Genomic DNA, 57,671 nt, shown 5'->3' on the forward strand with positions numbered 1-57,671 from the left:
CAGCCCGGCCGCCTGGGTGTACGTCTCGGTGCCGGCGATCGGGTCGGTGGCGAAGTAGTGATAGGTCTCCACGCGGCTGTAGTTGCCGGTGCCGGTGAAGTCGTACGACACCCGGGCCTGGACCCCGGCGCCGACCGCGGTCCCCGCGTCGACGTGCAGCGCGAACTGCGTCGACCCGCTGTGCGAGCCACGAAGCCCGCAGATGCGGTGGGTGACCTGGTTGTTCGGGGTGCCGTCCCAGTTGCCGTTGGCGGCCGGCAGCGTGACCGTGGTGGCCCCGCCGCCCGCGCTGGTCGACAGCGCTCCGGCGGAGCGTACGAACAGCTTGTTGGAGCCGACCGGTGGCGGCGTGGTCGGTGGCGGCGTGGTCGGTGGCGGCGTCGTCGGCGGGGGAGTGGTCGGCGGGTTGGTCGGGTTGACGCCGCCGCCCGCGTTACCGCCGCTCCAGGTGAACGCCCCGGTGGTCGCGGTCTTGCCGGCGGCGACGGTGAGGGTGCGGCCGTCGGAGAAGGTGACCGTGATCGGGTTGCGGGTGATGTTCGACGCCACGTAGGTGCGGGCACCGTTCTTGTTGAACACCGCGTAGAGCGGGTGGTTGGCGGTGACCGTGGTGTCGACGTTGCCGAGCGCGGCGAGGTTGCGGATCCAGTGGAACGTGTGGGCCCGGCTCTCGCCCTCCTCGACCGGATAGTTCGGGTTTGCCCGGAAGCTGGACAGGGCGGCGTCGCCGTTGCCGAGGGCGCGGAACGACCACAGGATGTCCTGCCAGACGGTCGGCTGGCCGCCGTTGTTGCGTACCAGCTCGTCCCAGTTGGTGCCGATGTAGGCCGGGCGGTAGCCCATGTAGAGCGAGCCGCCGGTGATCGGCAGCATGTTGATGCCCTGGATCATCTCCGGCTCGGCGCTGAACCAGGTGGCGTACGCGCCGCCGTCGCCCCACACCATGCCGACCGTGGAGTGACCGAACGCGGCCGGGAAGTTCTGGTTGGCCGAGTCGAACCAGTACTCCTGGATCGCCTGCGCCTGCGTGGTGTAGATGTGCAGGCCGGCGTCGCGGATGGTGTTGTTGCCGGTGGCGATACCCCACTGGATGAGGGCGTTGGCGAAGTTCATGCCCTCCGACGACGACTCCTGGTTGTTGCCGGCGAAGAACGCCCCGTGGCCGGAGGCCCAGTCGTGGCCGGCGTAGATGTCGAAGTCGCGCAGGAACGGGAACATCGAATCGTTGCGGTCGGGGTTGTTGGCGTCGCGGATCAGCAGGTTGACCATGCCACCGTACTGGCTCTGGCTGGCCCAGTTCGGGTCGAACTTGGCCAGGGTCGCCGCGGCGGCGATGTAGTAGCCGTAGTGGAAGTGGTGGTCGTTGAGTTCGGTGTCCGAGCCGTACGAGCCGGGGAAGCCGACCAGCGTGCCCCACGCCTGGTTGTAGGCGAAGAGCCGCTGCGTCTTGCCGGTGGAGGCGGTGAACCAGTCGTTGAGCCGGGCCCGGATCGCCGACAGCAGGTGGTCGCGCTGGGCGGTCCGGCCGAGCTGGTCGGCGATCTCGACGCCGCGGGCGGCGCGGCCGAGGGCCTTGCCGGTCCAGTAGGTGTCGTTGCCGAAGCCGGCGAACGGGTCGCCGGACGCGAGCTGGTCGAGATAGCCGCCGAGGGTGGCCAGGTCGGCGCCGCTGCTGGTGGCGACGGCGGGCAGCTCCGGCAGCACGCCGTGGTACTTGATCGCGGTGGTGAACGACGACGCGCCGACCATGTTGCGCATCGGGCCGCGCGGCGAGACGTACGTCTGGGCGATCGTCGAGCCACCCGACAGGTTCTTCCACTGGTGCGGGTACAGCGAGATCACCGTGCCGCCGCCGGAGCCCTCCCGGGCGGTGGTGGTGAACGTGTACGTCGCGTTCACGGTGCTGGTCGCCTGGTTGAAGTTCCACGCGACGCGGGTGCCGGTGACGTGCCGGTGCGCGTACGTCGCGTACGTGTTGGCGAGGTTCGTGCGGTCGGTCGCCGACGTCGACGGGGTGGTCGGCAGCAGCGCGACCGAGAAGTAGCCGCGACCGGCGAGGTTGGACCGGATCGTGGTGCCACTGACCGTCCAGGTCGAACCGGTCGGGCCGTACGCGACGTAGTCGTGGCCGCGCATCGAGAAGCCGACCCGGTTGCCGCTGTTGGACCAGACGGTGGGGGTGCCGGGGAAGCTGAGCTGCGCGTCGCCGCCGGTGACCTGGGCGTAGACGAACGGCAGGCCGTGACCGATGGTCGCCTTGAGCGTGCGGGCACCGTCCGACCAGTACGGCGTGACGGTCCAGTCGGTCCAGCCGTCGACCTTGGTGTCGGGGGAGTTCAGGCCGGCGACGCCGAGGGTGAACTCGCGGGTGTACGGGTAGTGGTACTCGCCGACACCGGTCGCGCTGCCGGAGATCGCCGCCTCGGTGGTGTAGGAGACGCCGAGCCCGCCGGATTCCGGCTGGAACGACATCGGGTGGGCGTGCAGCGGCCCGGAGTGCTGGCAGCTACCGATCTGCTGCTTGAACAGCAGCGACGACCACCAGTCGTTGGTCGGTACGGCACCGGCGGGAGCGTTGCCGGTGACGTACTGCCGCGGGTTGTTGGAGATGTTGCCGCAGGCGACCGGGGCGGGAGCACCGGCCGGGCGGCTGGTGGCGTAGCTGCCGGCGCCGATCGTGGCGGCGTCGGCGCTGCGCAGCATGGTGAACGACAGGCCGGTGGCGGCCAGCGTGACGGTGAGGGCGGCGGCGATGCCGCGCCATCGGGCGGCGGGACGGCCGGCCCGGGCACGCACGCCGCGGCGGTGGCCGCCGCCGGGCGTGTCGTGACGGACGGTCGGGCTCATGGTGCCTCCGGAGGTGGGACGCAACGGGGATCGAATTTCGAACGCATTAACTGACCGTTGCATGGAGGTGACCAGAGGGCAGGGTCGTCTGTCAATGTCCGAGGGTCATGTTTAACGGATTTCTAAGCCGGACTTGGGGCTCGGTTGACAGCATCGGCCGGAGCGGATATAACTCTGCTCAGAGAGCGCTCTCACAAACCTCCGAGCGCTGCTGACCAGAGGACTCCGGGTGGTCGACGGGGTTCATGAAGGTTTGTGTAAGAGCGCTCTCTGCAACGGTGGTCGTACGTCGCGTCACGCCCTGGAAAGGAAAGCCGGCGGCCCGGGTCGAGCTTTGTCCGGGGGGATCGTTAATTGTTAACGCATCGCCATTGCCTGCGAACTGAAAAGCCGCCGGTCAGGCCGGCGGGCCGAACGCCGTCGCGACGCGTACGGCGACGTCGCGGACCCCGGTGAACCGTCGGGCCTGCGCCATCCGGCCCATCAGCCGGGCGGTCCGGGCCAGCCGCTGTGTCGGCCGGCGCCGCTCCCGGTCGTACGCCGCCAGGGCGGCCCGCACGTCGTCGGTCCCGGCCAGCCGGTCGGCGATCGTCACCCCGTCGATGAGCGCCTCGCAGGCCCCGCGCCCGAGGTCCGGGGTCATCGCATGGGCCGCGTCGCCGATCAGCGCCACCGTGCCGTCGACGTACGTCCGCAGTGGACGGTCGAGGTCGTAGAGGTCGTGGCGGAGCATCTCGTCCGGCGAGACGGTGTCGAGGACCCGCCGTACCCCCTCGTGCCACCCGGCGAACGTGGTCCGCAGTGCCGCCAGATCCCCCTCCGGAAAGCGGGTGCCCTCCGGGGTGAGCAGCGTCGCGTACCAGTTGGTCCGGCCGTCCTCGCGCGGCGTGGTGCCGAACCGCCGGCCCGGCCCCCACGTCTCGGTCAGCGCCTCGACCGTCCCGTCGACCGTGCCGCGCCAGGCGGTCGCGCCCACGTAGCGCGGGCGGCTCGCCGGCCCGAACAGCGTGGTACGCGTCTGGCTGAAGATGCCGTCGGCGACCACGACCACGTCGTGGGTGGCGCGCAGCGTCGCCAGGTCCCGTCGCCCGTTCCCGTTCGTCACCGCGGTGCCGAGTTCGACGATTCCGGCCGGCAGCGCGTCGGTGAGCAGGCCGACCAGGGCCGGGCGGGAGATCAGGTGGACGGTGTCGCCACTGCGCCGGACCATGGCGGCCGTGTCGATGTGGCCTATCGTGCTGCCGTCCGGCCGCCGCAGCGACCCGCCGCGCTGTGGGGCGCCGATCTCGCGTACCCGGGACCCGAGCCCCAGGGCGTCCAGCGCACGCAGGGCCTGCGGCCACATGCCGAGCGCGGTGCCGGCCGGGTCCCGGTGCGGCGAGCGCTCGAAGACCCGTACGGCCCACCCGGCGCGGTGCAGCCGGATCGCCGTGGCGAGGCCGCCGATGCCGCCGCCGATGATCGCTGCCGACCGTGTCGTGCCATCCCGCTCGCTCATGTCGCCACCGTACTACGGATGTAGTTGCTGGTACTACGGGTGTAGTTGTTAGGGTGAGCACATGCCGAGCAGGCAGGACCAACTACTGGATGCCGCGATCGAGGTGCTGGGCACCGGCGGCCCACGCAACCTCACCCACCGGGCCGTCGATTCCCGGGCCGGACTCCCCGCCGGCTCCGCCTCCAACCACTTCCGCACCCGCGAGGCGCTGCTCTCCGGCATCGTCACCCGGCTGGTCGAACTCGACCGCGTCGACTGGCAGGGGCTCGCCGCCACGGTCCGCCCACGCGACGCCGACGAGTTGGCCGGCGCCCTGGCCGACTTCGTCCGGTACGCCACCGGGCCCGGCCGGCACCGCACCCTCGCCCGCTACGCGCTCGGCCTCGAGGCCGCCGTACGCCCGGCGCTCCAGGCCGAACTGCGGCGCGGCCAGGAGGTGATCGTCGGATGGGGCGTGGTGTGGCTGCGCGACCTCGGCTCGACCGACCCGGCGCGGGACACCCGACTGGTCATGGACCACCTGGACGGCACCATGCTGCACCAACTGTCGATGCCGGTCGCCGGCTTCGACCCCCGCCCCGGCATCCGGGCCGTGCTCGCCGGCGTACTCGGTCGTTGACGACGATGGCCGGGCGCCGGGTCCGGCGCTGACGACGATGGCCGGGCGCCCCTCGGGCGGCCCGGCCATCGGTCGCTTCGGCTAGTACACCGACAGGTGTACGTGGTTGGTGTGGTCGCTGGACGGGTCGCCGCCGCCCCGGTACGCCTTCCAGCCGCTGCCGGGCAGCCAGATCTGCTTGAACCAGATCACGTAGAGCACGCCGAGCCGGCTGGCGTTGTTGACGTAGTACGCGGCCAGGTTGTTGCCGTATGTGCGGTCGCCGCCGGTCGCCACGCCCCCGAACCCGCCCTTCTGGGCGGCGAAGTCGCAGGCCCGGCCCTTCGGGTGTTCACCGGAGCCACCGCTGCGGTAGCAGGAGACGTACCGGGTGAAGCCGGCCGCCTTGGCCTGGTTGAGCGCGTGCAGCGTGCGCGGGGTGATGCAGCCCGAGGTGGTCGGGTCGTTGATCGTGCACCCCTCGCTGGGCCACGAGCCGTTGGCGTTGCGCGGTGCCGGCTTCGCCGACGCGGACCCGGAACCCGACCCGGAGCCCGAGCCCTGCACCCCGGAGCTGGACTGGCCGCTGCCGGCCTCGGCCAGCGCCCGTTCGGCCTGCTTCTTGCGCTGCTCCATGGTGGCGAGCTGCTTCTTCTGCTCGCGGATCTCGTTGTCGACCGCGGCCCGGGCGCGGGTCTGGAGCTCCTGCGTCTCCTGGAGCAGCCGCAGCTGCCGGTCCTCGCTGGCGGCGAGGTTGCCCAGCGCCGTGGTCCGGTCCAGGAAGCCCTCCGGTGAGCTGGTGTTGAGCAGGGCGGCGATCGGCCCGATCCGGCCGGTGCGGTAGGCCCGCGAGGCCAGCTCGCCGACCGCCTGGCTGCGTACGGTCAGCTCCTCGCCGATGGTCTTCAGCCGGGCGTCGAGTTCCTTCTGGCGCTTGGTGGAGTTGTCGAGCGCCGCCTTGGCGTCGACGTATCCCTTGGTGGCGGCGTCGAGCTGGTCGCGCAGCTTCTTGGTGCCGCCCTCGTCGATGTCGCCCGGCGCGAGTGCCTGCCGGGCCGGGACGCTGCCGACCGGCGCGGCGGTCGCCGGTGCCGCGCCGAACGCGACGGCGACGGCCAGCAGCGCGGCCAGGAGTCCTTTTTCTCTCAACCTCACGAACAGTCCTTCCGTCAGCCGCCGACCGGGTTAGCTGACGGGTTCGGGACGGAAGATCCCTACCGCTGTCGCGGATGCACCCCGAGTAACGATGGTTCCCCGGCTCGCCAAGGCGATTAGGCGACGGCCGCCGCAGGCACCGAGGGGCGCCGCCCGGCGGAGGCCGCGGCCGAGCCTACCGGTAGCCGTCCGGCGGGCGGGGGACAGCAAGTGCGGTGATCCACTGATATTTCAGGACAAAGCTGGCCGACAGTATCGGGCAGGTCACGAAACTTAAGTCGCAGCTAAGGTCACCAGTGCGCCGGGCCGCAATCGCCCTTCGACGCAGCGGGTTCGACCTGCAACGTGGCGTGTTCGATGTGGAAGTCGTCGTGCAACGCCTCCCGCGCGGCGGCCAGCACCGTGCCGACCTCGGCGGCCGGGTCGACCGTCAGGTGCGCCGAGGCGACATCCATGCCCGAGGTCAGTGTCCACACGTGCAGGTCGTGCACGTCCGACACCCCTGGTACGGCCGCCAGCCGGGCCTGCACCGCCGGCACGTCGAGGTGCTCCGGGGCGGCCTGGACCAGGATCCGTACCGCCGCCCGGGCCAGCTTCCAGGTGCGCGGCAGGATGAACAGGCCCACCGCGACCGCCACCACCGGGTCGACCCAGTACCAGTCGGTCAGCGTGATCAGCCCGGCGGCCACGATGACCCCGACCGAGCCGAACAGGTCGCCGAGCACCTCCAGGTAGGCCCCGCGCACGTTGATGCTCTCCTGCGCGCCGGCGCGCAGGAGCATGAACGCGACGATGTTGGCGATCAGGCCGAGTACGGCGACCAGCATCATCGGCCCGGCCAGCACGTGCGGGGGATCGTCGAACCGGCGTACCGCCTCGATCAGCACGTAGATCGCGACCCCGAAGAGCAGCACGGCGTTGGCCAGCGCGGCGAGCACCTCGAGCCGGTAGAGGCCGAAGGTCCGCTGCGGGTCGCCGGCTGCCCGGCGGGCCGCCGTGATCGCGGCGAGGGCCATCCCGATCCCGAGTACGTCGGTGAACATGTGCCCGGCGTCGGAGAGCAGCGCCAGCGAGCCCGTGATCAGGGCGGCGACCGCCTCGACCACCATGAAGACGGCGATCAGGAAGAAGGCGGCCCACAGCCGTCCCCGGTGCTTCTCGCCGGCCCGCTTCGCCTGCGCGCCGTGGTCGTGCCCGTGTCCCACGCGCTCCGCCCTCCGTCCGGTGGCCACCCCGGCGGCGGCCTGATCCAATGTATGTTCACATCGCTATGTATGCAAACATTGCACTGGTAACCACTTCCGGTAACCGTCACGGTCGGCGAAGGGTTTACTGTTCGCTATACTCCGTTCGTCGGGGAAGCCGAGTGGGAGATATACGTCGTCGACGAGGTGCGGGATTGGATCGATGGTCTGGACCAGGCGACATACAACCGGGTTGTGCAGGCGCTCGACCTGCTCGCGGAGGTCGGTCCTGGCCTTGGGCGGCCGCTGGTTGACACCATTCGCGGATCGCGGCTTGCCCAATTGAAGGAGTTGCGGCCGGGGACCGTGCGTATTCTGTTCGCTTTCGACCCCTGGCGCACAAGTATTCTCCTGGTCGCCGGTGACAAGGCGGGGCAGTGGAACGCCTGGTACCGCGAAGCCATCCCGTTGGCTGAACACCGGTACGAGATCTATCTCAAGGAACGAGCCGGCACGGATGGAGAACGCCATGACTGACTACACCCGGTGGAAGGACGTCCGCGCTGAGTATGTCGCCCGTGCCGGGGGCGAGGAAGCCGTGGCGGCTGGCAAGAAGGAGTTGCTCAACGAGGTGCTGGGCTACCGTCTTGCCGAGATCCGCCGGGCCCGGGGGCTGACCCAGCAGGAGGTCGCCGACCGGATGGGGGTCACCAAGGGCCGCGTCTCCCAGATCGAGCAGGGAAAGATCTCTGGCCAGGACGTACTCGTCCGGTTTGCCGCCGCGCTCGGTGGGCGTCTGCACCAGGCGATCTACTTCGAGGACGGGGACATCTCCGCCATCGCCTGAACCCTGGCCCGTTGCACCCCTTCAGCCGTGGTCGGCCATCGCGGTGACGATCGGGGCGCGGGCCGCCCGCCGGGCCGGGAGTAGCGCCGCCAGCACCCCCGCACCGGCCGCCAACGCCACGAACAGCCCGAGCTGACCCACCGGCACGACCGGCAGGCCGTGGCCGTACGCGCTGATCAGTCCGGTCGCCGCCGCCCAGCCGACGGAAACCCCGAGCAGCACCCCGGCCAGCGCCCCGACCGCGGCGACCAGTGCCGCCTCGGTCAGCAGGACCGCCCGTAGCTGCCGGCGGGACATGCCCAGCGCCCGCATCGTCGCCGACTCGCGGGCCCGTTCGAACACCGACAGCGACAGCGTGTTGCCGATGCCGAACAGGGCGATCAGCACCGACATGCCGAGCAGGGCGGCGAAGATCCCCAGCAGTTCGTCGAGGGACGCGGTCAGCCGGTCGGTCTGGTCGGCCTGGCTGCTCACCTGCACCACCGGGTGGTCGCGCAGCACCGCGTCGATCGCCTGCCGCCCGACCGCCGTCGTGACCCCGGGAGCCAGGTCGACCAGCAGTTCGTCGGGCTGGCTGGGGCCGTACACGGAATCGAACTGCTCGGCCGCGACGAGCGCGGCGCCCTCGGTCGGCGCGTCGTCGTAGACCGCGACCACGGTGAGCGTGCCGAGGGTGCCGAGCGGCACCGGGTCGCCGACGGCGAGTGCCCGCGCGTCGGCGAGCCGGCGGCTGACCGCGACGGTGCCCGGCCGCAGGCCGGCGATGTCGCCGTCGACGACCTCCGGCACGATCGGGCCGCGGAGTTGCTCCGCCGGTACGCTCCACACCCGCAGCCGGTCGTCGAGAAGTTCGTGCCGCAGGCGTACCTCGGCGACGGTCGCGAACTCGGGCCGGGCGGCGAGGACACCGGCGAGTTCCGGCGGCAGCGGTCCGCGCCGGGCGTCGGGTGCCCCGTCGACCCGGGCGTTGCGGAGCACGAACTCGACCGGGAAGTTCTCCTCCAGTTCCCGGCCGGTCTGCTCGCGGGCGGTGGCGAGCAACACGCTGAACATCGACATCAGCGCGACGCCGATCATCAGCGCCATCGTGGTCGCCGCGGCCCGGCGCGGGTTGCGCCGGGCGCCGGCCACGGCCAGCCCCGGTACCGAACCGAAGATCCGGGCCGGTAGCCAGCCGACCGCCCGGACCGCGGCCGGCACCAGCAGGGGGGCGGCGACCACGGTGCCGAGGAAGACCAGCATCCCGCCGCCGAGCACCAGCGGCAGGCCGGCGAACGCCATCGTCAGGCCGGCCGCCCCGGCCAGCAGACCGGTGCCGGCCAGCGCCGCCGCGACCACGACCCGCACCGTACGGCCCCGGCCGGCCGGCTTCTCGGCGAGCGTGCTGTCGCGCAGCGCCGTCAGCGGGCTGACCCGGCCGGCGCCGAGGGCGGGTACGAGCGCGGACGCCACCGCCACGAACGTGCCGAAGCCCAGTGCCACCGCGACCGTCGGCCAGCGCACCACCGGGGCGTGCAGCGGGATGTCGGTGGCGACGAGTTCCCGGCCCCAGATCAGGCCGTACCCGACGAGCAGGCTCGCGACCAGCCCGCCGACCGACGCCACCACCCCGAGCAGCAGCGCCTCCAGCAGCACCGAGCCGGCCACCTGCCGGCGGGTCGCGCCGACGCAGCGCAGCAGGGCGAGTTCGCGGGTGCGCTGGGCGGCCAGGATCGCGAACGTGTTGTAGATGACGAAACCGGACACGGTCAGCGACACCAGGCCGAAGCCGATCAGCACCGCGAGGAAGCCGTCGACGTACTTGGCGGCGTCGCGGGCCAGCCGGTCCCGCAACCGGTCGCCGGTGATCACGTCGTAGTTGGGGTCGACGGCGGCGGCGATCCGGTCGCGCAGCACCGCCGGGTCGGTGCCGGGCCGCGCGGTCACCACCACCTGCGAATACCGCTGCGTCGTGGTGAGCCCGGTCAGGTCGGCGGTGGTCAGGGCCAGCACCGACGAGCCGCCGTAGAGCCGGTTCACGCCGAGGTCGAGGGCGCCGACCACGGTCAGCGGGTGCGGTTCCCCTGCCCGGTCGACGACAGTGATCACGTCGCCGACGGCGTACCGGGCTCGGTCGAGGGTGCCCTGCTCGACCGCGACCTCGCCGGCCGCCGCCGGCAGCCGGCCGGCGGTCACGTCGTACGGGGCGAGCGCGTCGACGGTCGGCAACGACAGGGCGTAGCCGATGTGCGAGCTGTTCATCAGCAGCCGGCCGTCCCGGTCGAGCATGCCGAGCCAGGCGGTGGTGCGGCCGTCGACGGCGGCGACCCCCTCGACCGCCCGGACCCGATCCACCGTGCCGGTCTCGATCATCTCGGTGGGGCGCGGCTCGACGACGACGTCGACGTTGCGGGCCGACCGGGCCAGGTCGTCGTAGAAGGCGGCGCGGGCCGTGTCGCCGTAGACGAGGGTGCCGGCGAGGAAGCTGACCCCGACGACCACGGCAGCGGCGGTCAGGAGCAGCCGTACGGCGTGTGCCCGCAGGCCGGCCAGCGCCAGCCGCAGCAGCGGCCGGTTCAACGGGAGGTGGCGGGTGGGAGGGCGCTCTGCACGCGGTCAGTCTCCCGCCGGCGCCGGGCGCGCGACCATCCACCCTCCTGTCAAGATCCGGACAGCCGGCCGGCGGGCCGGCGCGCCGCTCTGCCGCGCCGCAAGATCCGCGTGATCAGGGGCCGTGGCAGGCGGCGCGCCGACGACACGCGCGACTTACTCCCTGATCACGCAGATCTTGGTTAGGCGTTGGGTGGCTCGGGACAGAGCTACGTAGAGGGTTCGCGCGCCGGCTTCGGCTGCGATCTCGTCGGGGGCCAGCAGGAGTACGCCGTCGTACTCCATGCCCTTGGACTGGAGGCTGGTCACGACCTGGAGGCGGGGGGTGGTGGTCAGCAGCTCCGCCAGCCAGGTCGCCACCTGGGGGTGGCGGGCGGCCGGGGTGATCACGCCCACGGTGCCCTCGACCTCGGCCAGCAGCCGGGTCGTGGCGTCGTGGACGGCCGTCCGCAGTTCGGCGTCCGGCACGGTCAGGGTGACCGGGGGTACGCCGGTCGAGCGGACCGCCTTCGGCAGCGGCAGGTCCGGCAGCACCGCGCGGATCACGGCGGCGGCCTCGGCGAAGATCTCCGCCGGGTTGCGGTAGTTCGTGGACAGCGTGAACTCGTGCCGCCGACGGCTGCCGAGCGCCCGGTCGCGGGCCCGGGCCAGTTCGGCCGGGTCGCCGGTCCACGCGGTCTGCGCCGGGTCGCCGACGACCGTCCACGACGCCAGCCGGCCGCGCCGGCCGAGCATCCGCCACTGCATCGGCGACACGTCCTGTGCCTCGTCGACGACCAGGTGGGCGTAGTCGCGGTAGTCGTCGGGGCGTTCGACCGCCGCCGCGCGGGCGGCCCGCTGCCGGTCGGCGTACGTCGTCACCTCGCGCACGCCGTCGCGTACGTGGTACGGGTCCTGCCCGCGGCGCTTCGGCTTCGGCGGCCGGCCCATCAACTCGTCCAGTTCGTCGAGCAGCGCCACGTCGGCGATGGTCGGCCCGTCGGTGGCCAGCGTCCGGTAGGAGTCGGCGAGCAGCCGGATCTCGGCGTTGGACAGGATGCCGGTCGCGTACCTGCGCAGCCGGGCCGGGTCGGCGAACCAGGCCAGCACGTGCCGGGGCAGCAGCCGGGGCCACCAGGCGCGCAGGAACGAGCGGAACTCCTCCCGTTCGGCGAGGTCGTCCTCGAACTCGATCCGGGTGATCAGCTTTCCGGCGCGGGCCTGCGGCCACAGCGCGTCGAAGAGGCCGTCGATGCCGGCCCGGCGCACCTCGTTGCGGCGGGCGCCACGGGGCAGGGCCCGGTCCCAGATCCGGTCGAGCCGGGCGGCGTCGAGGTGCAGCAGTTCGCCCCGGTAGAGCAGCCGCAGTTCGGTCGGGCGGTCGGGTACGCCGTCGCGGACCGCGCGTTCGAGCACCCGCCGCATCCGCAGCGAGCCCTTGACGGCGGCGACCGGCGTCGGGTCGGCCCGGGTGGCCGTCACGCCGACCACCAGCGAGCCGAGGGAGCGCAGCGTGGCCGCGTCCTCGCCGAGCGACGGCAGCACCGAGCCGATGTAGTCGACGAAGACCGCCGACGGGCCGACGACCAGGATGCCGCCGCCGGCGTACCGGCCGCGATCGGAGTAGAGCAGGTAGGCGGCCCGGTGCAGGGCGACCGCGGTCTTGCCGGTGCCCGGCCCGCCGGAGACGACGGTGACCCCGGAGCCGGGGGAACGGATCGCCTCGTCCTGCTCGCGCTGGATGGTGGCGACGATGTCGCGCATGCCGGTGCCCTTGGCCCGGGCCAGCGTCGCCAGCAGCGCCCCGTCGCCGACGACCCGCATGTCCGGCGGGGCGGCCTGCGGGTCGAGCAGGTCGTCCTCGACCCCGGTGACCCGCTCGCCGCTGGACTGGATCATGCGCCGCCGCACCACGCCGCGGGGGTCGGCGGCGGTCGCCTGGTAGAACGCCGCCGCCGCCGGCGCCCGCCAGTCGATCAGCAGCGGCTCGCCGTTCTCGCCCCGGATGCCGAGCCGGCCGACGTGCAGCACGGTGCCGGCCCGCAGGTCGAGCCGGCCGAAGACCAGGCCCTCGTGTTCGGCGTCGAGCACGTGCCGGCGCCGGGCGGCGTGGAAGACCATCGCGTCGCGCTCGACGAGGGCGCCGAAGTTGCCCACCCCGGCCAGCCGGTAGCCCTCCTTCTCGGCCCGTGCGGCCGAGGCCCGCAACTGGGTCAGCCGCGCGTAGACGCGGTCGACGTGCCGCTGCTCGGTGGCGATCTCCTGCTGGACGGTGCTGACGTCGGTCAACGTATGGGCTCCCGGGCGACGGTCGGTGGCGGCCCGACCAGGGTACGGGGCAGCGACCCGGCTTGCGGCATCCCCGTACCCCACCACCCAATTCAGCCGATCTTGCACTTATCGCCCGACAAAACCGCGCAAAAAGGGGGAGACAAGCGCAAGATCGCGGAGAGTGTCGCGGCGGATCAGCCGGTGAGGGCGAGGTGGGGCTCCAGGGCGCGGGCGGTCACCGCGCGCAGGGCGGTGTTGACCTCGTCGGGACGCTCCAGCATCAGCATGTGGCCGGCGCCGGGGCAGACCGTCAGTTCGGTGGTCGGCAGCGCGTCGGCGATCGACTCGGCACACGCCGGCGGGGTGAGCCGGTCGCGGTCCCCGACCAGGGCCGCCGCCGGCACGTCGCCGAGCGCGGCGAGGGTGTCCAGCCGGTGCTGGGCGCCGATCGAGGGGCGCAGCCCGCCGATGGCGCACATCCGGGCCCGGGACACCGCGGAACCCGCGAGCCGTACGTCGTCGGAGGCGCACTCGGTGCCGAATAGCAGCCAGCGCAGCGACGGGCGCAGAACCCGCATCAGCAGCGACGGCGGCCGGCACGAGCCGCACCGGGCGAGCACCCCGGCGCCGGCCGTCTCGGCGATCCGGACCAGGCGGGCGAGTGGCGCCGGTAGCCCGTACTCGGTATGGGTGTGTCCCTCGGCGGTGGTGGAGACGAAGAGCAGCCCGGCGACCCGGTCGGCGAACGCCCCGGGGTGCCGGTGGGCGTACTCCATGATCGTCATTCCGCCCATCGAGTGGCCGGCGAGCACCACCGGTCCGCTCGGCACGGCCTGTTCCAGCACCCGCGCCAGGTCGTCGCCGAGTTGCGCCAGGGTGGCCGACGGCAGGGGAGCCGAGCCGGAGCGTCCGTGCCCGCGCGCGTCGTACGTCACCACCCGGATCCGGTCCCCGTACGCCTCGTGCAGCGCGACCCGCTGCCGGCGCCAGATGCGTCCGTCGAGGGTCCAGCCGTGCAGCAGTACGACCGTCAGCGGGGCGTCCGGCGGCCCGGTCGACTCGACATGGGCGGGTACGCCGGCGGAGAACTCGGCCGGAACGACGGTGACCACCGGTTCGGTGACCGGACTGGGCATGGGGGGACACCTCCCCGTTCGATCGACGGCCACCCCTTACCAGTGGGTAACCATGGTGCCCGGGACGGGGATGACTTGTCGTTGTTTCGGGATCTTCGTCACTTTCGCTGGGCTCCCCGCCGGGGTCCCTGATGCTTACCCGGCATCCCAATTGGTGAACCGTTCCGGTGACAATGGTCGCAATCCGGTTCCCGACCGGCCGGTAGCGAATCAAGCTGACTGGGTGTCGTCGCCCATGAGCACCGAGAACGCTCCCGCCCCACGCCGCACCGCCGGGCCGATGGAGGCGCTGAGCGACCTGCTGGCCGGAAACCGGCGCTTCGTCGGTGGCCGGCCCCGCCACGGCCACCACGTGTCGGCCGCCGCCGCGGCCGCGTCCGGTGAGCAACAGCCGTCCGCCGTCGTCATCGGCTGCATCGACTCGCGGGTGCCGTTGGAGGCGATCTTCGACCAGACCTTCGGCTCGATCTGCGTGGTGCGGTCCGGGGCGCACGTGCTCGACCTCGCCGTACGCGGCTCGGTCGAGTTCGCGCTCGGCCAGCTCCGGGTGCCGCTGGTCGTCGTACTCGGGCACCAGCGCTGCGGCGCCGTCGGGCTGACCATCGAGGCGTTGCGGGCCGGGCAGCGGCCGGACGGCGCGCTGGCCTACCTGTTCGACGAGATCGCCCCGGCCGTCCTCGAGGTCGGGCTGGACGCCGAGGACCTGCAGACCAAGGCCGTACGCCGGCACGTCGAGCGCACCGTCGAGCGGCTGGGCACGTTCGCCGTGCCGGGGCAGGTCGACGTCGTCGGCGCCGTCTACGACCTGAACAGCGGCAAGGTCGCGCTGCTCGACTGACCGCCGGTGGAAACGGAAGCGCCCCGCCGTCGGCGGGGCGCTTCGGTGTCTTTCGAGCGGAGGACTCAGCCCTCGAAGACGCCGGCGTCGACCAGGCGCTTCTCGGTGGCGTCCCAGCCGTCGCCCGGGTGCGACGCGGCGAGGGAGTTGATCTCGGCCCGGATCTTGGCGGCGTGGCCCGCGCCGGCGAGCACCCGGATCTCCTCGACGAACGCCTCGGAGTCGGTGCGCAGGTGGGCGGTCTTGCCGTTGGTCAGGTTACGCACGTAGGCGAACTTGCCGCCGTTGAGCGGGATCAGGTACTTGAACTCGCCCAGCACGCTCAGGGCGCCACCCTGGCCGGCCTGGCCGGCGCGGACGGATGCGCGGGCGGTCTTCGAGGTGTTGCTCGCCACGGAGGTACTCCTTGCACGACATGCACGACATGGGAAAGGCACACCACTCTACCGCATCCGCCAACCGTCCCTCAGGCGCCGATCGGGACCGGCCGACCTGCCGTCCGGCCCGTCCCCGGCGTCCGGTTAGCTATTTGGAGGGCCAGTTCGCCGATTCCCTGGCGCACCATCCGTCACACCAGTCATCATGTGTGCAGCACCGACTGGTGATCGAGGTCGTAGGGGAAGACGCACCTCGCTCTCCGGGAGGTCACCGTGCCAACGCGTGGCGTCGTATACGTCCACTCGACCCCCCTCGCCGTGTGCCCACACGTCGAGTGGGCGATCGCGCGCGTCCTCACCGCGCCGGTCAACCTGCACTGGACGACCCAACCGGTCGATCCCTCCGCCAGACGGGCGGAGTGCAGTTGGACCGGACGGCCGGGGACGGGCGCAGAGTTGGCTGCTGCCCTCCGGCAGTGGCCGATGATCCGCTTCGAGATCACCGAGGAACCGAGCGCCGGGGTCGACGGCGAACGGTTCATGTACGTACCGGGCCGGGGACTCTTCCGCGCCGCCATGGGCGCCGCGGGAGACACCCAGCTCGGCGAAGACCGGCTCCGGGCGATCATGGCGGCCGCCCGGGCGCCGGAAGCACTGGCGCACGCCTTGGAGAAGGCGCTCGGCACACACTGGGACGCCGAACTGGAGCCCTACCGCTACGCGGGGGACGGGGCTCCGGTGACGCTGCTCACCCGGGTCGGCTGACCGCTTCCTCCCTGTCATGACCGCGCCGGCCGGTTCGGCCGCCCGGGACGTCCCGTCCCGGCGGTCGGCCGGCCGGTCCTGCGACATGCGCCGATTTGCCGGGCCGGGGCGGCGGCTGGTGGGATGGCGGCGTGTCGAATCCCCGGTGGCGGACCGCCGTCGCGCTCACCGTCCTGACCGCGCTGACCCTCGCCGGCTGTGGCGCCGACCCCGGCCCGCCCGCCGAACCGGAGCGGTCACCCACCAGCACCCCCGCCCCGGCGGCGACCCCGTCACCGGACGACCCCGCCGCGCTGGCGGCCGCCGCCGTGGTCGCCACCCTGGGTGACGAGGACCTCGCCGGCCAGGTCCTGATGCCCTACGCGTACGGCAACTCGGCGACGAAGGTGACGGCCGGCTCGGCCGCCGGCAACCAGAAGCTGGCCGGCGTCGACACCCCGGCGCAGATGGTCGAGAAATACCGTCTCGGCGGGCTGATCCTGGTCGGCTTCTCCGCCGACGACCCCACCGGCGGCAACCAGCCCACCACCAATGTCGAGAACCCGAAGCAGGTCCACGACCTGACCGCCGGGCTGCAGAAGGCGGCGGCCGGGCTGCCCGCCGGCAAGGCACCGGCCGGCGGACCCGCCGCACCGCTGCTGATCGGCACCGACCAGGAGTACGGCGCCGTCACCCGGATCCGGACCGGGGTCACCCAACTGCCGACCGCGATGGCGTTCGGCGCGGCCGGCGACGCGGGCCTGACCGAGTCCGCCTGGCACGTCGCCGGCGCCGAACTGGCCGCCCTCGGCGTCAACGTCGACTTCGCGCCGGTCGCCGACGTACTCGGCGCCTCGGACAGCGTGGTCATCGGCTCGCGGTCGTACGGCTCCGACCCGAAGGCCGCGGCGGTCCAGGTCGGCGGCGCGGTCCGCGGGCTGCAGCGCGCGGGCGTCGCGGCGACCCTCAAGCACTTTCCCGGGCACGGCCACACCGCCGCCGACTCGCACACCGACCTGCCGGCGCTGAACCAGGACCGGGCCGCGCTCGACGCCGACGACCTGCCGCCGTTCAGGGCCGGGATCGACGCCGGCGCCTGGCTGGTGATGTCCGGCCACCTCGACGTGCGGTCGATCGACCCCGGCACCGCGGCCACCTTCTCCCGCAAGGTGCTGACCGACCTGCTCCGCGGCGAACTCGGGTTCACCGGAGTGGTCGTCACCGACGGCATGAACATGGCGCCGGCCCAGCAGTGGCCGGCCGGCGAGGCCGCCGTCCGGGCGATCAACGCCGGCAACGACCTGCTGCTGATGCCGCCGGACGTGGCGGCCGCCCACGCCGGGCTGCTCGCCGCCCTGCGTGACGGCTCGCTGCCCCGGGAGCGGCTGGTCGAGGCGGCCACCCGGGTGCTCACCCTGAAGTTCCGCCTCGCCGGGCAGGCCCGGCCCGAGATGTCGACCGTCGGCAGCACCGCGCACGCCGAGGCGGTCGGCAAGCTCAGCGCCGCCGCGATCACCCAACTGCGCGGCGCCTGCGCGACCCCGCCCGTACGCGGGCCGATCACCGTGTCGTCGTCGGGCGGCCGGGACGGCACCCGCGCCGCGCTCACCGAGGCGCTGCGGGCCAACGGCGTCAAGGTCGTCGACAGCGGAGGCACCGTCGTGCACCTCGTCGGGTACGGCGACGGGGCCGGCGACCTGCGGGCCGATGCCGACGTCACGGTCGGCATGGACACGCCGTACCTGCTCGGCAGGGCGAAGTCCGGGGTGCTGATCGCGACGTACTCGTCGAGCCGGCTGTCGATGACCGCGCTGGCGCGGGTGCTGGCCGGCAAGGCGGGCAGCCCGGGCCGCTCGCCGGTCGAGGTCGCCGGGCTACCCCGGACGTCCTGCCGGTAGCCGGACCCGCCTACCGGCGGGGCGCCGGGGAAACGCCAAGATCCGCGTGATCAGGGGCTGGTCACCGCGGCGCGCCGGCGACACGCGGGACGTACTCCCTGATCACGCGGATCTTGGGGTGGGGCTGGGTGGGTCTCAGACCCGGGTGAAGACCAGGGCCACGTTGTGGCCGCCGAAGCCGAACGAGTTGTTCAGGGCGGCCGGGATGTCCAGGTGGCGGGCCTTGTTCGCGGCCACGTCGAGGCTGAGGTCGTCGTCCGGGTCGTCGAGGTTGATCGTCGGCGGGACGATGCTGTCGCGGATGGCCAGGATGGTGGCGATCGACTCCAGCGCGCCGGCGGCACCGAGAAGGTGGCCGGACATCGACTTGGTGGCGGTCAGCACCGGGTGGTCGCCCAGCGCGAGCCGCAGCGCGGCGATCTCGGCCATGTCCCCGACCGGCGTCGAGGTGGCGTGGGCGTTGACGTGCACGATGTCGCTCTTCGCGACACCGGAGTCGGCCAGCGCCTTCGTGATCGCCCGTACCGCGCCCGAACCCGCCGGGTCCGGCTGCACGATGTCGTAGCCGTCCGACGTGATGCCGGAGCCGGCCAGCCGGGCGTAGACGCGGGCGCCGCGGGCGGCGGCGTGGTCGGCCCGTTCGAGTACGAGCGCACCGGCGCCCTCACCGAGGACGAAGCCGTCCCGGGCCTTGTCCCACGGCCGGGAGGCGCGTTCCGGGTCGTCGTTGCGGGTCGACATGGCCCGCATCGAGGCGAACCCGGCGATCGGCATCGGGTGGATGACGGCCTCGGTGCCACCGGCCAGCACCACGTCGGCCCGGCCGGCCCGGATCAGGTCCAGGCCGAGCGCGACCGCCTCCGCGCCGGTCGCGCAGGCGCTGGCGACCGAGTGCACCCCGGCCTTGGCACCCAGTTCGAGACCGACCCAGGCGGCCGGTCCGTTGGGCATCAGCATCGGAATGGTGTGCGGGGACACCCGCCGCGGACCGGAGGCCTCCAGGATGTCGTCCTGGGCGAGCAGGGTCTGCGCCCCGCCGATCCCGGAGCCGACACTCACGGCCAGCCGCTCGGGGTCGAGACCCGAGTCGACCAGTCCGGCGTCGGCCCACGCCTGGTGCGCGGCGATCAACGCGATCGCCTCGGACCGGTCGAGCCGGCGGAGCCGGACCCGGTCGAGGACCTCGGCCGGGTCGACGGCGAGTTCGGCCGCGATGCGGACCGGAAGCTGGGCGGCCCACTCCTGGGTGAGCGCGCCCACCCCGGAGCGGCCGGCGAGCATGGCCTCCCAGGTCGACGCGACGTCCCCGCCCAGCGGGGTCGTCGCGCCCAGCCCGGTGACGACGACGTCGGTACGACTCATGTCAGGACTGCGCCTCGATGTACGCGACCGCGTCACCCACGGTCTTGAGGTTCTGCACCTCGTTGTCGGGGATCTTGACGCCGAACTTCTCCTCGGCGGCGACGACGACCTCGACCATGGACAGCGAGTCGACGTCCAGGTCGTCGGTGAACGACTTTTCCGCGGTCACGTCGTCCGGGTTCACGCCGGCGACCTCTTCGAGGATCTCGGCGAGACCGGCGGTGATTTCGTCACGGGTGGGCATCTTCGGTGTCTTCCTCTCGATGGGTGGGTCGTTTCCGGTCAGGCGCCGCTACGGACAGCGGACGACCTGCCCGGCGTAGGTGAGGCCGCCGCCGAACCCGAAGAGCAGGACCGGGGCGCCCGAGGGCACCTCCCGGCGCTCGACCAGCTTCGACAGGGCCAGCGGCACGCTGGCCGCGGAGGTGTTGCCGGACTCCACGATGTCCTTGGCGATCAGGGCCTGGGGCATCCCGAGCCGCTTGGCGATGCCCTCGATGATCCGGGCGTTGGCCTGGTGCGGCACGAACGCGGCGATCTCCTCGGGGGCCACCCCGGCCCGCTCGCACGCCTTGAGGGCCATCGGGGCCAGCGCCGTGGTCGCCCAGCGGAAGACGGCCTGGCCCTCCTGCTGGATGTACGGCCGCCAGCCCTCGATGCGTACGGCGTCGCTCTTCTCCGGCACCGAGCCCCACACGACCGGGCCGATCCTCGACGGCTCGTCCGGGCCGGTGGCGCTGACCACGGCCGCGCCCGCCGCGTCGCCGAAGATGATGCAGGTCGAGCGGTCGGTCCAGTCGACCATGTCGGACAGCTTCTCGGCCCCGATCACGATCGCGTTGCGGGCCGCCCCGGCGCTCAGCGCGTGGTCGACGGTGGCCAGCGCGTAGGAGAAGCCGGAGCAGGCGGTGTTGATGTCGTACGCGCCCGGGGCGCTGATGCCGAGCCGGGCGGCGACCCGGCAGGCGACGTTGGGGCTGCGGTCGATCGCGGTGCAGGTGGCGACCACGACGAGGTCGATGTCGGCGGCGCTGAGGCCCGAGTTGGCCAGCGCCTTGCCGGCGGCGGCGGTCGCCATGTCGGCGACCGACTCACCGTCGGCGATGCGCCGGGTGACGATGCCGACCCGGTCGCGGATCCACTCGTCGTTGGTGTCGACCATCCGGGCCAGGTCGTCGTTTGTCAGTACCCGGGACGGCTGGTAGTGCCCGAGGGAGACGATGCGTGATCCCATGCTTGGCTACCTCTCCTTCGCGCCGGAGATCCGGGCGTACGGGGCGCTCACAGGTGCCCGCCGAGGCGGGCGAGGGGCTGGCCGGGCGCGACCGGGTCGTTGTGGGCGGCCAGCCATTCGGTGAGTACGCCGGAGCCGTGCGCCGCCACGTCGACCGGACCCTGCCGGGTCGCGATGTGGCCGATGAGTTCGCCAGCGCCGATGCTGTCGCCCTCGGTGAGCCGGGGGGCCGGCTCGAACGTTCCGGCGCCGGGGGAGACCACGACCCGGAACCGGGAGGCCGGTTCGTGGCTCGGGGCCGTGCCGTGCCGGGCGATCAGGTCCCGGGCCGCCGGCAGGTCGTCGGGTGTCCGGAGGGTGACGAGCTCGGGCAGGCCCGAGTCCTTCAGCTCCCGCTTGATCAGGTTGGTCAGCGCGCCGGCCGGGGGCAGCTCGATCACCGCGGTCACGCCGAGGTCGACCAGCGTACGCATGCACAGGTCCCAGCGCACCGGCGCGGTGACCTGGCGGACCAGGCGCTGCAGCATCTCCCGGCCGTGGGGCACGGGGGCGCCGTCGACGTTGGAGAGCAGGATCCGGGCCGGGTCGGCCGGCGTGATGCCGGCGGCGACCACGCCGAGCGCCCGTTCGGCGGTCGCCATGTAGGGGGTGTGGAACGCGCCGGCCACCTGCAGCGGCATCACCCGGGCCCCGGCCGGCTTCTCGGCGGTGAACTTCGCCAGCTTCTCGGCCGCCCCGGCGGCGACGATCTGACCGGCGCCGTTGTGGTTGGCGGCGTGCAGGCCGTACGACTCGATCGCGGCGAGCACCTCGGCCGGCTCGCCGCCGAGCACGGCGGCCATCCCGGTCGGTTCGAGGCCGCAGGCGGCGGCCATCTCGCGGCCGCGTACGGCGGCCAGGGTGATCGCGGCCTCGGCGGGCAGCACCCCGGCGAGCGCGGCGGCGCCCAGTTCGCCGACGCTGTGGCCCGCGGTGAGCGCGACGTCGTGCATCGGCAGGTGCTCGCCGGCGAGCAGGGCGGCGGCGACCAGCAGCGGCTGGGTGCGGGCGGTGTCCTTGATCTCGTCGGCGTCCGCCTCGGTGCCGAGGTGTACGAGGTCGACGCCGGCCAGGGCGGACCACCACCGCAGCCGTGACTCGGCGCCGGGCAGCTCGAGCCACGGGGTGAGGAAGCCGGGCTTCTGGGAGCCTTGGCCGGGAGCGATTACGGCGAGCACGTCTAAGACTCTCCTGGATACCAGCGGGTCACGTGGTTGCCGCGACCGACCAATCCGCACTACGACCTTTGTGGGATGTCTACAACAATCGACGGGGCGGCGATGCTTTATGGGCGGATTGCCGTAAATGTGGGTACCGGTCGCCCCGGGTGGCGTCGTCAGCCGGCGGGAGACACGACCGGCGGTGCCGGGTCCAGCCGGCCGATCGTGAGGGCCACCCGCAGGGTGAACGTGTCCCGGGCCGACAGCGGTGAGAACCCGGTCACGTCACCCACCCGCCGCAGCCGGTAGCGGACCGTGTTCGGGTGCACGAACAGCGCGCGGGCGGCGCTCTCCAGCACCCCACCGGCGGCGAAGAACGCGTCCAGCGTCTCCATCAGCTCGCCACCGGCGCGGACCAGTGGCGCGTACACGTCCTGGCGCAGGGTTCGCCGGGCCTCGCCGTCGCCGGCCAGCGCGCGTTCGGGCAGCAGTTCCACGGCGGCCACCGGGCGCGGTGCCGCCGGCCACGCCGGCGCCGCCCGGAACCCGGCGAGCGCCGCCCGCGCCGAGTCGGTCGCCTCCTCCAGGCGCGGCACCGCCGGTCCCACCACCACCGGCCCGCCGCCGAACCCGGCCAGCATCTTCGTCGCGGCCGCCATCGGGTCCGCCGCCCCGCCGAGCACGACCACCAGCCGGTCACCGTGCACCCCGCCGATGATCTCCACGCCGATCCGGCGGGCCGCCCGGTAGATGGTGTGCAGCACGGCCGCCACCTCGCCGCCCGGCGACCGGCCCACCGCCACCGCGACCGGCTGCGCGTCCCCCCATCCCAGGGCAGCCGCCCGGCTGGCCAGCACGTCCGCGGAGTCGCCCCGCAGCAGCGCGTCGACCAGCAGCGCCTGCAACCGGGCATCCCAGGCGGTCCGTGACTCGGCGGCCCGCGCGTAGACCCGGGCGGCGGCGAACGCGATCTCGCGGGAGAACTTCAGCACCGCCTCCCGCAGCAACCGCTCTTCGCCGCTGGCGGCCAGGTGCGGCACCTGCTCCTCCACCACGTCGATCATCACCTTGATCAGCGCGACGGTCTGTTGCAGGCTGATCGACCGGGCCAGGGCCAGTGGCGCCGCCGCGAACACCTCGTCGGACACCTCGGTCGGGCTGCCCAGCGCCGCGCCACCCTGGCGCAGCCACTCCACGAGCGACCGCACCCCGGTCTGCGCGACCAGCATCACCCAGGCCCGCTGGTCGGCCGGCAGCTCCCGGAACCAGGGCAGGGTCTCGTCCATCCGGGACACGCTCGCCGTCGCCAGCGCGCCCGCCGACCGCTCGATCCGGCGCAGGGTGTCGGCCAGCTCACCGCCGGCCAGCTCGACCGGCACCTGGTCCGTGCCGGTGGCCGGTCCGGGCTCCGCGCCCGGCACCTTCGCCCGGGCGGCCTCCCCGCCCGGCGCCCGGCCGGACGCACGACGCTTCGCCCGCGCCGGCCCGGCACCCTCGGTCACCACCGCCCCAGCCTGCCATGCGGCGCCGCGCCGCCGGAAACGCGGGCGCGTGTCACGATGCTGGGATGATCGCCCGCCCGCACCCTGCCGTGCCGCTGCTCGCGCTGGCCGCGTTCACCGTCCTGCTGGCGCTGGTGACCGGCGGGTGGGCGCCGCTCGACCACCTCGACACCGCGGTCGCCGACGCGCTGCGCCGCCACGGGGCCGGCAACCCCGACCTGGTCGCGGTGGTGCGGGTGGCGACCGACGTCGCCGCCACGTTGCCGTACCTGGCCGCCGGCGTCGTGGTCACCGTCGTCCTCGCGGTACGCCGGGACCGGGTACGCGCCGTCTTCTGCGCCGCCGTCACCGTCGTCGTACCGGTGCTGTGGGCCCTGATGCACTGGCTGCTACACCACCCGCGCCCGCCGGACGCCTTCGTGGAGATCGACAGCAACGGCTTCCCGAGCGGGCACACCAGCAACGCGGCCGCGGCCGCGCTCGCCGCCGTACTGCTGCTCTGGCCCCGGCAGGGGCGGACCGCGCGGACCGTGACGGTGCTGCTGGCGGTGGCGTTCGCCCTGTACGTCGGCATCACCCGGCTCGTCCTGCTCGCCCACTGGCCGGCCGACGTGCTCGGCGGCTGGCTGCTCGCCCTCGGCGTGGTGCCGCTGCTCGCGCGGGCGGCCGTCGCCGGCCGTCCGGCGGCCGCCCGCGGCACCGGCCGGGAGGCCCGCTCAGGGAGCCGGTAGGCGCAGCTCCTGGGCGAGGATCGCGGCCTGCACCCGGCTGCGCAGGCCGAGCTTGGTCAGGATCCGGCTGACGTGGGTCTTCGTGGTGCTCTCCGCCATCGCCAGCCGATCGGCGACCTGCTGGTTCGACAGGCCCAGGCCGAGGCAGGCCAGCACGTCGACCTCCCGCGCGGTCAGCCCGGCCAGTACCCGCCGGTCCGGCGGCGCGCCCCCGGTCGCGGCGAAGGCGGTGATCAGCCGCCGGGTCACCGCCGGGGCGAGGACGCCCTCGCCCCGGGCCACCGTACGCACCGACTCGACCAGCCCGGCGGCGTCGGTGTTCTTCAGCAGGAAGCCGCTGGCACCGGCCCGCAGCGCGCCGTAGACGTACTCGTCGAGGTCGAACGTGGTGAGCACGAGCACGTCGGCCAGCCCGGCCCCGACGATCTCGGCCGTCGCCCAGAGCCCGTCCCGGCCGGGCATCCGCAGGTCGAGCAGGGCCACGTCGGGGCGTACGGCCCGGCACAGCTCGACCGCCTCCGCGCCGTCGGCGGCCTCGCCGACCACCGTGATGTCGGGTGCCGCGTCGAGGATCAGGACCAGGCCGGCGCGTACGGCGGGCTGGTCGTCGGCGACCACCAGGCGGATCGTCACGCCGTCTCCCCACCGGTCGGCAGCTCGGCGCGGACCAGCCAGGTCGGGCCGTGCCGGCCGGCGTCGAAGTGCCCGCGCAGCAGTTCGGCGCGTTCGCGCATGCCCACCAACCCGGCCCCGGCGCCCAGCGCCGCACCCCGGCCGGCCACCTCGGGCAGCGGATTGCTGACCACCAGCCGGACCAGGCCGGGGTCGTAGCCGACCGTCACCGCCGCCCGGCCGGCGCCGTGCTTCAGCGCGTTGGTCAGCGACTCCTGCACGATCCGGTACGCGGCCAGGTCGACGTTGGCGGGCAGTGGCCGGACCGTCCCGGTGGTCTCCAGACGCACGTCCAGCCCGGCGCCACGCGCCTGGGCGATGAGCCGGTCCACCCCGGCCAGCCCCGGCTCGACGGTCCGGGACAGCGCCGGCGTCTCCGGCCCGGCGGCGGCCGGTTCCCGCAGCAGGTCGATCATCCGTCGCATCTCGGCCAGCCCCTGCACACTGTTCTCCCTGATCACCTGTAGGGCCTGCTCGACCCTGGGCCGTTCCAGCCCGGGTACGGACAGCACGGCCGTGGAGTGGATCGCGACCGCGCTGAGGTGGTTGGCGACCACGTCGTGCAGTTCCCTGGCCATCCGGGTGCGTTCGGCGGTGATCGCCTGGCGGCGGTCGAGTTCGGCGAGCCGGGCGGCCTTCTCGGCCCGGTCACGTTCGGCGGTGGCCTGGTCGCGGTACTGCCGTACGGTCAGCCCGGTCAGCACCGGCAGGGTGCCGGCCAGCACGGCCGGGATGCCGGCGGCGACCCCGGTCCAGGAACCGACCACGACCAGACCGGCGACCGCGAGCCCCACCGCCAGCGCGCTGGTGATCCACAGCAGCCAGCGCCACAGTCGCGGCGGCCCGTAGACGACGGCGTCGTAGAGCACCTGGGTGTAGACCAGGATGGTGGCCAGCGACACGCCGAGGAGCACGTCGGCGACCGTGCCGGCGGTGCCCACCGCCAGGCCGGCCCGCGGCGCCACCCGACGTAACGCGACCCCGGCGCAGGTCACCGCCAGCGTCACCGAGAACAGGAACCGGATCTCGGCGGGCGCCGGTGAGATCTCCCGGTAGGCGCCGGTGGCCACGATCAGCAGGCCGCCGACCAGGTACAGGCCGGCCAGCGCGAGGTCCCGCCCCAGCGTCCCGCGTCCCACGCCGAGCAGTCCGGTCACCGTCCGATCACATCACAGCCGGTGCCCCGCCGGCTCCACCCGGCCGACGACGCGGGTGGCGGCGGCGTCCGTCGAAGGATGTACGCCTCCCCCCTTCGATGTATCCGCATCTCGCCGCCAGTGCTGACGTCCACCGCCCGGCCGTCCACGACGCTGGAAGCCGGCCGGACTGTTCGGGGAGGGGTGGCGGCTGTGGTGCTCGCGGTGATCGTGGCGTGTGAGATCGGCTTCTGGGTGGTGCTGGGCGCCGGGCTGGTGGCCCGCTACCTGTTGCGGATGCGCCGGCTCGGGGCGGCGCTGCTGGTCTGCGTACCGCTGGTCGACGTGGTGCTGCTGGTGGCGACCGTGATCGACCTGCGGGGTGGGGCCACGGCGACCTTCGTCCACGGGCTGGCCGCGGCGTACCTCGGGTTCTCGGTCGCTTTCGGGCACTCGATGGTGCGCTGGGCCGACCAGCGGTTCGCGCACCGGTTCGCCGGTGGCCCGCCGCCGTGGAAGCCGCCGAAGGGCGGGCCGGCGCGGGTCAGGTACGAATGGCGTGAATGGGGCAAGGCTGTCTTGGCCTGGGCGATCGCCTGCGCACTGCTCGGCGGCGGCATCCTGCTCGTCGGCGACTTCGCCCGGACCGGGGAACTGGCTGCCTGGGTGGCCCGCCTCACCGCCGTAATCGTGATCTGGCTGCTCGCCTACCCGGTCTGGACAACGATTTCCCATCGATCAGCCGCCGAGTGAGTTTCGCCTCAGTCTCGATGTCACCGACTTCTAGTAGCGTCCAGGGACCGGCCGATGCCGGTCGGGCCCGCGCCACAACCGGCAGCGTAGGCCCGGTATGGACGGCCGCGTCCCACGAGGACGCGCGGGGTTTGGTGAGGAGATCGAGATGGCGCAAGGGGAGGCCGGAAACGGTTGCGCCGACGAAGAGGTCTCCCGGCTGGTCGACCCCCCGGAGGCGGACGCCGCGCCCGGCGGGGCCGGGGCGGGCCGCTGGGTGTGCGGGGTCGGCCCCCACCAACTCGGCCCGCCGGTCCTCGACGACGACGTCGAAGCCGACGAAGACACCGACCCCGTCCCCGACCGGCAGCTCGACGGCTCCACCGTCCTGCCCCGCGGCACCCTGCCCAGCACCTGCCGGACCGACCTGCACGGCTGGGCCGGCGCCCACCGGCACGGCGCCGTCCGCCCGACCCGGCGCAAGAACCGCCGGCAGCGGCCCCCGCGCCGGTGGTGCTGACCGGCGCCCGCCGCCCCGTCAGTCCCGTACCCCGAGGGTGTCGGCCGGTCGCAGCGCCAGCCGCAGCCCGAGCGTCCCGTACGTCGCCACCAGCCAGATCGCGCTCGCGAAGGTGAACGCCACCGTCCCGGCGAGGTTCTTGAACGGGATCATGACCGGCAGCCACAGTGCGGCCAGCAGCAGGTGCCAGCGCAGGAAGCCGGTCCAGCGGCCCACCCTGGCGACGGCGGCGCCCATCACGATCGTCGACAACTGCGACAGCGGCCAGCACATGTCCAGCACCAGCATCCACCCCGGCTCGACCCCCTGCTCCGGATAGGCGAACGCGAAGACCGACCAGAGCATCGCCGGCGCCAGCAGGGCCAGCACGACGATCGGGAACGCCCGGCCCTTGCGCGGACCGGTCGCCCGGGTCGCCAGCACGACCAGGGTCAGGGCCGCCACCCCGCACAGGAAGACCATGCTGGTGGCGTTCTCCAGCGGCTGGACGTCCTGGTCCATCTGGTCGCCGGCGGCCAGCGTGCCGATCGCCCAGGCGACCGCCCCGGCGGTGAGGGCGATCCCGGCCGCCCGGATCCGGGGGACCAGCCGGTGCCGGTCGGCGGCCGGCCGGGGGGCGCCGGGTTCGACCCGGGCCCGTTCGATGTGCACACTCATCGTGACTCCTTCGGTTCGATTCGACTGCCGACGCTGACGATCCGCGTCGACCGTCCCGGGCAGCCAGGTAGTGCCGGCCCGATCCGGTCCCGTGATCACGGCCGTTCGCGCGTACGGGTGTCCCGGGGGTGACGGGACACCGGCCCCCGAGACAGCGGGACACCCCACCGGGCAACCTGTACCGGTGGGAGCTGACCTACGGACGAAGGCACCGGCGGCACCGGAGCGTCCGGCGGGGGAGACGGGCGCCGCCGGAGCCGCCACCGACCGGTGGCTGGCGTACGTCGTGTTCGGGCTCGCCGCCCTGTGCGGCGTACTGACCGTGGCCAGCTTCTGGTGCGACCTGGTCGAACCCGACCTGCCCCGGCCCGGCCCGCTGGACTTCACCGCCTGGTCGTCCACCCTGCCCGGTTTGGCGTTCGCGCTGTCCGGTGCGCTGATCGCGGCCCGGGTGCCCCGGCACCGGATGACCTGGATCCTCACCGGCGGCGGGCTGATCGCCTGCCTGGACGGCTTCGCCGCGACGTACGCGGCCCTGTCCGTCCTCGCCCACGACGGCGGGCTGCCGCTGACCGGCCCGGCGGTGTACGTCGGCGCCCGCTTCGGGCCGATGATCAATCTGGTCGTACCGCTGGTCCTGCTGTTCTTTCCGGACGGTCGGCTGCCGTCGCCCCGCTGGCGGCTGCCGGCGGCGCTGTCGCTGGCCGGCACCGGCACGGCCGTGCTGCTGATGCTCACCGTGCCGTGGGACCTCGTCTCCGGCGGCGAACCAGTCCCGCCCGGCCTGGCCGGGGTGTCCCTCGACCCCGTCACGCCGCCGCTGCCGGCCGGGTTCTGGGCGTCCGCCCAGTACCTCATCCCGGCCTCGCTCCTGGTCAGCCTGGTCGTACCGGTCGCCGCCTTCGCCCGGCGGTTCGGCCAATCGGACCCCGAGCGGCGGGCCCAGTTGCGGTGGATGCTGCTCGCCGGCAGCCTGAGCCTGCCGCTGCTGCCGGTCGCGTTCGTCCTCGGCGGCCAGTTCATCGGCAGCGCGATGTTCGCGCTCTCCATGGTCGCCGTCAGCGCCGCGGTCGCCGTCGCGGTGACCCGCTACCGGCTCTACGACGTCGACGCACTGCTCGGCTGGACCCTGCTCTACGGCCCGCTCGCCGCCGTCATCGTCGCCGTCGACATCGCCGTCTTCGTCGGCGTCGGCACGCTCGTCGACGACCCGGTCGCCGCCGTCGTCGCCGCCGGCTTCGTCGCGGTCCTCTACGGGCCGCTGCGCGCCAGGATGCAGCGCCTGGTCACCCGGCTGCTGCGGGGCCGCGGCGAGCCGTACGACGTCGTCTCCGTCCTGGCCCGGCGGCTGGAGGAGTCCAGCGGGCCGGACGAGCAACTGCTCGCCGTAGCGCGTACGGTCTCCACCGCCTTCCGGTCCCCGTACGTCCGGGTCGAACTGGACCGGGCCGACGGGCGGACGGTCGTCGCCGGGTACGGCACGCCCCGCGACGACGTGGTGGTGCTGCCGTTCGCCTACCGGGGGGTGCCGATCGGGCGGCTCACCCTGCTGGCCCGGCCCGGCAACCGGCTCTCCGACGCCGACCAGCGGCTGCTCGCCGACGTCGTACGGCAGGCCGGCGCGGCGGCCCGGGCGACCGCGCTCACCGAGGAACTGCAGCGCAGCCGGGAGGCGCTGGTGACCGGGGTCGCCGAGGAACGCCGGCGGCTGCGCCGGGACCTGCACGACGGGCTCGGCCCGGCGCTCGCCGCCGCCGCGCTGAAGATCGAGGCCGCGCGGAACGTGGCCCGGCGGGACGTCGCCGGGGCCGACGGCATCCTGACCCAGGTCGCCGGCGACCTGACCGCGGTGCTCGGTGACGTCCGCCGGCTCGTGCACGACCTGCGGCCGCCCGCCCTGGACCAGTTCGGACTCGTCGGCGCGGTCGAGCAGGTGGCCGCCCGGTTCCGTGGCGGACCGCTGGACGTCACCGTCACCACCTCGGGCGATCTGTCGGCGCTGCCGGCGGCGGTCGAGGTCGCCGCGTACCGGATCGTCGGCGAGGCACTGGCGAACGTGTCCCGGCACGCGGCCGCCACCCACTGCACGGTCGAGCTGGCGGCCGGTGACCGTACGCTGCGCGTCGAGATCGCCGACGACGGCCGCGGCGCCGCCCCCGACGCGCTGGTCGGGGTGGGGCTGCTCGGGATGCGGGAGCGCGCCGAGGAACTCGGCGGCGCGTGTACGGTGACGCGTCGTCCTTCCGGAGGAACACTGGTCAGTGCCATGATCCCTTACGGCCGGTCCGTGACTGACGGGGCCGCCGCTGAGGCTTGAGGGAGTTAGCCGGGATGACGCTCCGGGTGCTGGTGGCCGACGACCACCCCGTCTACCGTGACGGGCTACGGATGATGCTGACCTCCACCGGCACCGTCGACGTCGTCGGCGCCGCCGCCGACGGGATCGAGGCGGTCGAGCTGGCCGCCGAGCTGCGTCCCGACGTCGTGGTGATGGATCTCCAGATGCCCCGGCTCGACGGGATCGAGGCGACCCGCCGGGTGCTCGCCGACGCGCCGGCGACCGGCGTGCTCGTGCTGACCATGCACGACGGTGACGAGAGCGTCTTCGCCGCCATGCTCGCCGGCGCCCGCGGCTATCTGCTCAAGGGGGCCAACCAGGACGAGATCCTGCGGGCGATCACCGCGGTCGCCGGCGGGGAGGTCATCTTCGGCCCGGCCCTGGCCGCCCGGGTGACCAGCTACTTCGCCACCCTGGCCACCGCCAGCCGGGCCGACGCCGACCCGTTTCCGCAGCTCACCGCGAGGGAACGGGAGGTGCTGGGGCTGATCGCCGGCGGCCTGTCGAACCGGCAGATCGCCGACCGGCTCTTCCTGTCACCCAAGACGGTCCGCAACAACGTCTCGAACGTCTTCACCAAGCTCCAGGTGGCGGACCGGGCGCAGGCGATCGTCCGGGCCCGGGAGGCCGGGCTGGGCCGGTGACCGACCGGGCCCGCTACCGGGCCGACGCACCCGGACGGGGCGTCACCTGGTGCGGCCCCGTCATCTGCGCGGCTCCGTCACCTGCTGCGGCGGCGTCACCTGGTGCGGCGGCGGACCAGCAGGGCGATGCCGGCCAGGCCCAGGGTGATCACCACCACCACGGCGGCGTTCATCAGCAGCACCTCCCGCAGGTCGGCGAACATCTCGTCGAGATCGTCGCCGGGACGCAGCGCGTCCTCCGGGATCGCCCGCTCGCCACCGCCGATCCCGGCACTGACCGCGTCGTGCTGCTCCGGCAGCGGGGCGCCGGCCACCCGCAGCGCCTCCGGCATGCTCAACCGGCCGAAGAACCACGCCTCGGCGGTCTTGCGCTTGTCGGGCTGCTTGGCCGGACGGAAGGCCCGCGGGCCGCCGCCGGCCAGCGGGTAGAGGTCGTACGTCTCCGTCGCCCGGTCCTCGATGGACACGACCAGGACGTATTTCGGGCCGAGCGTCTCGGGCTTCGGGGCGGCGGCGTGCCAGGCCCGGTCGAGCCAGTTGACCTGGTCCATGACCGCGGTGAAGATCTCCGGCTGCTGCTCGGCGACCACCACGAGCGGTTCGGCGAGATCGTCGCCGCTGATCGTCACCGACGTCGGTGCCGGCGGCACCTCGGGGGCGGCGTGCGCCGCCGGGGCGCCGGGCAGCGCGAACAGGCCCACGGCGAACAGCGCGACCCCGACAATGATTCGACGGCCCACCCCACGGATCACGACCGACCTCCTCGCCCCGTATCGATGGATGGTCTTGCTGGGTCTGGTGCACGTGTTGTCTGCTGTGGCTGGTGAGCGGGTGCCGCGAGGTGCCGGAAAAACCGTCCTCAAAGGCAAAGACGCCACCCGACGTCCCTCGGTTGCACCGGTTGGCGCACTATTTGGAACTATCTGCCATGGCCGACCGACCAACAACTTGAGTCGATCGTTAGCGGCCGAATCGTAACTGCGCGGAGGATGGCATGGGCGGCAGGGTCCACAGGTTGACGGCACTGACGCTCGGCGTCATCGTGGGTGCGCTGAGCGTGTTGTTACTCGCCGGTCCGGCCGCCGCGCACAACTCCTTCACCGGCAGCGACCCGGAGAACGGCGCCACCCTCGACAAGGCGCCGGAGACGGTGCAGCTGCGCTTCCTGTCCCGGCTCGACCCGGCCACCACCAAGGTGACCGTGACCGGACCCGACGGCGCGGCCACCTACGGCGGCGAGCCGACCTTCGACGGCAACCGGGTCACCGTGCCCTTCACCCTCGGGCCGGCCGGGCTCTACACCGTCGCGTACGAGGTGATCTCCGGCGACACCCACCCGATCAAGGGGTCGGTCAAGTTCACGCTCTCCGTCGGCGCGACGCCCAGCGTGCCGCCGACCCCGACCGCCGAGCCGACCACGGCACCCCCGTCGCCGTCGGCCACCCCGTCGCTCGCCCCGGCGGCGGCCGAGAACGAGGACGGCCCGGTGTGGCCCTGGCTGATCGGCGGCCTGGTCGTGCTGGCCGCCGTCGTCGCACTGCTCGCCGTCGGGCTCGCCCGGCGCCGCCGCACCTGACGCCCGGAACGCAGCGGCGGCGGCCGCCAGTGGCGGCCGCCGCCGTGTCCTAAGTGGAGCGGATCAGCCCAGCCGGGCGATCGCGTCGCGCAGCCGGGCCGCGGTCCGCTCCCGGCCCAGCACCTCGACCGACTCGAAGAGCGGCAGGCCGACCGTACGGCCGGTGACCGCGACGCGTACCGGGGCCTGGGCCTTGCCGAGCTTCAGCCCGCGCTGCGCGCCGACCTCCTCCAGCGCCGCCTTCAGCGCGTCGGCCGTCCAGTCCGGCAGCGCCTCGAAGGCGGCCAGCGCGGCGGTGAGCAGGTCGGCGGCGCCCTCCTTCATCGCCTTGGCCCACGCCGCCTCGTCGGCCGGGGGCGTCGACAGGAACAGGAAGTCGACGTTCGGCACGATCTCGCTCAGCACCGCGATCCGGGTCTGGGCCAGCGGCGCGACGGCGGCGAACGCCACCGGGTCGAAGTCCTCCGGCCGCCACGGCGGCGCGGCGATCGACTCCGTACCGGTCAGCCACGGGTCGCAGGCGGCGACGAACTCCTCGACCGGCAGTGCGCGGATGTAGTCGCCGTTGAAGGCCCGCAGCTTCTTCTCGTCGAAGAAGGCCGGGGACGGGTTCACCTCCTCCAGCCGGAACTCGTCCTCGATCACCGACCACGGCACGATCTCCCGGTCGCCGGACGGCGCCCAGCCGAGCAGCATCAGGTAGTTGCGCATCGCGTCGGCGAGATAGCCCTCGTCGCGGTAGGCCTCCAGGGCCACCTTGTCGCGGCGCTTCGACAGCTTCTGCCGCTTCTCGTTGACCACCACCGGCACATGCGCCCAGACCGGGGGGCGGGCCCCCAGCGCCTCCCACAGCAGCTGCTGCTTCGGCGTGTTGGGCAGGTGCTCCTCGGCCCGGATCACGTGGGTGATGCCCATGGTCATGTCGTCGACGACGTTGGCGAGCAGGAAGACCGCCGACCCGTCGCCACGGGCGATCACGAAGTCCTCGATCAGCTTGTTCTCGAACGTCGGCTCGCCCCGGATCAGGTCGACGACCTGGGTCGCCCCGTCGTCCGGCGTACGGAACCGCAGTGCCCGGCCCTCGCCGGGACCGAGGCCCCGGTCGCGGCAGAAGCCGTCGTAGCCCTGGTACTGCGAACCGGTGCGGGCCTGGACCGCCTCCCGGGTGCAGTCGCAGTAGTAGGCGAGGCCGCCGGAGTGCAGCTTTTCGGCGGCGGCGCGGTGCTCGCCCGCGTTCGCCGACTGGAAGTACGGACCCTCGTAGCCGCCCCGTTCGATGCCGATCCAGTCGAGGGCGTCGAGGATGCCCTCGGTCCACTCGGGCCGGTTGCGGGCGGCGTCGGTGTCCTCGATCCGCAGGACGAAGACCCCGCCCTGCTGCTTGGCGTAGATCCAGTTCTGGAGGGCCGACCGGGCACCGCCGACGTGGAACATTCCAGTCGGAGAAGGGGCGAAGCGTACGCGTACCGTCACACCCCCAGCCTACGGGCGGCACCGGGGCCGGCCGCCACCAGGTTTCCCCCGTCACGTTCCGGTCGCGCCGTGCCGCGTGGGCGGTACCGTCTTCGCCGGACCACGGCCGGGCACGCGCCGGGGGTGGGTACGGCGCGGGAGGGACCGCCGGTGGAGGAAGTCTCGACGGCGGTCGCCGGCCCGGCGCCGGGCGGGCCCGTACCGCCACCCGTCGGCCGGCCGGGTTGGCGCCGGCCGCTACGCCGGATGCCGGCCGCGCTGCGCCGCGCCGGCACCCTCGACGGGCTGGCCGTCGCCGCCCTGGCCGCCGGGGCGCTGTTCGTCGCGACCGGCCTGCTGCCCACGGCCGACGCGCTGGCCACCGTCGGCCGGACCGGCCCGCTGCTGGTCTTCCTGGTGGCGGTGGTCGTACTCGCCGAACTCACCGCCCGGGCACAGGTCTTCGACGCCGTCGCGGTCCGGATCGCGATCCTCGGCCGGGGCCGGCGGTGGGCGCTGTTCGCGCTGCTCGTGACGTTCGCGACGCTGACCACGATCTTCCTGAACCTGGACACGACGGCGGTCCTGCTGACGCCGGTCATGCTGGCCGTGGCCGCCCGGCTCGGGATCGTCGCCCTGCCGCTGGCGATGACCACGGTGTGGCTGGCCAACACGGCGAGCCTGCTGCTGCCCGTGTCGAACCTGACGAACCTGCTCGCCGCCGACCGGCTCGGACTGCCGGTGGCCGCGTTCGCCGGGCGGATGGCCGCTCCGCAACTCGTCGCCGTGCTGGCGACCGCCGCCTGCCTCTGGCTGCTGCACTGGCGGCGGGACGCCGCCGCCCGCTACCCGGTGCCGGTGCCGCACCGGCCGGCGGACCCGGTGCTGTTCCGGGTCGCCGCGGCGGCGTGCGTCCTGTTCGTGGCCGGCATCGTCGCCGGGGTCACGCTGGCCGCCGTCTCGATCGCCTGCGCCGTCGTGGTGCTGGTCGCCTTCGCGGTACGCGACCGGGCCGCCATCGGTTGGAGCCTGCTCCCGTGGCGGCTGCCGGTGCTGGTCACCGGCCTCTTCCTGATCGTGGAGACGGTCGGCCGGCACGGCCTGTCCAGCCTGCTGGCGGCGCTCGTCGGCACCGATCCCGGCCCGGCCGGGATCGGGCTGGCCGCCGCCGTCGGCGCCGTCCTGGCCAACCTGCTGAACAACCTGCCGGCGTACGTCGCCGGCGAGGCGGTGGTGCCGGCCGGGCACACCGACCAGTTGCTCGGGCTGCTGCTCGGGGTGAACGTGGGACCGCTGGTGCTGCCGTGGGCGTCCCTGGCGACCCTGCTGTGGCTGGAGCGCTGCCGGGCGGCCGGGCTGGCGGTGCCCTGGCGGCGGTTCCTGCTCACCGGCCTGGTCACCGCCGTCGTCGTGTTGGCCACCGCCGTCCCCGCCCTGCTCCTGACCGCCGGCTAGCCGCAGGGACCTCCCGCCCTCTGGCCGCCTCCTTGATCGCGGTGATCAGGGAGTTTGCGCCCCGACGCGCCGACGACACGCGCGTCCTGGTCCCTGATCACGGGGATCATGGGATCAGGGGACGGAGCGGATCTTCAGGACCAGGGCGCTGCCCAGCAGGGTCACCGCGGCGGTCACCGCGTAGAGGGTGGGGTAGCCGCCGAGGTAGACGACCATCGGGGCGGACAGGGCGGGGCCGAGGACCTGGGGGGCGGAGTTGGCGATGTTGATGACCCCCAGGTCGCGGGCCCGGTCGGTCGCCTTCGGCAGCACCTGGGTGATCAGCGCGGCGTCGATCGCGAGGTAGACGCCGTACCCGGCGCCGAGCAGCACGGCGGCGACCATCGCCGCCGGCCAGACCGGCCACACGGCGAGCAGCAGCGCCGCCACCGCCATGGTCACCCCGGACCAGACGACGAACACCTTGCGCCGGCCGGACCGGTCGGACAGCCGCCCGCCGACCACGGCCGTGGCCATCAGCCCGGCCGTGTAGAGCAGGATCAGCACCAGCAGGCCGAACTCCGGGTCGGCGTAGCGGACCCGGTCGGTGAGGAAGTAGAGCAGGTAGAGGGTGCCGAGCGCGTTGCCGAGCTGCACCAGGAAGCGGGTGCCGAAGGCCCAGGCGAAGTCCGGGTGACGGCGCGGGCTGACCCACATCCCGGCGACCAGCCGGCGCCAGCGCAGCACCGCCCGGTGCGTACGCGGCAGGACGTCGTCGGCGGTGAACAGGGTGAACGGCAGCGCCAGCACGACCACGGCGACGGCGATCGCGACGTAGCCGGCGGCGTTGCCGGTGAACACGGTCGTCACCAGCACCACGCCGACGACCAGGCCGAGCGCCTGCGGAATGCCGACCCACCCGGAGACACCGCCGCGTTGGGCGACCGGCACCCGGTCCGGTACGGCCGCGGTGAGCGTGGCCAGCATCGCGTTGAGACAGACCTGCGCGGCGACCCAGGCCACCGTCACGCCGAGGATGGTGTGCTGCCCGGCCAACAGCACCAGCGACGCCGCGCCGAGCAGCGCGCCGACCGCGGTCCAGACGTGCCGCCGGCCGAACTCGCGGCCGCCGACCCGCGGGCAGGTGCGGTCGGACAGGGCGCCGGCGAGCGGGTTCGCGACGATCGCGGCGAGCGCGCCGATCCCGGTCACCCAGGCCAGCATGGTCTCCTTGCGGGCCGGGTCGATCGCCTCGACCTGTTGCGGCAGCAGCACCTGGATCGGGGTGAAGAAGGCCATCCACAGGCCCAGGTTGGCGCTGAAGAGCAGGGCCACCCAGCTTCGGCGTACGGGGGTCGTGGGGTCGGCGAGAGCGGCGGGCAGCGCCGCGGGCGTGGGTTCGAGCGTCGTCACCGGCGGGCCTGGCGGATCGCGTCGCGATACCAGGCGTACGAGGTCTTCGGGGTGCGGACCTGGGTGTCGAAGTCGACGTGGACCAGGCCGAAGCGCTGGCTGAAGCCCTCGGCCCACTCGAAGTTGTCGAGCAGCGACCAGACGAAGTAGGCGCGCACGTCGGCGCCCTCGTCGATCGCGTCCCGTACCGCGCGCAGGTGGCCGTCGAGGTAGGCGATCCGGTCCGGGTCGGCGCAGTCGCCGTCCGGTCCGACCACGTCCGGGTAGGAGCAGCCGCTCTCGGTGACGTACAGCGGCGGCAGCGCGTCGCCGTACCGCCGGGTCAGCGTGACCAGGATGTCACGCAGGCCCTCGGGGACGACCGGCCAGCCGAACCCGGTGGTCGGGTAGCCGTCGAGCTGGACCATCTCGAACGGCAGCGGGTGGCCCTCGTCGGGAGCCCGGATGCCGGTCGGGTTGTAGTAGTTGACGCCGATCCCGTCGATCGGCGTGGCGATCACGTCGAGGTCGCCGTCGTGGACGACGGACAGGTCGAAGTCGATCTCGGTCGGATAGCCGAGCCCGAGGACCGGGTCGGTGAACAGCCGGTTGTGCAGCGCGTCGTACGCGGCGACGGCAGCCCGGTCGGCGGCGGTGTCGCCGCAGGCGTGCACGGGGGAGTAGTTGTTGGTGAGCGCCACCGGGCTGCCGGAGTGGGCGCGGACCGCGGCGACCGCCAGGCCGTGCCCGAGCAACTGGTGGTGGGTGGTCGGGAAGGCGTCGAAGAGCATCATCCGGCCGGGGGCGTGGACCCCCATGGCGTAGCCGTAGGTCATGTGCACGACCGGCTCGTTCAGCGTGACCCACAACTTGATCCGGTCGCCGAGCGCGGCGGCGACCAGGGCGCTGTAGTCGGCGAACCGGTAGGCGGTGTCGCGGTCCATCCAGCCGCCGCGGTCTTCCAGCGCCTGCGGCAGGTCCCAGTGGAAGAGGGTGGCGACCGGGTCGATGCCGGCGGCCAGCACGGTGTCGACGAGCCGGTCGTAGAACGCCAGCCCGGTCGGGTTGGCCGGGCCGGTGCCGTCCGGCTGGACGCGCGGCCAGGCGACCGAGAACCGGTACGCGTCGGTGCCGAGGCCGGCCATCAGGGCGACGTCCTCGGGATAGCGGTGGTAGTGGTCGCAGGCCACGTCACCGGTGCTGCCGTCGGCGATCTGGCCGGGCTCGTGGGTGAAGGTGTCCCAGATGGACGGTCCGCGCCCGCCGGTGTCGGCCGCACCCTCGACCTGGTAGGCCGAGGTGGCCACCCCGAAGGTGAAGCCGGTCGGAAAGGCCGGTAGCGGTGGCAGGGCCATTTCGGGCTCCTCAAACGCGAAAGATGCTCGGACTCTATGCCTCGCCCCGTCCGGTCGGAAGCCCCGGTTTTGTCGACAACACGTCTTCGACCCGGCGTGTCGGGCCGCCGCGCCGATGCCGTCGGTCGCGCCGGCGCCGTCCGCCCGGATCGCCGGGGGCGGCCGCGCGGCGCTGCGGAAATGGCCGAGGGCCCGCCGGCCGGTCCCCGGTGGAGCGGGACCGCGGCCGACAGGCCCTCGATCGGTGTGCCGAAATCCCTACGAGTCGCCGCCGGTCTCGCCGACCGGGGCGGCGTTGACGTCGTCGATCGCGTACTTCTTGGCCGCCTCGGCCGGAACCGACACCGGCACCTCACCGCGCCGGGCGAGCTGGGCCAGCGTCGCCACGGCCACCGACTCGGCGTCGACGTGGAAGTGCCGGCGCAGCGCGTGCCGGGTGTCGGAGAGCCCGAACCCGTCGGTGCCCAGCGACGTGTAGTCGCCCGGCACCCAGCGCGCGATCAGGTCGGGCACCGCCCGCATCCAGTCGCTGACCGCCACGACCGGGCCGGCCGCGTCGGCGAGCTTGCTGGCGATGTACGGCACCTTCGGCTCGGCGCCGAGGTTGAGCAGGTTGTGCTCCTCGCACTCGACCGCGTCACGGCGCAGTTCGGTCCACGAGGTGACCGACCAGACGTCGGCGGCCACCCCCCAGTCCTGGGCCAGCAACTGCTGCGCCTTCAGCGCCCACTGCATGCCCGTACCGGAGGCGAGGATGTTGGCCCGCGGCGCGGAGCCGTCGCCGCCCGACACCGACGGTGCCGCGGCGTAGCGGTAGATGCCGCGCAGCAGCCCCTCGACGTCGACGTTCTCCGGCTCCGCCGGCTGCACGATCGGCTCGTTGTAGACGGTGAGGTAGTAGAAGATGTTCTCCTGCTCCTCGCCGTACATCCGGTGCAGGCCGTTCTCCACGATGTGCGCGATCTCGAACGCGAACGCCGGGTCGTACGCCACCACGGCCGGGTTGGTCGCGGCGAGCAGGTGCGAGTGGCCGTCCTCGTGCTGCAGGCCCTCACCATTGAGCGTGGTGCGCCCGGCGGTCGCGCCGAGCACGAAGCCGCGCGCCATCTGGTCGGCCGCCGCCCAGAACGCGTCGCCGGTGCGCTGGAACCCGAACATCGAATAGAAGATGTAGAGCGGGATCATCGGCTCGCCGTGCGTGGCGTACGAGGTGCCGGCGGCGGTGAACGAGGCGACCGAGCCGGCCTCGTTGATCCCCTCGTGCAGGATCTGGCCGGCGGTGGACTCCTTGTACGACAGGAACAGCTCGCGGTCGACCGACGTGTACTTCTGCCCGTGCGGCGAGTAGATCTTGCGGGTCGGGAAGAGCGAGTCCATGCCGAACGTGCGGGCCTCGTCCGGGATGATCGGCACCCAGCGGGCCCCGAACTCCTTGTCCTTCATCACGTCCTTGAGCAGCCGGACGAAGGCCATCGTGGTGGCGATCTTCTGCTTGCCCGAGCCGCGCTTGACGTCGCCGAACTGCTTCGACTCCGGGATGGCCAGCGGGACCGTCTTGGTCCGCCGGCTCGGCACGAACCCGCCGAGCTGGTTGCGCCGCTCCTGCAGGTACTGCATCTCGTCGGACTTCTCACCGGGGTGGAAGTACGGCGGCAGGTAGGGGTTCTCCTCCAACTGCTTGTCGGAGATGTCGAGGAAGAGCCGGTCGCGGAACGTCTTCAGGTCGTCCAGCGTCAGCTTCTTCATCTGGTGCGTGGCGTTGCGGCCCTCGAAGTGCTGGCCGAGCGTCCAGCCCTTGATCGTCTTGGCCAGGATGACCGTCGGCTGCCCGGTGTGCTCGCTGGCCGCCTTGTACGCCGCGTAGAGCTTGCGGTAGTCGTGCCCGCCCCGCTTGAGGTTCCAGATCTCGTCGTCGGACAGGTGCTCGACCATCTTGCGGGTGCGCGGGTCGCGGCCGAAGAAGTGCTCCCGTACGTACGCCCCGGACTCCGCCTTGTAGGTCTGGTAGTCACCGTCCGGGGTGGTGTTCATCAGGTTGACCAGCGCGCCGTCGGTGTCGGCGGCGAGCAGCGGGTCCCACTCACGGCCCCAGACGACCTTGATCACGTTCCAGCCGGCGCCCCGGAAGAACGCCTCCAGCTCCTGCATGACCTTGCCGTTGCCGCGTACCGGCCCGTCGAGCCGCTGCAGGTTGCAGTTGATCACGAAGGTGAGGTTGTCCAGCTCCTCGCGGGCGGCCAGACCGATCGCGCCCAGCGACTCCGGCTCGTCCATCTCACCGTCGCCGAGGAACGCCCATACGTTCTGGTCGGACGTGTCCTTGATGCCACGGTTGTGCAGGTAGCGGTTGAACCGGGCCTGGTAGACGGCGTTGATGCCGCCCAGCCCCATCGACACCGTCGGGAACTCCCAGAAGTCCGGCATCAGCCGCGGGTGCGGGTACGACGGCAGCCCGCCACCCAGACCGGCGTGCGACAGTTCCTGCCGGAACCCGTCGAGCCGGTCCTGCGACAGCCGGCCCTCGAGGAAGGCGCGGGCGTACATGCCGGGGGAGGCGTGGCCCTGGAAGAAGATGTGGTCGCCGCCGCCGGGGTGGTTCTTGCCGCGGAAGAAGTGGTTCATGCCCACCTCGTAGAGCGACGCGGCGCTGGCGTAGGTGGAGATGTGTCCACCGACCCCGATCTCGGGCCGCTGCGCGCGGTGCACCACCATCGCGGCGTTCCACCGGATGTAGGCCCGGATCCGCCGCTCGACCGCCTCGTCACCGGGGAACCACGGTTCCCGCTCGGGGGTGATCGTGTTGATGTAGTCGGTGGTGGTCAGCGGCGGTACGCCGACCTGACGCTCGCGCGCCCGCTCCAGCAGGCGCAGCATGACGTAGCGGGCGCGCTTGGCGCCGCGATCGTCGATCACCCCGTCGAGTGACTCGACCCATTCGCTGGTCTCTTCAGGGTCGATGTCCGGAAGCTGGCTCGGTAGGCCGTCGCTGATCACCGGGCGCTTGCGTTCCGTGGCCACAGGCGTTCCCTCGGTTGTGTGTGTGGGATAGGTCTCTAGCGCCATCCTGCCTTCTCATGCCCGGTCCCGTCACGTCTAGGAGCGTCAGACGCGACGCTCGACACAGGTACCGGCCGGTAACTTCCTGGCAACAGCTTTGTCAGCTATCGGACGCGTTGGATGTCGAGGAATGGGCTTACCCGGCGGATCGGGGGTCTACAGGCCCGATCGTGCCGGTGCGGGAGTGCGCGTGTGGGGTGTGCTCGTGCGGGTCGTGTCCGTGTGGGCGTGCCCGTGCCGGTCGCGGCCGGCGCGCGGCTCAGCCGGCCAGGCGTGCGGGTCAGCCGGCCAGGCGTGCGGGTCAGCCGGCCAGGAAGGAGAAGCGCACCTCGCGCGAGGGGTTGTCGCCGTTGGGATCGACCAGGCAGATCGACTGCCAGGTGCCGAGCATCAGCCGGCCGCCGAGCACCGGCACCGTCGCGTACGGCGCCACGAACGCCGGCATCACGTGGTCGCGACCGTGCCCGGGCGACCCGTGCCGGTGCCGCCAGCGGTTGTCGGCCGGCAGCACCGCGTCCAGCGCCGTGATCAGGTCGTCGTCGGACCCCGACCCGGTCTCGATGATCGCCACTCCGGCCGTCGCGTGCGGGACGAACACGTGCAGCAGCCCGTCACCGGCGCCGTCGACGAACCGCTCGGCCTGGGCGGTGATGTCCGAGACGGTGGGCCGGGTGCCGGTCCGGACCGTGATGACCTCGCTTCGCATACCGGCCAGTCTGCACCCGAACCCGGACCGCCGCGCCCCGCCCGCCCACGGCAGCGGCATGACCAGGCCGGTGCGCAGCGGCCTGTGATGATCGTCTGCTGCTGGGACAGCCGACACGCCGCCCGACGAACGCCTGAACCGCAGACGATCATCGACCCACCCACCCGCCCGCCCGCGCCCCACACCCGCGCCCGGCGCCCGCGCCCCGCCGACGGCCGGCGCGAAGCGCAGCCACGCCCACGCGCCACACCCCAAGATCGCGCGCTCGCGGGCGGCCGGTGTCGCAACTGTTGGTTAGCCTCGCCCCGTGACCACTCCTGCGCCAGCCCCCGAGCTCGACGCGCCGATCGTGGCCGTCACCGTCTATCCCGACCGGGCCCGCGTGACCCGTCGCGGCACCGTCACCCTGCCCGCCGGCGAGCACCGGGTCCGGGTCGGCCCGCTGCCGGTCGGCCTGCACCGCGACTCGGTACGGGTCGGCGGGCACGGCCCGGCCACGGTGCTCGGCGTCGACGTCGTCAAGCACCACCAGGCGCGGACCGCCGACCCGCTCGCCGCGCAGCTGGAGGAGCGCCGCCGGGTCCTCTCCGGCGAGCTGGCCGAGCTGGCCGACGCCGACGCGGTGGAGAACCACCGCTCCGAGTTCTTCACCCTGCTCGCCCAGCGGGCCGGCGGCACCTACGCCCGCGCGCTCGCCAGCGGCGACGCCGCCCCCGTCGACGTCGCCGCCTTCGCCGACACGTTCGCCGAGCTGCTCGGCGCCAGCAAGTCCCGCCAGCGCGGCACCACCCGCCGTCGGGACGAGGCCCGCGACGAGGTCGCCGCCATCGACCGCCAGCTCAAGGCGCTCGCCGAGCGGCGCCACCCCGACCAGCTCTTCGCCGCGGTCACCGTCGAGGTCGGCGCCGCCGACGCCGAGGTCCAGCTCGAACTGACGTACGTGGTCGGCAACGCAGGCTGGAAGTCGTCGTACGACGTACGGCTCGACGACGGCCCGGCCCGGCCGGGTGAGGCGCCGGCCGAACGGCTCACGCTGACCTGGTTCGGCCTGGTCACCCAGCGCACCGGCGAGGACTGGCCGGAGTGCGACCTGACTCTGTCCACCGCCCGCCCCGCCGACACCGCCACCGTGCCCGAGCTGCGGCCGTGGCTGCTCGACCGGGTCCGGCCGATGGCGGTGGGCGCCGAGCCGATGTTCGGCGCCGCGGTGGCGGGCATGCCGGCACCGGCCGCGCCCTCCGGGCCACCGCCGGGGGCGAGGCCGCGCACCGGCGGCGCCCCGCCGCCACCGGTCCTGGAGCGGGCCGCGGCCGTCGAGCAGGGTCCGTCGGCGGCCACCTACCGGCCGACCCGTCCGGTGGCCGTACCGGCCGACGGCAGCGCCCACCGGGCGACCGTGGCCGTGCTCGACCTGGCGACGGCGCTCGACTACGTCACCGCGCCCGTGCAGTCGACCGACGCGCACCTGCGGGCCACCGCGGTCAACTCCTCGGTGCACACCCTGCTGCCCGGCCCCGCCTCGGTCTTCCACGGCGGCGACTTCGTCGGCAGCACCCTGCTGGAGACGTGGGCGCCGGGCGAGGAGGTCGAGCTGGCACTCGGCCGCGACGACCGGGTACGCGTCGAGCGGGAGCGGATCCGGCGCAGCGCGAGCAAGGCGACGCTCGGCTCGACCCGGCGGCGCGAGGTCGAATACCGCATCTCGGTCGCCAACCACACCCCGCGCCCGGCCCGGGTGACCGTCCTCGACCAGTTGCCGGTGTCACTCGACGAGGCGATCGTCGTGCGTGACATCCGTCTCGAACCGCCGCCGGCCGAACGTACCGACATGGGTGAACTGACCTGGCGGCTGGGGATCCCACCGGGCGAATCCCGCGAGGTCTTCCTGGGTATCCGGGTCGAGACGAAGTCGGTGGAGCTGTCCGGCTGGCGTGAATAGCGACATTCGCCGAGTGGCCGGCCGGCCACCGCTTCGGTAATGCTGTCCGACGTGACCACCCCGCAAGATCTCGATGAGCGGTTCCGGGAAGCGGTCGCCGGCCTGCCCGGCACCGCGGCCCGGCGCCCGTCCGGCGGGCCGGTCCGCGACGGCAGCACCCTCACCGGCGACCAGGCCCTGGAACTCTTCGACGCCCAGCTCACCAGCCGCCACCTCGACCTCGCGGCCCGCTGGCTGCGCAGCTTCGGCGAGGGCTACTACACGGTCGGCTCGTCCGGACACGAGGGCAACGCCGCCGTCGCCGCCGCGCTGCGCCCCACCGACCCGGCCCTGCTGCACTACCGGTCGGGCGGCTTCTACTGCGCCCGCGCCGCCCAGGCCGGCGCGGCGGCGACCGGCGCCCCGGACCGACCCGGCGGCGTGACGGGCGACGACGATCCCGACGACGGCACCGACGAACCGCTCGCCGCGGCCGCCCGCGACGTGCTGCGCGGCGTCGTCGCCTCCGCCGACGAGCCGATCGCCGGTGGCCGGCACAAGGTCTTCGGCAACGCCGACCTGCACGTCATCCCGACCACCTCGACGATCGGCTCGCACCTGCCCCGCGCGGTCGGCGTCGGCTTCGCCATCGAGCGGCTGCGCAAGCTGCACACCGGGACGGGCCCGTTCGCGCGCCCCGGTCCCGGGCCCCGCCCGGCCGGCGCCGACCGGACCACCGGGTCGGACTGGCCCGCCGACGCGGTCGTCGTCTGTTCCTTCGGCGACGCGTCGGTCAACCACGCCAGCGCCACCGCCGCCTTCAACACCGCCGGCTGGTGCGACCACGGCGGCCTGCGGATCCCGGTGCTGTTCGTGTGCGAGGACAACGGCCTCGGCATCAGCGTCCGTTCGCCGCACGGCTGGGTCGCCGCCGCCCTGGGCAGCCGGCCCGGAATCCGCTACTTCGCCGCCGACGGCTGCGACCTCGCGCAGACGTACGACGTGGCCCGGGAGGCCACCGACTGGGTACGCCGGCACCGCCGGCCCGCCGTACTGCACCTGTCGACGGTGCGGCTGATGGGCCACGCCGGCGCCGACGCCGAGGCCGCCTACCGGCAGCCCGCCGAGATCGACCGCGAGGTCGCCCGGGACCCGCTGGTCGGCACCGCCCGGCTGCTCGCCGAGGCCGGCCTGCTCACCTCCGACGAACTGGTCGCCCGCTACGACGAGATCGGCTGGCAGGTCCGCCGGATCGCCGAGGAGGTGCTCACCGAACCGAAGCTCGACAGCGCCGCCGACGTCGTCGCGCCGCTCGCGCCCCGGCGCCCCGTACGGGTCTCCCGGGCCGTCGCCGACGCCGCCGTACGGGCCGCCGGACCCGGCGCCGCCGCCCGCGCCACCGCGTTCGGCGACCGCCTGCCGGAGGAGGGCGGCCCGCTCACCCTGGCCCAGACCGTCAACGCCACCCTCGCCGACGCCCTGCTCGACCACCCCCGCACCGTCGTGTTCGGCCAGGACGTCGCGGCCAAGGGCGGCGTGCACGGCGTCACCAAGGGACTGCGCGACCGGTTCGGCCCCACCCGGGTCTTCGACACCCTGCTCGACGAGACGTCGCTGCTCGGCCTCGGGCTGGGGGCCGGGCTGGCCGGGATCCTGCCGGTCCCCGAGATCCAGTACCTCGCCTACCTGCACAACGCCGAGGACCAGTTGCGCGGCGAGGCGGCCACGATGCGGTTCTTCTCCCGGGGCGCCTACCGCAACCCGATGGTGCTGCGGGTCGCCGGACTCGCCTACCAGGAGGGCTTCGGCGGCCACTTCCACAACGACAACTCGGTCGCCGTGCTGCGTGACGTACCCGGGATCGTGCTCGCGGTGCCGGCGCGGGCCGACGACGCCGCGCCGATGCTGCGGTCCTGCCTGGCCAGCGCGGCCGTCGACGGCAGCGTCTGCGTCTTCCTGGAGCCGGTCGGGCTCTACCACACCCGCGACCTCTACACCGAGGGCGACGGCGAGTGGCTGGCCCACTACGTCGGACCGGACGGGTGGGCGGCCGGGCACGTGCCGATCGGTCGGGCCCGGGTCTACGGCGTCGGCTCGGCCGAGGACATCACGATCATCACCTTCGGTAACGGCGTACGGATGTCGCTGCGCGCCGCCGCCCGGCTCGCCGGCGAGGGGATCGGCAGCCGGGTGGTCGACCTGCGCTGGCTGGCGCCGCTGCCGACCGCCGACATCATCCGGGAGGCGTCGGCCACCGGACGGGTCCTGATCGTCGACGAGACCCGCCGTTCCGGCGGCGTCGGCGAGGGCATCATCGCCGCTCTCGTCGACGCCGGATATGTCGGCTCCGCCCGTCGGATCGCCTCGGTCGACACGTTCATCCCATTGGGACCGGCCGCTCGTCACGTTCTGTTGACCGAAGATGCCATCACCCAGGGTGCCCACACGCTGCTGGCACGGTAAATTCCGTTGCACTCGGTGCGCCACTTGCATGTGGCGGCCCGACTGTGTGGACTTTGGCCAGCCGGCGTCGGACGATGCCGGGAAAGCTTGCCGGTGTCGTCCGACACCGGCAGGACGCTAGGAGAGGGAGGCACGCGACAGTGAGCGCGACCGCTGGTCAGGCCGCCGACGGCGTACGGAGCGTGGCGGACCGGTTCGGACTCGAACCGGGAAACGTCGTCATGGAGATGGGGTACGACGATGACGTCGACCACGATCTCCGCGACGCCCTGACCGACCGCTGCGGGGAACTTGTCGACGAGGACACCGACGAGGTCGTCGACGCGGTACTGCTCTGGTACCGCGACGGGGACGGTGACCTGTTCGAGATCCTGACCGACGCACTCGGCCCGCTGGCCGACGCCGGCGTGGTGTGGCTGCTGACGCCCAAGGCCGGGCGCGGAGGGCACGTCGAGCCGAGCGACATCAGTGAGTCGGCGTCGACCGCCGGACTCCAGCAGACGTCGACGATCAACGCCGGCAAGGACTGGAGCGGGGCGCGCCTGGTCGCACCCCGCGCTGCCCGCCGCAAGTAACACCCGGTGGGCGGGCCGCGCGGGGCGGCCCGCCGTACCTGGAACAGCCGTGACCGTCCCGTCACGGCTCGTTTTCGTGCTCGGCTACCGACGCCGCATCGGTGTGCCCGGTCCATGTCGGCGGCGGTGCGGGGGCTGCCGCCGACGACGCCGGTGTGTCGGCCGTCACCCCGGCCGGGCATGACACGCTGAAGGCCGTCGCGACGATCCCCAAGGAGCTTGAATGCCGATCGAGGTTGGCGCCGAGGCGCCCGACTTTGTGCTCAAGGACCAGAACAACCAGGAAGTACGGCTCTCCGACTTCCGTGGCAACAAGAACGTCCTGCTGGTCTTCTACCCGCTCGCCTTCACCGGCGTCTGCCAGGGCGAGCTGTGCGAGGTACGCGACAACCTCAACGCGTACGTCAACGACGACGTCCAGGTGCTGACCGTCAGCGTCGACTCCGCCTACACCCACAAGGTGTGGGCCGACCGGGAGGGCTTCAACTTCCCGCTGCTGGCGGACTTCTGGCCGCACGGGGCGGTCGCCCAGGCGTACGGCGTCTTCAACGAGGTCGCCGGCATCGCCAACCGGGGCACCTTCGTCATCGACAAGGCCGGCGTCGTGCGGTACTCGGAGATGAACATGCCCGGCGAGGCGCGCGACCAGGAAGGCTGGCGCAAGGCGCTGGCGACGGTTTCCGCCTGACCGGCCGGTATCCGCAGTGCGGTCGGCGGCGGCAGCAGGGTAAGCTGACCGCCGCCGACACGCTGCGAAGCGTCCGGGCGCGTAGCTCAGTGGGAGAGCACTCGCCTTACAAGCGAGGGGTCGCAGGTTCGAAACCTGCCGCGCCCACCCTTTGGCCAGCACAAGGACGGGCCGCCGGATGACCGGCGGCCCGCTTCGTCTCATTCGTCGTCCCGGTTCGTCTTCCGGAGCGGCCCGGTCACCTGGTCGGCGATCCCGAAGATCAGATTCGGTGCGAGTTTTTGGTCGCAGGTTCACCGGTACACGTTTGAACAGGTCACCGCACCTCGCAAATTGAGGCCGGGTGTCTCTTCGAGAGTTCCCCGATTTCGGCACGCGTCCGCCACTCGGTATTTACTCACCCGCCGCCGCTGGTCTTCCAAGCGATTCGCCAGGATATTCGTAGCTGACGCGGACAGATGATGGGTATCAGACGGCGCATTCGGGCGTGTGCCGACTCCTTGTCGCTCGTTGCCGCGTAAGGTCGGCGACGGACTAGCCCCGTTCGGTCCTGCTCGACCCAAGGCAAGGTGGCGTTGTCCGACCAGTTGCACAGCGCCGTGAACCGTTGAGTTCGATCTTGGTGATCTTTCCTGATCGCCGCGATTCAATCGCTTCCGTCATTTGCGGGAGCAGGCCGGCCGGACACCTCGAAAAGTCGCGTAATAAAGGGTGGCACTTTACTTCCGCACCAGTTCACGATGTGCCTCAGGCGCTCTCCATCGGCACCACCTCCGGTGGCCGAAGAGTCTTCCACAACACGTGATGTGCGCCCAAATCTGCTGCTCGGGCGGCCCGACTTGCCATGTCGGTGACGTTGGGCATAATCGATCCGCCCGCAAGGCATTCGACCGAGAGGAAGCGCATGAAGCGCAATGTTGTACGTGTGCTGGCGGTTATGGTCGTCCTCGCCGCCGGATCGGTGGTGGCGTCCGCGCCGGCCGCCGCCAGCGACGGCCCTGGTGACATCTGCGTGACCAACCAGGCCACCTGGCTGCGCGACCAGCCCTGGGGCGGCGTCCTGCGCACCCTGAGCCCCGGACGAGGCTTCCGCGTTCACTCGATCTACGGCGGCAGCCACATTCAGACCTGGTACTACGGGCACGGGGCCGAGGCGCCGGCGCAGGACGGCTGGATCCCGGCCGCCAACTGCAACTGGTAACAGGAACCTCCAACCTCCGCACCGTTGTTCAGCTGCTTCACCGAAGAGGCACCCTCTCGCGAGGGTGCCTCTTCGGCGCTGGTGGATACGTGGTGGGCGCGGCAGGTTTCGAACCTGCGACCCCTCGCTTGTAAGGCGAGAACTCGCCGTTCGTTCCGGGTCGCCATGATCGTCTGCTGTTCAGGCGTTGGTGGTACGGCGTGTCGGCTGTCTGAACAGCAGACGATCAAGATGGTCAGGTGCCCGGCTCGGCGTCGAGGTGGAGGGCGCGTCGCTCCTCGCGTTCGGGCTTCGCGGTGGGCTGAGCGCATGTTCGCTGCTTCCGAGTATCGGATGATCGGGCAACATTCTTGCCGGTCAATCTCTTGGTGTTGCGGTAATCGTCTCGGCATCGTGGGTTATGGCAAAATGCGGGGCTCGGACTCAGGATGGGACGAAGTGTCAGGTTCGGGTGGCGTCCGCGGGGGCCAGGTGTCGGCACCACCGCTTGGCCGAGGCGCCACCGCGACGTACCGGCAGGGTCAAATGCGGGGCGCCCACGCGGGACGGCACGAAATGCAAGCGCCTGGTATCCAGTCCGGGCGAACGCTGTCGGACCCACCAGGGATTCGGCACGCCATCGCTGGCAGTGCCTCGCATACCCAGGCAGCGGACGGTGTCGTCGCCGGCAGCACCGCGCGGGCCCCGGGAAGCCGTGGCGGCCAGGGACCGGCTCGTCCGGGAGGCTGCGGCGCAGGCAGGTCCCGCCCTCGCATCGGATCGAGTCCGGACCATCCAGGTCAGAGCAACCCGGTATGTGTCGCCGACGACCTGGAACTCGACCCGGAAGGCGGTGGGGGCGGGCAAGTGCCGGGCGCTGGCCAGGCTCGCCCGGGGAATCCTGACGGGGCAGCAGCGACTGCATCTGACCATTGGCGGCTTCGCCGGATGGGTGGTTGGTCGACTTGGCTCGCCACCATTCGCCCGGCGACTGGCTGAGGAGATCGCCTCCCGGGTGCCGCTGCCGTTCATCGATGACAACGCTGTCATCGCGGCGCGCGGCGTCCAGATCATCGGTATCACCATGTGTGCGCTCGACGGCCGGAACCTGATCGACTGTGCCTGCTTCCAGGACGTGGTCATCGAGGAGGGCAAAGCTCGCGTCCAGGAGCTGCTGGGCGCGGCAGCGCAGGACTGGGTGGAATTGCGGCTGCTGGCTTACCAGGAACGTAGTCTCCCTTGACCAGCCTGGCCGTTGGGTGGCACCGGGCCGGATAGCGGGCGGTGACGTGGGTACGTGCAGCGCATGGCAACGGTGCGCGAGGTGACGTACGACCTGCTCCGGCAGTTGGAGATGACCACGGTCTTCGGCAACCCCGGCTCGACCGAGGAGCCGTTCCTCCAGCAGTTCCCGCCCGACTTCTGCTACGTCCTGGCGCTGCAGGAGGCGTCGGCGGTGGCGATGGCCGACGGGTACGCGCAGGTCACCCGCAGGCCCGCGCACGTCAACCTGCACACCGCGCCCGGCACCGGCAACGGCATGGGCAACCTCGCCACCGCCTGGCACAACAAGACGCCGCTGATCGTGACCGCCGGCCAGCAGACCCGCGAGATGTTGCTCATCGAGCCGCGGCTGACCGCCCTGCGCGCCCCGGAACTCGCCCAGCCGTACGTCAAGTGGAGCTACGAACCGGCCCGCGCCCAGGACATCCCGGGCGCGTTGATGCGGGCGTACGCGGCCGCCGTGCAGCCGCCGGCGGGGCCGGTGTTCCTGTCGCTGCCGTACGACGACTGGCAGCAGGAGGCGGCCGGCGGGCCCGTCGTACGGCGGGTCAGCACCCGGATCGGCGCGGACCCGCGGCGGCTCGCGGACTTCGCCGACGCGCTAACCGCGAGCCGCGACCCGGTGCTGGTCGTCGGGGCGGCGGTCGACCGGGCCGACGGCTGGCCGGCCGCGGTCGCGCTCGCCGAACGTCTCCGGGCACCCGTGTGGTCGGCGCCGGCACCCGAGCGGGCCGGCTTTCCCGAGGACCATCCGCAGTACCAGGGGGTGCTGCCGTACGCGATCGGGCCGCTGACCGACAAGCTGAAGGGGCACGACACGATCCTGGTGATCGGCGCCCCGGTCTTCCGTTACTACCCGTACGTCCCCGGCGACTACCTGCCGTCCGGCGCCCGGCTGCTGCACGTCACCGACGACCCGGCCGAGGCCGCCCGCGCCCCGGTCGGCGACAGCCTGCTCGGCGACGCCGGCCTTGTCTGCGCCGCCCTCGCCGACCTGCTGCCGCCGCCCGACCGGCCGATGCCACCGGCCCGGCCGCCCGCCGACCCGCCGGAGCCGGGTACGCCGATGTCGCCCGACTGCCTCTTCGCCACGCTGGGCAGGCACTGGCCGGACGACGGGGTGCTCGTGCAGGAGACGCCGTCGAACCTGGCCGCCCTGCGCCGGCGGCTGCCGGTGACCCGGCCGATGTCGTACTTCACGATGGCCAGCGGCGGCCTCGGCTTCGGCCTGCCGGCGGCGGTCGGCATCGCGCTCGGCGAACGGCACACCGGCCGGCAGCGTCCGGTGGTCGCGGTCATCGGCGACGGCTCGTTCCAGTATTCGGTGCAGGCGCTGTGGACGGCGGCGCAGCAGCGGCTGCCGGTCGTGTTCGTGGTGCCGGTCAACCGCCAGTACGCGATCCTGAAGTCGTTCGCCGAGCACAAGCACGCGCCCGGGGTGCCGGGGCTGGACCTGCCGGGGCTGGACATCCCGACGATCGCGCGCGGGTTCGGGTGCGAGGCGGCGGTCGTCGAGTCGCCCGACGCGCTCGCGGTGTCGCTGGCGGCCGCCGTACGCGCCGACGGGCCCACGGTCCTGGCGGTCCCGATCACCTCCGACGTACCCCCGATCCTGTAGCCCGCGCCCACCCGCCGGGCGCTGATCAAGGAGAAGTCGTGGGAAAGCTGGGTTGGCCGTATACATCCCCTTGATCGACGCAAGCCGCGCGGTGTGGGCGTGCGGCGGGTGCGGTCGGGCGGGGCGGGGTGCGGTGGGGTGGGTGCGGGTGGGGTGGGTGCGGGTGGGGTGGAGGTTAGGCGGGGGGTGCTGTGGGGTTGGGCGGGGTGGGCAGGGTCGGCAGCGCGCCGGCCGGGCCACGCCAGCGGTAGATCCAGCCGCCGACGCCGTCGGCCGCCTGGAGTTCGTAGACCTCGGCGTCGTGGAGTTCTCCGCTGACCTGGTGATGGTGGGTCAGCGCCGGCCGGCCGTTGCGGTCCAGTTCGGCGGTGACCGTCGTACCCGCCGCCGGGCCGTCGACCAAGGGGATCTGCGTGGTGGATGCCATGCCCCCATCCTGTGCGGATCTCGCGCCTGCCGCAGCGGATCGGGAGCCGCGCGGTCAGCAACGCGTACGACCACCGCCGGCCCGGGCCGTCCGGCGCGACGGGCCGAGGCTTCCCGCGTCCGGCGTACCACCGACGGACGTCACGCCGTGGGCGCTGGCTCCGCCGTCCACGCCGGCACCGCCACCCGGGCCCGGCGGGTGGGAGGATTGCTGGTGCCGTCCACAGCGAATTCGGCGTATCCACAGCGAAATCGCTGTGGGCCACGACAGCGGTACACCCGCCCGGCCGGCCCCGTGCGAGCCCGCCCGGCGACACCGCGGCGACACTGCGGCCGGGCCCGCCCTCCGATCCCCCTCGTGCGGCTGCCACCGCCGTAGCGGGGTGGGGAAATGGTGAGGCCCGGGGATGTGTCCAATCCCCGGGCCCTCGGTTTGCCGCCCAATTGCTCACGTCAACACGTTTAAGGGTGCGGATCATTCATGAGAACGCGGGTTTTACCATTAAACTACCGCCGCATGTTCAGAGCAGCGGGCGGGAGTTGAACCCGCATCCAGCGTCATCGTCCGTACCCGATCGACCTGACGTTCGGCGACGAATGCTGATCCTGGAGCGATAGTCTGAGTTTCAAGAGGGGCTGCCTCTGCCAGTTGGGCTACCCCGGCCCGATGTGCCGGAGGGGGGACTCGAACCCCCACTGTCACCACCTCGATCAGCTTCAACTTCAGTTTCAGCCTCTGCGCTCGCGCGCATCCCCGCGCTCCCACGGGGAGTCCATGGAGGCTACCCGAACAGGTAGCCGAACACCGCCTCGCCGACCCGCCGGTCGGCCACCTCCGTGCCGTTGGCCTCCTCGCGGGCGAACTTGACCGCGTTCTGGAGTTTGGTCACCCGGTCGAGGAGTTCGTTGACCCGCCGGGCCGGCAGCGCGCCGGAGAACTTGACCGTCGTCCAGTAGCCGACCGCCACGTCCTCGTAGTAGACCTCGACCTGCGCCGGGTGCTTCTCCGTCGCCTCGGCCTTCACGTGGTTGCGGGGAACCTTCTTGGTCCGGATGGTCCGCACCGGCTCGGTGCGCCACGAGTCGGTCGACTGGTCCTGCGTCCACGACTCGGCCGCGTCGAGGACCGGCAGCTTCTTGATGAAGGTGTGCAGGTCGGTGAGCTGCTTTTCCAGGAAGAGCAGGTAGGTGACGGGCGCGTCCTCGACGATCGTCCGCCCGTCGACGACCACGCTCGCCTTGGCGGCGCAGTTGGCCCAGTCCTTCGTGGCGGTGACGTCGAAGAGCCGGGTCAGGGTCGTCCCGATCCGCCGCAGCACCTCTTCGGCCTGCACCTGCACCCGGGTCGATTCCGGCGGCAGCTGCTCGCCCTCCTCGTCCTTCGGCTGGTAGGTGCGGGAAAGGCCGGACAGCAGCGCCGGCTTCTGGACCGCCTGGTGCGCCTCGGTCAGCTCGGCGAACGACTTGCTCTTGACGCCCTTTTCGACGGCGATGATCTGGTTGAGCTTTGCCACGTCTTCTCCCATCTGGCACCGGGGACGGTAGCAACCGCCGGCACGTCCGGCGAGTCCGTTTCGATGGTGGCGGTTCCGCCGAGCCGCCCGGATCCGGGCCCGGGCGCGGCCTATCCTGGGGCGGTCGTCGTGGAGGGGGAACGCGGGTGCTGGTCGTCCACGGGCTGTGGCTGGACGGCGGCCGGCTCGCCCTCTGGGGTGAGGACTCGACGCTGCCGGACCGGCCGCCCCGGCGCGCTGGGCGCGCACCCCGGGAGCGCCCGCATCCGTTCGCGGCCTCCCATCCGGCTCTGGTGGAGGCGCTCGACGCCGGCAAGGCGGCCACGGACACCGCGCTGCTGATGCTCCCGACCCGCGGCGGCGGCCCGCTCGACTCGCCGGAACTGGTCCGGGTCGACGCCGGCCGGCCGGCCCGTGGACAGGTCACCCTCGCCGGCTGGCGGGTACCGGTCCTGGTCTTCGACGCCGACCACGCGCTGGAACTGTTGCGCGGGCCGGACCGCACCGGCCAGGTCGTCGGGGCCGGGCTGCGACACCTGGCCACGCTCGCCGAACTCGCCGTCGACCTGGTCGCCCGGGGCCGGGTCCTGCCCGGCGTCGACGGCGACCGGGCGGTGTGGCGTCCCCTGCTGACCGGCGCCGACGCCGGGTGGGCGCGGGCCCTGGCGATGGCGCTGCCACCCGCCGTCCGTGCCGCCGTCGCCGATCCGCCCGTGCCGGGTCCGACCGCCGCCGGCCCGGCCCCGGGTACGGCCGGACTCGTCGCCGACGCGCTCGACGCGCTCACCGACGCCGCGGCCCGTACGGCGCTCGACGGGGTGTCGCTGGCGACCGGCGTACGGCGGGCGACCGGGGTGGCCGGCGCGACCCGGGCCTGGCTCGGTGCCCTGACCGGGCGGCAGCGGACCTTCCGGGCGGGGGCGGCGGCCCGCGAGCAGTTGGCCGCCGAGCTGGCGGGCTGGCAGCGCGATGCCGGCGGCAGCCCGGTCCGGGCCTGCTTCCGGCTGGTCGAGCCACCGGTCGAGGACGACGCGCCGTGGCCCGCCGGAGCATCCGATCAGGCGCCGACCGGCGAGCCGGCCACCGGGTGGCGGGTCGAGTTCGCGTTGCAGGCCGCCGACGAACCCAGCCTCGTGGTCGACGCCGGCCAGGTGTGGGCGTCCCCGGACCGGCTGCCGGCGCTGGGCGGCGACCTGGACTCGCCGCAGGAGACCCTGCTCGCCGAGTTGGGCCGGGCCAGCCGGCTGTGGCCGCGACTCGACGACGCGCTACGTACGGCCCGCCCGGACGCCCTGCCGCTGGACGTGGCGGGGGCGCACCGGTTCCTGCGCGACGGTGCCCCGGTGCTGCACGCGGCCGGGTTCGGTGTGCTGCTGCCGTCGTGGTGGCGCCGGCCCAGCGCCCGGCTCGGCGCCCGGTTGCAGGCGCGGAGCCGCACCGCGCCGGGCACGGTGGCCACCGCGAGCGCGGTCGGCCTGGAGTCCATCGTGGACTACCAGTGGGAGCTGTCGCTCGGCGACGAGCCCCTGACCGCCGACGAACTGGGCGAGCTGGCCCGGCTGAAGACCCCCCTGGTACGGCTGCGCGGCCAGTGGGTCGAGCTGGACGCCAAGCGGCTGGCCGCCGGCCTGAGGCTGCTCCGGGCCGGCGGCGAGATGACCGTCGCCGACCTGCTCCGGCTCGGACTGTCCACACCGGATGACCCGGAGTCGTTGCCGGTGCTGGGGGTGAGCGCCGACGGGCCGCTCGGCGACCTGCTCGCCGGGCAGGCCGAACGGCACCTGACCCCGGTCGACGAGCCGCCGGCCTTCCGGGGGACGCTGCGGCCGTACCAGAAGCGGGGGCTGGCCTGGCTCGCGTTCCTGCAGTCGCTCGGGCTCGGCGGCGTCCTCGCCGACGACATGGGGCTGGGCAAGACCGTGCAGTTGCTCGCGCTGCTGGCCGGCGACGGCCCGGACGCCGGGCCGACGCTGCTGGTGTGCCCGATGTCGCTGGTCGGCAACTGGGAGCGGGAGGCCGCGAAGTTCGCCCCGGACCTGCGGTTGCACGTGCACCACGGTGCCGACCGGGCGCGCGGGCCGCGGTTCGCCGACGCGGTGGCCGGCGCCGACCTGGTCGTCACCACCTACTCGGTCGCCGCCCGGGACGCGGTCGCGCTGGCCGAGACCGGCTGGCACCGGGTCGTCGTCGACGAGGCGCAGGCGATCAAGAACGCGGCGACCCGGCAGGCCGCCGCGGTCCGCGCGCTGCCGGCCCGGCACCGGATCGCGATCACGGGTACGCCGGTGGAGAACCGCCTCGCCGACCTCTGGTCGATCATGGAGTTCGCGAATCCGGGGCTGCTCGGGCCGGCCGCGACCTTCCGGCGGCGCTACGCGGTGCCGATCGAGCGGCACGGCGACGAGCCGGCCGCGCAGCGGCTGCGCCGGATCACCGGCCCGTTCGTGCTCCGCCGGCTCAAGACCGACCGGTCGATCATCACCGACCTGCCGGAAAAGCTGGAGATGGACGTGCTGTGCAACCTGACCGGGGAGCAGGCGTCGCTCTACCGGGCGATCGTCGACGACATGCTGGCCCGGATCGAGAACAGCGAGGGCATCGAGCGGCGCGGCCTGGTGCTGGCCACCATGACCCGGCTGAAGCAGGTCTGCGACCATCCGGCGCTGCTGTTGCGCGACGGCTCGGCGCTGCCCGGACGCTCCGGCAAGCTGGCCCGGCTGGAGGAGATCCTGGACGAGGTGGCGGCGGCGGGGGAGAAGGCGCTGCTGTTCACCCAGTACGCCGAGTTCGGCGGGATGCTGCGGGCGCACCTGTCGGCGCGTACCGGGCGGGAGGTGCTCTTCCTGCACGGTGGGGTGGCCAAGGCCGACCGGGACGCGATGGTGACCCGCTTCCAGCGGCCCGGCGGGCCGGCGCTGTTCGTACTGTCGCTCAAGGCCGGCGGCACCGGGCTGACGCTGACCGCCGCCAACCACGTCGTGCACGTCGACCGCTGGTGGAACCCGGCCGTGGAGGACCAGGCGACCGACCGGGCGTTCCGGATCGGGCAGCGCCGGTCGGTCCAGGTACGCAAGTTCGTCTGCGCCGGCACGGTGGAGGAGAAGATCGCGGCGATGATCGGCGACAAGCGCGGGCTGGCCGCGAAGATCGTCGGCACCGGCGAGCAGTGGGTCACCGAGCTGTCCACTGCGGACCTCCGGGCGCTCTTCGCCCTCGACGCCGGGGCGGTGGTCGAGTGAGCGCCGACTTCGCCGACTACCGCCCGCCGCGCCCGGTCGAGGGCGGGCTGCGGGCCCGCAGCACCCGGGGCGCGATCGGCGAGTCCTGGTGGGCGCGGCGGTTCCTCGCCGTGCTGGAGTCGTTCGCGCTCGGCACCCGGCTCACCCGGGGCCGGTCGTACGCCCGCAAGGGCCAGGTGGTCAGCCTCGACGTCGCGCCCGGCGCGGTCGACGCCACCGTCCAGGGATCCCGGCCGGCGCCGTACCGGGTGTCGATCGGGCTGCGGCCGTTTCCCGACGAGGTCTGGGACCGGCTGGCGGAGACCCTGGCCGGGCAGGCGTTCTTCAGCGCCCGGCTGCTCGCCGGCGACCTGCCCCCGGAACTGGAGGACGTCTTCGCCGCGGCCGGCACACCGCTCTTTCCGGCCTCGATCGGCGAACTCGACCTGCGCTGCAACTGCCCCGACTTCGCGGTCCCGTGCAAGCACCTCGCCGCCACGTTCTACCTGCTCGCCGAGGCGTTCGACGCCGACCCGTTCCAGATCCTGCACTGGCGCGGCCGGGGCCGCGCCGAACTGCTGGCCCACCTGCGGACCCGGCGCGGCGACCCGGCCGGCCCCGGCGCGGAGGCTGCCGGGCAGCAGGCCCTCCTGCCCGCCGGGACGCCCGGTGGGACATCCGGTGGGACGTCGGCCGGAGCACGTGCCGGTGGCGGCGGCGGTCCGGTCGTCGGCGCGGCGGCGGCGCTGGCCGGCATCCCCGATCCGCCGGTCGACGAGGTGCTGGACGGCTTCTGGCGGGCGCCGGTGCCGTTGCCCGTCCGGCCGGCGACACTGCCGGCCGTACCGGATCTGTTGCTGCGCCAACTGGGGCCGCCCGGCGCCGCGATCGGCGGTCCGGGCCTCGCCGAACGCCTGCGGCCGGCCTACGAGCGGTTCGGTTCCGCCGAGCCGTCGGCCGGTGAACCCACCGCGCCGGCTCGGTAGGCGGTCCCGCCCGGCGACAGTCGGTCCATCATGGACCCGTCCAGATGATCATGCTCCGTCGGATCGGCGGTGCGGGGCACGGCCGTAAAGGTGAGGCCGGGGGTCGGTGATCACTGCTAGGTTCCCGGGCGTGACACAGCC

At 73.0% G+C, this 57,671-nt stretch carries 47 protein-coding genes, 1 tRNA gene and 1 riboswitch (2 of these 49 running past the window's edge); of the genes, 24 read left to right on the forward strand and 24 right to left on the reverse strand.

Features of this window, described 5'->3' with window-relative positions:
• Both AB0M79_RS08180 and AB0M79_RS08185 read right to left on the reverse strand, forming a co-directional pair.
• On the reverse strand, nt 1-2,847 hold the 5' portion of the coding sequence (locus tag AB0M79_RS08180; RefSeq protein WP_364209426.1) for a glycosyl hydrolase. The gene continues 156 nt to the left of window position 1, outside the view; 2,847 of the gene's 3,003 nt are visible here — the first part of the coding sequence; its start codon is at nt 2,845-2,847; its stop codon lies beyond the left edge, outside the window.
• Nucleotides 2,848-3,244: 397 nt separating this feature from the next.
• Nucleotides 3,245-4,345: an FAD-dependent monooxygenase gene (locus AB0M79_RS08185; RefSeq protein WP_364209429.1), complete on the reverse strand. Its 1,101-nt coding sequence runs from the start codon at nt 4,343-4,345 to the stop codon at nt 3,245-3,247.
• 61 nt (nt 4,346-4,406) lie between these two features.
• On the opposite strand from AB0M79_RS08185, the gene AB0M79_RS08190 reads away from it, so the two are divergent.
• Nucleotides 4,407-4,964, forward strand: coding sequence for a TetR family transcriptional regulator (locus tag AB0M79_RS08190; RefSeq protein WP_364209432.1), 558 nt, complete (start codon nt 4,407-4,409; stop codon nt 4,962-4,964).
• Nucleotides 4,965-5,045: 81 nt separating this feature from the next.
• Here the strand turns inward: AB0M79_RS08190 and AB0M79_RS08195 are convergent, their stop codons facing one another.
• Nucleotides 5,046-6,092, reverse strand: a complete 1,047-nt coding sequence (locus AB0M79_RS08195; protein WP_364209915.1) for a hypothetical protein — start codon at nt 6,090-6,092, stop codon at nt 5,046-5,048.
• Between the two features lie 9 nt (nt 6,093-6,101).
• A riboswitch (cyclic di-AMP (ydaO/yuaA leader) is annotated at nt 6,102-6,231 on the reverse strand.
• A gap of 157 nt (nt 6,232-6,388) precedes the next feature.
• The gene (locus AB0M79_RS08200; protein WP_364209435.1) at nt 6,389-7,303 is read right to left on the reverse strand and encodes a cation diffusion facilitator family transporter; all 915 of its coding nucleotides are present in this window, start codon (nt 7,301-7,303) and stop codon (nt 6,389-6,391) included.
• A 168-nt stretch (nt 7,304-7,471) separates the two neighbouring features.
• Between AB0M79_RS08200 and AB0M79_RS08205 the strand changes: the two genes are divergently transcribed.
• Nucleotides 7,472-7,819: a type II toxin-antitoxin system RelE/ParE family toxin gene (locus tag AB0M79_RS08205; protein WP_364209918.1), complete on the forward strand. Its 348-nt coding sequence runs from the start codon at nt 7,472-7,474 to the stop codon at nt 7,817-7,819.
• The gene (locus AB0M79_RS08210; protein WP_364209438.1) at nt 7,812-8,129 is read left to right on the forward strand and encodes a helix-turn-helix transcriptional regulator; all 318 of its coding nucleotides are present in this window, start codon (nt 7,812-7,814) and stop codon (nt 8,127-8,129) included. Before AB0M79_RS08205 ends, AB0M79_RS08210 begins: the two co-directional genes overlap by 8 nt.
• Before the next feature lie 21 nt (nt 8,130-8,150).
• Here AB0M79_RS08210 and AB0M79_RS08215 read toward each other — a convergent pair whose 3' ends face one another.
• From AB0M79_RS08215 to AB0M79_RS08225, 3 genes are all read right to left on the reverse strand, one after another.
• Entirely contained in the window at nt 8,151-10,688 is a 2,538-nt protein-coding gene (locus AB0M79_RS08215) for an ABC transporter permease (protein ID WP_364209441.1), read from the reverse strand.
• A 186-nt stretch (nt 10,689-10,874) separates the two neighbouring features.
• Complete coding sequence (locus tag AB0M79_RS08220) at nt 10,875-12,986, reverse strand: AAA family ATPase (protein ID WP_364209444.1); 2,112 nt, start codon at nt 12,984-12,986, stop codon at nt 10,875-10,877.
• 176 nt (nt 12,987-13,162) lie between these two features.
• Nucleotides 13,163-14,104 carry an alpha/beta hydrolase gene (locus tag AB0M79_RS08225; protein ID WP_364209447.1) on the reverse strand — a complete coding sequence of 314 codons (942 nt, stop codon included), beginning with the start codon at nt 14,102-14,104 and terminating at the stop codon, nt 13,163-13,165.
• Between the two features lie 235 nt (nt 14,105-14,339).
• On the opposite strand from AB0M79_RS08225, the gene AB0M79_RS08230 reads away from it, so the two are divergent.
• On the forward strand, nt 14,340-14,942 hold the full coding sequence (locus tag AB0M79_RS08230; protein WP_364209450.1) for a carbonic anhydrase: 603 nt from the start codon (nt 14,340-14,342) through the stop codon (nt 14,940-14,942).
• A gap of 65 nt (nt 14,943-15,007) precedes the next feature.
• Here AB0M79_RS08230 and AB0M79_RS08235 read toward each other — a convergent pair whose 3' ends face one another.
• The gene (locus tag AB0M79_RS08235) at nt 15,008-15,337 is read right to left on the reverse strand and encodes a hypothetical protein (RefSeq protein WP_357543820.1); all 330 of its coding nucleotides are present in this window, start codon (nt 15,335-15,337) and stop codon (nt 15,008-15,010) included.
• Nucleotides 15,338-15,592: 255 nt separating this feature from the next.
• On the opposite strand from AB0M79_RS08235, the gene AB0M79_RS08240 reads away from it, so the two are divergent.
• Nucleotides 15,593-16,084, forward strand: coding sequence for a DUF3145 domain-containing protein (locus tag AB0M79_RS08240; RefSeq protein WP_364209454.1), 492 nt, complete (start codon nt 15,593-15,595; stop codon nt 16,082-16,084).
• 131 nt (nt 16,085-16,215) lie between these two features.
• On the forward strand, nt 16,216-17,961 hold the full coding sequence (locus tag AB0M79_RS08245) for a glycoside hydrolase family 3 N-terminal domain-containing protein (RefSeq protein ID WP_364209457.1): 1,746 nt from the start codon (nt 16,216-16,218) through the stop codon (nt 17,959-17,961).
• Between the two features lie 135 nt (nt 17,962-18,096).
• On the opposite strand, the gene fabF is transcribed toward AB0M79_RS08245, so the two are convergent.
• The 5 genes from fabF to AB0M79_RS08270 form a co-directional block, all read right to left on the reverse strand.
• A complete protein-coding gene (gene fabF / locus AB0M79_RS08250) occupies nt 18,097-19,323 on the reverse strand; it encodes a beta-ketoacyl-ACP synthase II (protein ID WP_364209460.1) in 1,227 nt (408 codons plus the stop codon).
• 1 nt (nt 19,324) lies between these two features.
• Nucleotides 19,325-19,567, reverse strand: a complete 243-nt coding sequence (locus tag AB0M79_RS08255; RefSeq protein ID WP_357543824.1) for an acyl carrier protein — start codon at nt 19,565-19,567, stop codon at nt 19,325-19,327.
• A 48-nt stretch (nt 19,568-19,615) separates the two neighbouring features.
• Nucleotides 19,616-20,557, reverse strand: coding sequence for a beta-ketoacyl-ACP synthase III (locus AB0M79_RS08260; protein WP_357543825.1), 942 nt, complete (start codon nt 20,555-20,557; stop codon nt 19,616-19,618).
• A gap of 47 nt (nt 20,558-20,604) precedes the next feature.
• Nucleotides 20,605-21,774: an acyltransferase domain-containing protein gene (locus tag AB0M79_RS08265; RefSeq protein ID WP_364209465.1), complete on the reverse strand. Its 1,170-nt coding sequence runs from the start codon at nt 21,772-21,774 to the stop codon at nt 20,605-20,607.
• Between the two features lie 158 nt (nt 21,775-21,932).
• On the reverse strand, nt 21,933-23,135 hold the full coding sequence (locus AB0M79_RS08270) for a helix-turn-helix domain-containing protein (protein WP_364209921.1): 1,203 nt from the start codon (nt 23,133-23,135) through the stop codon (nt 21,933-21,935).
• 188 nt (nt 23,136-23,323) lie between these two features.
• Between AB0M79_RS08270 and AB0M79_RS08275 the strand changes: the two genes are divergently transcribed.
• Nucleotides 23,324-23,989: a phosphatase PAP2 family protein gene (locus tag AB0M79_RS08275; protein ID WP_364209468.1), complete on the forward strand. Its 666-nt coding sequence runs from the start codon at nt 23,324-23,326 to the stop codon at nt 23,987-23,989.
• On the opposite strand, the gene AB0M79_RS08280 is transcribed toward AB0M79_RS08275, so the two are convergent.
• Together AB0M79_RS08280 and AB0M79_RS08285 are read right to left on the reverse strand one after the other, a co-directional pair.
• Complete coding sequence (locus AB0M79_RS08280) at nt 23,975-24,622, reverse strand: response regulator transcription factor (protein WP_364209471.1); 648 nt, start codon at nt 24,620-24,622, stop codon at nt 23,975-23,977. The genes AB0M79_RS08275 and AB0M79_RS08280 overlap by 15 nt on opposite strands.
• Nucleotides 24,619-25,818 (reverse strand): histidine kinase, encoded by a 1,200-nt coding sequence (locus tag AB0M79_RS08285; protein WP_364209474.1) that lies wholly within the window; start codon nt 25,816-25,818, stop codon nt 24,619-24,621. Before AB0M79_RS08285 ends, AB0M79_RS08280 begins: the two co-directional genes overlap by 4 nt.
• Nucleotides 25,819-26,010: 192 nt before the next feature.
• Between AB0M79_RS08285 and AB0M79_RS08290 the strand changes: the two genes are divergently transcribed.
• Nucleotides 26,011-26,550 carry a hypothetical protein gene (locus AB0M79_RS08290; protein WP_364209477.1) on the forward strand — a complete coding sequence of 180 codons (540 nt, stop codon included), beginning with the start codon at nt 26,011-26,013 and terminating at the stop codon, nt 26,548-26,550.
• Nucleotides 26,551-26,698: 148 nt separating this feature from the next.
• Nucleotides 26,699-27,049, forward strand: a complete 351-nt coding sequence (locus AB0M79_RS08295; RefSeq protein WP_364209480.1) for a hypothetical protein — start codon at nt 26,699-26,701, stop codon at nt 27,047-27,049.
• An 18-nt stretch (nt 27,050-27,067) separates the two neighbouring features.
• Here the strand turns inward: AB0M79_RS08295 and AB0M79_RS08300 are convergent, their stop codons facing one another.
• On the reverse strand, nt 27,068-27,706 hold the full coding sequence (locus tag AB0M79_RS08300; protein ID WP_364209483.1) for a hypothetical protein: 639 nt from the start codon (nt 27,704-27,706) through the stop codon (nt 27,068-27,070).
• Nucleotides 27,707-27,890: 184 nt separating this feature from the next.
• Between AB0M79_RS08300 and AB0M79_RS08305 the strand changes: the two genes are divergently transcribed.
• Both AB0M79_RS08305 and AB0M79_RS08310 read left to right on the forward strand, forming a co-directional pair.
• Nucleotides 27,891-30,023 carry a sensor histidine kinase gene (locus tag AB0M79_RS08305; RefSeq protein WP_364209486.1) on the forward strand — a complete coding sequence of 711 codons (2,133 nt, stop codon included), beginning with the start codon at nt 27,891-27,893 and terminating at the stop codon, nt 30,021-30,023.
• A gap of 14 nt (nt 30,024-30,037) precedes the next feature.
• Nucleotides 30,038-30,688, forward strand: a complete 651-nt coding sequence (locus tag AB0M79_RS08310) for a response regulator transcription factor (protein ID WP_364209489.1) — start codon at nt 30,038-30,040, stop codon at nt 30,686-30,688.
• A gap of 95 nt (nt 30,689-30,783) precedes the next feature.
• Here AB0M79_RS08310 and AB0M79_RS08315 read toward each other — a convergent pair whose 3' ends face one another.
• Nucleotides 30,784-31,440 (reverse strand): hypothetical protein, encoded by a 657-nt coding sequence (locus AB0M79_RS08315; RefSeq protein WP_364209492.1) that lies wholly within the window; start codon nt 31,438-31,440, stop codon nt 30,784-30,786.
• Nucleotides 31,441-31,703: 263 nt separating this feature from the next.
• On the opposite strand from AB0M79_RS08315, the gene AB0M79_RS08320 reads away from it, so the two are divergent.
• Complete coding sequence (locus tag AB0M79_RS08320; RefSeq protein WP_364209495.1) at nt 31,704-32,264, forward strand: copper resistance CopC family protein; 561 nt, start codon at nt 31,704-31,706, stop codon at nt 32,262-32,264.
• Nucleotides 32,265-32,327: 63 nt separating this feature from the next.
• Here AB0M79_RS08320 and gltX read toward each other — a convergent pair whose 3' ends face one another.
• Nucleotides 32,328-33,737, reverse strand: coding sequence for a glutamate--tRNA ligase (gene gltX / locus AB0M79_RS08325; RefSeq protein WP_364209498.1), 1,410 nt, complete (start codon nt 33,735-33,737; stop codon nt 32,328-32,330).
• A gap of 150 nt (nt 33,738-33,887) precedes the next feature.
• On the opposite strand from gltX, the gene AB0M79_RS08330 reads away from it, so the two are divergent.
• The gene (locus tag AB0M79_RS08330; RefSeq protein WP_364209501.1) at nt 33,888-35,171 is read left to right on the forward strand and encodes an SLC13 family permease; all 1,284 of its coding nucleotides are present in this window, start codon (nt 33,888-33,890) and stop codon (nt 35,169-35,171) included.
• Between the two features lie 114 nt (nt 35,172-35,285).
• Here the strand turns inward: AB0M79_RS08330 and AB0M79_RS08335 are convergent, their stop codons facing one another.
• The 4 genes from AB0M79_RS08335 to AB0M79_RS08350 all read right to left on the reverse strand — a co-directional run bounded on the left by AB0M79_RS08335 (nt 35,286) and on the right by AB0M79_RS08350 (nt 41,660).
• Nucleotides 35,286-36,563 carry an MFS transporter gene (locus AB0M79_RS08335; RefSeq protein ID WP_364209504.1) on the reverse strand — a complete coding sequence of 426 codons (1,278 nt, stop codon included), beginning with the start codon at nt 36,561-36,563 and terminating at the stop codon, nt 35,286-35,288.
• Nucleotides 36,560-37,897 (reverse strand): GH1 family beta-glucosidase, encoded by a 1,338-nt coding sequence (locus AB0M79_RS08340; RefSeq protein ID WP_364209507.1) that lies wholly within the window; start codon nt 37,895-37,897, stop codon nt 36,560-36,562. The genes AB0M79_RS08335 and AB0M79_RS08340 overlap by 4 nt, the downstream gene beginning before the upstream one ends.
• A 258-nt stretch (nt 37,898-38,155) precedes the next feature.
• A complete protein-coding gene (gene aceE, locus AB0M79_RS08345; RefSeq protein WP_364209510.1) occupies nt 38,156-40,915 on the reverse strand; it encodes a pyruvate dehydrogenase (acetyl-transferring), homodimeric type in 2,760 nt (919 codons plus the stop codon).
• Nucleotides 40,916-41,255: 340 nt separating this feature from the next.
• Nucleotides 41,256-41,660: a YjbQ family protein gene (locus tag AB0M79_RS08350; protein WP_212821356.1), complete on the reverse strand. Its 405-nt coding sequence runs from the start codon at nt 41,658-41,660 to the stop codon at nt 41,256-41,258.
• Between the two features lie 307 nt (nt 41,661-41,967).
• Here AB0M79_RS08350 and AB0M79_RS08355 point away from each other — a divergent pair, with 307 nt between their 5' ends.
• The 8 genes from AB0M79_RS08355 to mdlC all read left to right on the forward strand — a co-directional run bounded on the left by AB0M79_RS08355 (nt 41,968) and on the right by mdlC (nt 51,386).
• Nucleotides 41,968-43,599 carry a mucoidy inhibitor MuiA family protein gene (locus AB0M79_RS08355; RefSeq protein WP_364209514.1) on the forward strand — a complete coding sequence of 544 codons (1,632 nt, stop codon included), beginning with the start codon at nt 41,968-41,970 and terminating at the stop codon, nt 43,597-43,599.
• 39 nt (nt 43,600-43,638) lie between these two features.
• Entirely contained in the window at nt 43,639-46,041 is a 2,403-nt protein-coding gene (locus AB0M79_RS08360) for a thiamine pyrophosphate-dependent enzyme (protein ID WP_364209517.1), read from the forward strand.
• Nucleotides 46,042-46,181: 140 nt separating this feature from the next.
• Complete coding sequence (locus AB0M79_RS08365; protein WP_357543845.1) at nt 46,182-46,616, forward strand: DUF3052 domain-containing protein; 435 nt, start codon at nt 46,182-46,184, stop codon at nt 46,614-46,616.
• A 223-nt stretch (nt 46,617-46,839) separates the two neighbouring features.
• Nucleotides 46,840-47,304: a peroxiredoxin gene (locus AB0M79_RS08370; protein ID WP_364209520.1), complete on the forward strand. Its 465-nt coding sequence runs from the start codon at nt 46,840-46,842 to the stop codon at nt 47,302-47,304.
• Between the two features lie 75 nt (nt 47,305-47,379).
• Nucleotides 47,380-47,451 (forward strand) — tRNA-Val (locus AB0M79_RS08375).
• Between the two features lie 757 nt (nt 47,452-48,208).
• Nucleotides 48,209-48,505 carry a hypothetical protein gene (locus AB0M79_RS08380; RefSeq protein WP_364209523.1) on the forward strand — a complete coding sequence of 99 codons (297 nt, stop codon included), beginning with the start codon at nt 48,209-48,211 and terminating at the stop codon, nt 48,503-48,505.
• A 796-nt stretch (nt 48,506-49,301) separates the two neighbouring features.
• Nucleotides 49,302-49,727 carry a hypothetical protein gene (locus AB0M79_RS08385; RefSeq protein WP_364209526.1) on the forward strand — a complete coding sequence of 142 codons (426 nt, stop codon included), beginning with the start codon at nt 49,302-49,304 and terminating at the stop codon, nt 49,725-49,727.
• Between the two features lie 63 nt (nt 49,728-49,790).
• Nucleotides 49,791-51,386, forward strand: coding sequence for a benzoylformate decarboxylase (mdlC, locus tag AB0M79_RS08390; protein ID WP_364209924.1), 1,596 nt, complete (start codon nt 49,791-49,793; stop codon nt 51,384-51,386).
• A 175-nt stretch (nt 51,387-51,561) separates the two neighbouring features.
• On the opposite strand, the gene AB0M79_RS08395 is transcribed toward mdlC, so the two are convergent.
• Together AB0M79_RS08395 and AB0M79_RS08400 are read right to left on the reverse strand one after the other, a co-directional pair.
• Nucleotides 51,562-51,813, reverse strand: coding sequence for a hypothetical protein (locus tag AB0M79_RS08395; protein WP_357537813.1), 252 nt, complete (start codon nt 51,811-51,813; stop codon nt 51,562-51,564).
• Nucleotides 51,814-52,594: 781 nt separating this feature from the next.
• Entirely contained in the window at nt 52,595-53,326 is a 732-nt protein-coding gene (locus tag AB0M79_RS08400; protein ID WP_364209529.1) for a hypothetical protein, read from the reverse strand.
• Between the two features lie 146 nt (nt 53,327-53,472).
• On the opposite strand from AB0M79_RS08400, the gene AB0M79_RS08405 reads away from it, so the two are divergent.
• The 3 genes from AB0M79_RS08405 to AB0M79_RS08415 all read left to right on the forward strand — a co-directional run.
• On the forward strand, nt 53,473-56,565 hold the full coding sequence (locus AB0M79_RS08405) for a DEAD/DEAH box helicase (RefSeq protein ID WP_364209532.1): 3,093 nt from the start codon (nt 53,473-53,475) through the stop codon (nt 56,563-56,565).
• The gene (locus tag AB0M79_RS08410) at nt 56,562-57,530 is read left to right on the forward strand and encodes an SWIM zinc finger family protein (RefSeq protein ID WP_364209535.1); all 969 of its coding nucleotides are present in this window, start codon (nt 56,562-56,564) and stop codon (nt 57,528-57,530) included. Before AB0M79_RS08405 ends, AB0M79_RS08410 begins: the two co-directional genes overlap by 4 nt.
• A gap of 130 nt (nt 57,531-57,660) precedes the next feature.
• Nucleotides 57,661-57,671 carry the 5' portion of a septum formation family protein gene (locus AB0M79_RS08415; protein WP_364209538.1) on the forward strand. It continues 682 nt past the right edge of the window, so only the first 11 of its 693 coding nucleotides appear in the window; its start codon is at nt 57,661-57,663; its stop codon lies off the right edge, out of view.

Source organism: Polymorphospora sp. NPDC051019 (genome assembly GCF_040683055.1).
GTDB classification, from domain to species: Bacteria; Actinomycetota; Actinomycetes; order Mycobacteriales; family Micromonosporaceae; genus Polymorphospora; species Polymorphospora lycopeni.

Coding starts and splice junctions, on each gene's coding strand:
- AB0M79_RS08185 (WP_364209429.1), bottom strand. CDS start 4,345: ATGAGCGAGCGGGATGGCACGACACGGTCGGCAGCGATCATCGGCGGC.
- AB0M79_RS08190 (WP_364209432.1), top strand. CDS start 4,407: ATGCCGAGCAGGCAGGACCAACTACTGGATGCCGCGATCGAGGTGCTG.
- AB0M79_RS08210 (WP_364209438.1), top strand. CDS start 7,812: ATGACTGACTACACCCGGTGGAAGGACGTCCGCGCTGAGTATGTCGCC.
- AB0M79_RS08225 (WP_364209447.1), bottom strand. CDS start 14,104: ATGCCCAGTCCGGTCACCGAACCGGTGGTCACCGTCGTTCCGGCCGAG.
- AB0M79_RS08230 (WP_364209450.1), top strand. CDS start 14,340: ATGAGCACCGAGAACGCTCCCGCCCCACGCCGCACCGCCGGGCCGATG.
- fabF (WP_364209460.1), bottom strand. CDS start 19,323: ATGAGTCGTACCGACGTCGTCGTCACCGGGCTGGGCGCGACGACCCCG.
- AB0M79_RS08255 (WP_357543824.1), bottom strand. CDS start 19,567: ATGCCCACCCGTGACGAAATCACCGCCGGTCTCGCCGAGATCCTCGAA.
- AB0M79_RS08260 (WP_357543825.1), bottom strand. CDS start 20,557: ATGGGATCACGCATCGTCTCCCTCGGGCACTACCAGCCGTCCCGGGTA.
- AB0M79_RS08275 (WP_364209468.1), top strand. CDS start 23,324: ATGATCGCCCGCCCGCACCCTGCCGTGCCGCTGCTCGCGCTGGCCGCG.
- AB0M79_RS08295 (WP_364209480.1), top strand. CDS start 26,699: ATGGCGCAAGGGGAGGCCGGAAACGGTTGCGCCGACGAAGAGGTCTCC.
- AB0M79_RS08300 (WP_364209483.1), bottom strand. CDS start 27,706: ATGAGTGTGCACATCGAACGGGCCCGGGTCGAACCCGGCGCCCCCCGG.
- AB0M79_RS08310 (WP_364209489.1), top strand. CDS start 30,038: ATGACGCTCCGGGTGCTGGTGGCCGACGACCACCCCGTCTACCGTGAC.
- AB0M79_RS08340 (WP_364209507.1), bottom strand. CDS start 37,897: ATGGCCCTGCCACCGCTACCGGCCTTTCCGACCGGCTTCACCTTCGGG.
- AB0M79_RS08350 (WP_212821356.1), bottom strand. CDS start 41,660: ATGCGAAGCGAGGTCATCACGGTCCGGACCGGCACCCGGCCCACCGTC.
- AB0M79_RS08360 (WP_364209517.1), top strand. CDS start 43,639: ATGCTGTCCGACGTGACCACCCCGCAAGATCTCGATGAGCGGTTCCGG.
- AB0M79_RS08370 (WP_364209520.1), top strand. CDS start 46,840: ATGCCGATCGAGGTTGGCGCCGAGGCGCCCGACTTTGTGCTCAAGGAC.
- AB0M79_RS08380 (WP_364209523.1), top strand. CDS start 48,209: ATGAAGCGCAATGTTGTACGTGTGCTGGCGGTTATGGTCGTCCTCGCC.
- mdlC (WP_364209924.1), top strand. CDS start 49,791: ATGGCAACGGTGCGCGAGGTGACGTACGACCTGCTCCGGCAGTTGGAG.
- AB0M79_RS08395 (WP_357537813.1), bottom strand. CDS start 51,813: ATGGCATCCACCACGCAGATCCCCTTGGTCGACGGCCCGGCGGCGGGT.